This window comes from Mesocryomonas lacus (genome assembly GCF_055730105.2).
Genome location: NZ_JBUZWF020000003.1, coordinates 902,552 through 955,853, shown reverse-complemented (window position 1 = coordinate 955,853; position 53,302 = coordinate 902,552). Strand labels below are relative to the sequence as shown.

The following is a 53,302-nucleotide window of genomic DNA, read 5'->3' as shown; positions in this document are numbered from 1 at the left end:
GTGGGGCGACGGGTCGCCGCCAGCCTGTTTCCGACGCCGAGGCGACAATCCTGCCGATGGTCCGCAGGCGGCGAAGCGGAACTGTCAGCCCGATGGTCGCTTGTTTCAGTCACCAAGGAGACACGCCATGTCCGACATCAAGCCCGATCCGCTGCATCCTGCCCCGACCGGCGACGTCATCACCGACCATCTCGTCGAGGATGGCCTCCTGGAGGAGATCGCGGCCGTCGACGAGGAAACGATCGAGGCCGCCGAAGCGGAAGACGCCGCCGCGACCGAAAATTCCGGTTCGACGGAGCAGGACGACCTCAAGCGCCTGGAGCGCGACGAGTTGCAGCGCCGCGACCCCGCCGAGGACGACCTACCCGATCGCGCCTTCGACCGGATCACGCCAGGCGTCTGATCGCCCAAAGGACTTAGGTCCCGCCGGCCCGCAACAGGCGCCGGCGGACGACCGCCTCGGCCAAGTCGTGCACGGCAAACCCGTCGACACTTGCGCTAAGGCACAGCAGGGCAGCTTCCTTCTGGTCGGCGGGATGCCCCTGAACATCGGGACGCATTCGGCCGGGCTAAGTGGCACTAAGCCGGGCAGTCAGCGGCGCCGGTGCCGGACGACGCACTATCGAATCCGGCAATTTTAAAAGCCGACTATTTAAGGTATTAGCTAGCTAATTTCGTGCAAAGCCGGTGTTAATATTAGCTAGCTTCTTTCATTTATCGACCGCGTTAGAGTTTTATTCAAACCCATCTTCTACTCCATAAGTACAGCAGCGAAAGACCGGCGCATCCGGCAGTCGCCTGGCATGATGCCGATGTTGTAGGCGGCTTATCCGCCATGTCCCTCGATTCTCGCGTTCGGGACTACTTCACATGACTTCCATCAACTTCAATTCCGCCGCCACGACCGCCCTGCGCACGCTGCAGCAGACGAACTCGGCGCTCGAAACCTCGCAGAACCGCGTCTCGACCGGCCTGAAGATCGGCGAAGCCAAGGACAACGCCGCCTACTGGTCGATCTCGACCACGCTGAAGTCCGACAACAAGGCACTTGCGACCGTCAAGGACGCCTTGAACCTTGGAGCTTCCACTGTCGACACAGCCTATCAGGGCCTGAACAAGACCCTCGAGGTCCTTGACGCTATCAAAACCAAGCTCGTCGCTGCCTCGCAGGATGGCGTCGACAAGACGGCGATCGGCAATGAAATCGCTGAACTTCAGAAGCAGCTGACGACAATTGCGAAGTCCAGTTCGTTCTCGGGCGAGAATTGGCTGTCGATCGACACCACCGCCGGCACTGGCAAGTCCGCAGCATCAGTGGTTTCCGGATTTACCCGGACCACAACGGGCGTGTCGATTGATACGATTGCTGTCGACTTCGCAGGCATCGGCCTCTTCGATTCTTCGGCCACGGCAAACGGGATTCTCGATACCGTCCGCAGTGGCACTGCAACCGGCTTCGTGACGACAGGAACAGCTGGTGTCGGCGCAACATCTTCTGATTTCGGCACTGCTGACAGCCTCAGCTTTACTGTATCTGTTGGAACCGGCCCGGCAGTTCTCGTTACCGTTGATCGCGCAACTGTAATCGACGCGCTCGATCTGGCTCCGGCAGCTGGCGCCGATGTCAAAATCGAGACCGACGACGCTCTTGTCACCGTTCTCAACTCGGCCTTCAAAAAGGCCGGCGTCTCAGGCGTTACCGCTCAGGTTGAACTGAATGCCTCCGGCGCCGCCACTGGTAACATCACTTTTGTCGGCGACAAAGCTTTCAACGTGAGCAAGGCAACAAATGCAAGCACGGCTCTCGGCTTTACTACAGCTGCAGAAATTGGGCTGTCAGAAACATCTGCTACAGCTTCTGGCCCTAACCTTGTAACGATAACATCCTCGTCTGCGGCCAGCATGATTGCCGTCACCAGCACTACCACGAAGGCGCAGCTAAGCGCTTATGTCGACATCATCAGCAAAGCCGCTACGCTGGTCACGTCTGGTGCGGCCCAGCTTGGCGCCATCGCATCCCGGATCGATCTACAGAGCTCCTTCGTCGATACGCTGATGGACACCATCGACAAGGGCGTCTCCGGCCTCGTCGACGCCGACCTGTCTGAAGAGTCCACCCGCCTGCAGGCGCTGCAGACCAAGCAGCAGCTGGGCATCCAGGCGCTGTCGATCGCCAACACCTCGACGCAGAACATCCTGTCGCTGTTCCGCAGCTAATCTTCGGTTCACACCTCGATCAGCGCACCCCTCGTCCGCACGGACGGGGGGTGTTTTCGTTTGAGGCCACAGCTCTTGGCGTCGGCGCCGTACGCCGCGACATGGATCGCCTCGCGCAAGCCCCGCATGCGAGGCGTGCCGCATCTGTCAGGAGATTTCCATGGTTTCGCACGATACTTTCGTCACCACCCGCTTCCGCACGCTCGGCTATGCCGGCGCCGCGCTGTTCACGGTCTGCCCGCCGGCGTTCTTCTATGAGTGCTATCTCATTTTCTACACGACGGCCGTCGAGGAGAACCCGACGATCGGCCTGTTCGCTGCGGCCGCTTTGCTGCTGTCGTTTGCCAGCGTGCCGATGATGCTGGTCGGCCGCCGCCGCCGCTATTCCGGCGCCGCCTCGCTCGCCGCCATTGAGCCCGGCGTGCTCTGATCCGGACTGCCGGACCGGCGGCCGGTGGCGGCGATGCCATCGGCCACTGTGCGGCGTTCGATCCCCCGGAATATCTGTTCCGATCGCGGGCGGGATGCTGTAGCGAGGTCGCCAACGCGACGTCGCGGGCAAGTCGCCCGCCATCACCCTCCGGAGGCGTGCCTGATGGCCGAGAAGACCCTCTACATCGTCCAGCAGTTCGAGATGATGGGCAAGAAGCTCGTCGCCGGACGGGTGATGGAGTTCAAGACGGCCGACGAGGCCATTGCCCGCGCCGATCGCGATGCCAGCCGGATGGCCGGCGTCGTGGCGCTGGCCCAGACCATTGACCTCGACACCGACGAGGTGGTCGAGACGCCGGAGATTCTTGCCCGGCACGGCACCCTCCCGCAGGAGTTCCGGGAAGAATGAGCCGTCGCATGATGTTCGTGCTGGCGGTCTCCGCGCTGGCAGGCCTCGGCATCGCCTTCATGCTGGGCGAGCGCCATGCCGCCGAGCCGGTCGGCGCGGCGCAGACGCCAGTTGGCGATCCCGCCGCAAACCCGGCGGACGACATGGCAAACGCGATCCGGAAGGCGATCGAGGGCGGGAAGTAAATCCCGCTAAAGCTTTTGCCGCGGGAAATGCTGCGTCAACCATCGCTGGCAGCGCAACGCAGCATGGCGGAACCAAAAACGCTCGGCATGGTTCCGGCAGCATTCCAATGGAGTGCATCCGCATGCGTACCCCCGCCGCCCTTTTCGCCTTCTCGCTGTTGATGACCACCGGCGCCCTCGCCGTCGCGCCCGAGGCGCCCCCGGCCAATGCCGCGAAGCTCTCCGACATCGTCGCCAAGGTGGAGACCCGTCCGGAGTTCTCGTTCATCGATCAGGTCAGCTATTCCGGCGGCGTTTATCAGATCGTCTTCTATATGAAGGACGGCGCCGAGGTGCGGATGGAATACGACGTGCGAACCGGCAACCCGATCGTGCCGAAGGTCGCAACCTCGACCGCGCCAGCCCAGTAAAGCGCATCGGCGTTTACTGAAGGTTCTGATCAGCCGTCCCGCTCACGCGGGACGGCTGTTGTTTTTGAGGAAGTCGGCGAGGAGCAGGTCTCACTCTACCGACCGTCCTTATCTGCCAGAACGTGGTCAGGCAGGCTTGGTCGGCTCGCTCGGGGCTTCCGCGCCCTCGTCGAGATCGTCGTCCTCGCCGAAGGGATAGCCCTTGATGATGTCCTCGACGTCATCGGTGATCTCGTCGAGGAACTCGATTGCGCCCTCTTCGTCGTCGGCGCCCTGGGTGACCAGCATAGCCAGCTGGATCTTGAGGACGTCGGCGACCTCGGTCAGTTCGAGACCCTGGAACAGCGTCGAGATCTTCTCGGAAATCGCGTCCTTGTCCGCTTCACTCAGCATCTCTCTACTCCTTGCTAGCTTTGCGGGCGGCAGAAAGGCGACACGGGACCTGGATGATCACCGTGGCACCTACCCCTTCGCGCCTACCCGCCGTGGTCGATCCGCTATCCCTGCCATGCCCCGCTTTGACCGTCGAGACGTGAACGTGATGACGCTGCTTTATCTGTCGTTTGTGAACATGCTGTGCTTCGCCGCCTTCGGCTTGGACAAGGCGTCGGCCAGAGCGGGCCGGCGCCGTATCTCCGAACGCACACTGCTTCTCCTCGCCCTCGCCGGAGGCAGCGGCGGAGCGCTTCTGGCCAGCAGCGTCTTTCGCCACAAGACACAGAAACAACCGTTCCGAAACCGGCTTCTCGGGATCGCCGGCCTTCAAGTCCTCGTATTTCTGCTTTTCGTTACGGGCGTCCTGCCGGCGTGATGATCGCAAAACATCGGCTTTCGCCGGGAACCAAATCGAGGATGACGGGATTCGCAAATGACCCACAAAGAAAAGGAGGCTTACATGACAGCGACGGAAACGCTCGGCGCCTACGAGGCAGGCTTGATCACCGAGGCGGGAGCCACCGAACAAGCGCTCGTGGATAAGCTTGATCAGCTTTACGTGCAGGCTGAAGGCCGACCCCGTAATGCAGCAAACGCTTCAAGCGCGTCCCGCAACATCGATCATCGCGCCGGTTATCGCTAAAATCAGCGTGGGCGGCCCCTGTGCGGGATGCGTCGTCTCACACCCCGCAGCGATTTCAAGACCGGCATCGCCCGACAGGTCGCCAACCGCCGATCAAGTCAGCGTTGCACACCAGACGGCGGCGTAGTGTATCGCCGCCGCGACGAGAACGAACCCATGCCAAATCGCGTTCTGAAAGCGTAGATTTTCCCAAAGGTGAAAGATCACGCCGAGCGAGTAGACGAGACCACCGGCAACGATCAACCAGATGACAGTCGGCGAGAGCCGGCCGATCAGGCTGTTGTAGGTCGCGACGCCGCTCCAGCCCATCCCGAGATACAGCGCGATCGAAAGCCGGTCATATTGTCCGGGACGCAGGAGTTTCAGACCGACGCCGGCGATGGCGATGGCCCAGACCCCCGACAGCATCCACCAGGTGCTCATCTTCACCATGAAGGGCGTATAGGTTCCGGCGATCAGCAGGTAGATCGCCGAGTGATCGATCCGCCTCAGCCACCATTTGGTCTTCGACACCGGCCAGATGTTGTAGACCGCCGAGGCGCTGATCGAGATCATGAGCGTCGAGAGATAGAGCGCGACCGCTGCGGCATAGGCGGGATCGCCTGCGTTTACCAGAAACGCCGCGAAGACCACCGTCCCTACGGCGGCCAGGATCAGTCCGACCACGTGGACGACGCCATCTGCCCAAAGCTCTCCGGCCGAATATCGCCACGTCACTTCGCCGAGGTGGCGGCTCTCCTGCTGCATGCGCTGATCGCTCCCGTCTGGAACCAATGGGCCGCCGCCCGCCACCTCTTTCCCATGCCCGTCGGCACAGGCGCTCGTTAGAAGATCAGCTTGAACACACCCATCACGACCAGCAAGCCGATGATGAAGATGATGGCGACGACGATTCCGAGAAATTTCAGCACAGGATTCTCCTTGTTTCCAGTGAAGCCAACCTCATCACCACGTAGGCGACGAGAATCGGCTCTCGCAGTCGGAGGTAACATTCCGATCCGCCATCCAGAAATGACCGACGTCTCTCGGCGTTCCGGTCGGCGGCACAACGGTTTGTCTGCCGTCTGCCAACACGCTGTCACGTACGAAACCGGACGTTCGAGCACTCGCAAAGATTGGTGGGCAACTGCCGCCGATCGAAATCGTTAAGGCTTCCGGAACGCCAGCGTTCCGAACAACGGCGCAAATGCCTCGGCGGCCCATTGGCCGAAACTCTTCCGGAAAGCGAATTATGACCGAAAAGGAATCCCCTGCCGTACTGGCCGGCCATCAGTATTTTCGCGAGACACCGATGCGCGCCGAAAAAGGCTCGGCCATGTCGATGATCGCGGCGGACGCCGACAAGACGCGCGCGAAGAACGATCGGCTGAAGGCTGCCCGGATCGCCCGCGATGAAGCCGAGCAACTGGCCGCTGAGGCCGTCGTAGCGGTGCCTGTCAAACGCAAGCGGAAGACCGCAGCCGCCGCCGAGGCATCCCCCGCGAACTGACCGCGGTGCCATTAGCAGCAGCGGCCATGCAGTCTGCTGTCCAATTGGGATATCATTCTAAATGTGCGTATTCCCAATGCGGCGGCTTCCACCGTACGGTCGGTGGTCGGCTTCGGAAGCCCCATCCGATCGCATTTCGGCTCAACTAGGATCCGAAAACCACACGCCAGACATCCAAAAGACGTCCCGATAGCTTAATTTTTTGCGTCATGGAAAGGCGGGTAAAGCGGTTTTATAACCGCAAAAGGCGCTATTCTTCGTCACGACGGGTTTAAGGCGGCATTTCTCGGTGAGGATGGGGTTGAATTATGGCGATCATTTCCGCATGGTCCCCTCGCTTGGACAGGTGTCCGAGATAAATAGGATAGGTAGTTATGGCCCAGACTGGCACAGTGAAGTTCTTCAACGCGGACAAGGGCTTCGGCTTCATCACCCCCGACAACGGCGGCGCAGACGTTTTCGTCCACATCTCGGACGTCGAGCGCTCCGGCATGTCGTCCTTGTCCGACAACCAGAAGGTTTCCTTCGAATCCCAGCCCGATCCGCGCGGCAAGGGCCCGAAGGCTATCAATCTTCAGCAGGTCTGAGCCTAGCTTCAGCACACAGCAAAACGGGCCTCGCTTCGGCGGGGCCTTTTTTTGTCTGCCGTTTCGCGCTCGATCGGACTGAGCCGTGAAGATCGCCACCTTCAACATCAACAACGTCAACCGCCGACTGCCGAACCTCGTGGCCTGGCTGGGCGAGGCAGAGCCTGACATCGTCTGCCTGCAGGAACTGAAGGCGGTGCAGAAGGACTTCCCGCAAGACGCGCTGCGCGACCTCGGCTACCACGCGGTCTGGAACGGGCAGAAGCAATGGAACGGCGTCGCCCTTCTCGTGCGTGGCGCGGAACCTGTGCTCACCCGCAACGTCCTGCCGGGCGACGACGCCGACCGGGAGAGCCGCTACATCGAAGCCGCCTGCCGCGGGCTGATCGTAGCCTCGCTCTATCTGCCGAACGGAAATCCCCAGCCCGGCCCGAAGTTCGAGGCAAAGCTCGCCTGGTTCGAGCGGTTGATCGACCACGCCGCAAGCCTGGTCGAGACCGGCCTGCCGGTCGTCCTGGCCGGCGATTTCAATGTCGTCCCGACAGATTTCGACATCTACAAGACGACATCGCTGGCGACCAACGCGCTGGTGCAGCCCGAGAGCCGATCCGCCTATCAACGTCTCCTGTCGCAGGGATGGACCGACGCGCTAAGGACCCAACACCCGGATCTGCCGCTCTACACGTTCTGGGACTACCAGCGCGGGCGATGGGGACGCGATGCCGGCATGCGGCTCGACCACATCCTGTTGAGCCCCTCGCTGAAGAACCAGCTCGAAGGCGCCGGCGTCGATCGCGCCGTTCGGGGACTGGAAGGCGCCAGCGATCATGCTCCGGCCTGGGTGACGCTCGGCTGATCGTTTCTAGCGGTTCAGCATCCATTGCCGCGCCGAGGAGCGGACAGGAATGCTTCCCAGCCAGCAGGCAAAAAAAAGCCCACCGACCGAAGTCAGCGGGCTGAGTCTATGCAAAGGATCTGGGAGGAAACGTTTGCAAAGCAATAAAAGCCCTTTGCAGTGCACACGGCCATCCCCTTTCGCGCATAGCTGCCATGCATCTCGGCAAGATGGCCGCAAACCTATGTTCTGCAACAGATTTCGTGATGCTGTTTCTAGCGAACTGGCGCTTTGGAACCTTTGAACCAAGCCGCGCTTGATTCGCATCCTCTCTCGTTTGAAGGAAAGCGCATGTCCGACATCCAGCCCAACATCATCGACCCCACTGGCCCGACGCCCGATTCGAACCCCGACGGCGATCCGCGTCCGGATGATATCCGCGAGCCCAATGAGGATTCGCCGCCCATCGAACCGGATCCCGAGGAAAGCGGGCAAGACCTGCCGAACATCCGCCATGCGTCGCAGCAGTGAGGCGGGCTTGCATCCATGCTGAGCATGGCGCGTTAGTGGGTGAACCATCACAGGAGAATTTCCATGGCTGACGTCACTGCGATCAAAGAACATATGGAAGTCATCGGTGCCGATGGCGCGCATGTCGGCAAGGTCGACCGCGTCGTCGGCGAGCGCATCAAGCTCACCAAGCAGGACAGCGGCGAAGGCGCCCACAAGGGCCATCACCACTTCATCTCGATCGGCCTCGTCGCCGACGTCGAGGGCAACCAGGTTCGCCTGTCGGCCAATGGCGACGTCGCCGTGACGTTCGAGGAAGAAGAAAGCGGCCAGCCGATTTAACCGCGTCTGGCGTCATCGACGAATTCGGTGTCGCCAAGAGAATTTTACGCTGCGAAAGGCCCACTTCGGTGGGCCTTTTTTGTTCGTGCAGGAGGGTTTGGCGCTGCGGCCTTCCGGCGGATAACTCGGTACCGCGGGATTTCCTGGCTATCTCTTTCGTTCGGAGTGCGTAGATTGCCGCCGTTGCGACCTGTCGCCAGCCATCAGTGAGCATGAACGCCATGAAGCGCGACGCATCGTCCATTGCTTTCCTCGCGAGCGAGACCGAGCCGGCACAGGACGCCGCCCGTGAACTCATCTCGATCTACGGAAACGTCCCGCCCGAGAAGGCCGACATCGTTGTCGCGCTGGGCGGCGATGGCTTCATGCTTCAGACCTTGCACGGCTTCATGGGCACGAACGTCCCGATCTACGGGATGAACCAAGGCACGGTCGGCTTCCTGATGAATGAATTCCGGGCGGAGGGCCTACGTGAGCGGCTGACGGCTGCGACCGAGAACAAGATCCGGCCACTCGAGATGATGGCCGTCGACAGCGATGGCGTCGAGCACACCGCGCTCGCGATCAACGAGGTCTCGATCTTCCGCCAATCCTACCAGGCCGCCCGTCTGAAGATCGTCATCGACGGGCAGGTCCGGATGGAGGAGTTGATCTGCGACGGCGTGATGGTAGCGACGCCGACCGGGTCGACCGCCTACAATCTCTCGGCCCAAGGCCCGATCATTCCGCTGGATGCGCCCTTGCTGGCGCTGACGCCCGTCAGCGCGTTCCGCCCCCGCCGGTGGCGCGGTGCCCTCCTGCCGAATCACCAGACCGTGGTCATCGAGACGCTGGAACCGGAGAAGCGTCCGGTGAACGCAGTAGCCGATCATACCGAGGTGAAGTCGGTGGTGCAGGTGACGATCCGAATCTCGCGCCACGCCCGCAGCCTGATCCTCTTCGACCAGGACCATTCCGGCGATGAGCGAATTCTGGCGGAGCAGTTTCGCTACTGATCAGCCTGCACGCCGCGCCCGACGGTGCGTCAGGCCGCCAGCATCCGCTCGGCCTGATAGCGCGCATGGTGGCGGCTGCTCTCGCCTTCGAGCCTGTGCAGCAAGGTCGTCAGGGCCGCGAACCCGGCGGCGTCCTGGCGCGCCTCGTGGATAGCGCAGAGCCGCGCCATCACCTCGGCGGTCACGCTCCCCACATCCGGGGAGGCATGACGCGCAATCGCCTGCTTCCAGACCTGGATCGCCGTCCGCAACAAGGGTGCTGCCGCCTGAACGAGCCCACAGCTTGTCACCAGCGCGGCAAAGGCTGCCTCGCGGCCATCGACGACGATGGCCCTGACACGCCGCTCGGTCAAGCCCGACAGCGAGACCAGCGCGGCGGCGAAGAGATCGATGTTTCCCGCGCAGACGATGCGGATGAGGAAGGCGGTGGTCAGTTGCCCAGACAGCCGGAGATGCTCGACGAGGGCGGGCAATTCTGCCGGCGGCACGGAGAGGGCGAGCGAGGCGGTCGCCCTCTCGCAAGCTTCCGACACTAGCACCTGCGCGCGCGCGTCGCCGAGCGTCCGGCGCACCATGGTGGAGCCGGCCAATGCCTGGCCAAGGTGCAGGATCAGCGTCTGACGCACATCGACGGGCGTATCGCGCCGCTGCAGCTGCAAGGTGCGCACCTCGGCATCGGCGCCGTGCCGCTCGGCAATCCGGCGGTGGCTGACGCCGGCAACCATGGCACCGGTATTGGCGAGAAGCGTCGCGCAGGCGCTGCGGCCGCCGATCTCGGCGATGGCCGCGGCTAGGCGGACGGAGACTGCGGCACGGCCGGCGATCGCCGTCTGCAGCCGCTTGCCGCCGGCGGCAGCCAGATCGATCAGGTCGAGATCGGTCAGCACGGGCGAAAGGCTGGCGACGAGGCAGCCGATTTCCTCGTTGTCCGCGCCGAGCGCGCGTATGATGGTCGCCGGTGCGTTGTCGGATGCGGCAAGCGCCTCAGCCAGCGCGAGCCGGACTTTCGGCGAGGGATCCTCGAGGACGAGTGTCATCGCGGCCACCGTGGCCGGGCGATCGGCGGCTGCGACCTCGCCCTCCGCCACAGCCCGGCCGAGCATCGCCACCCCTTCCGCGCGCTCGCGGGTGGTGGCGGTTTCGCACCATTTGACGAAACGCTGCACGATCATGTGGCAAGGGCCCTGGACGGTTCTCGATCTGTCGGGGCCACTCTGACGGTCAATGGTTTAGGATTCGTTCACCATCTCCCTTATCACCGGATTCACCATGTGGCCGCGACCAGAGCGCCGGCCGAGGCAAGGACGCTTATAGGTCGCTCGCATCCGGCCGCTTCGGACGCGGCATCTGGAACACCGGGCCGGCGCCGGCATAGTCGAGGTAGCCGAGCCGGCTGAGAGGCTGCGCGAGCGCGGTATCGATCATCCCGTCGACGAGGATCGATGGGTCGATGTGGATGCCAACTACCTCGCCGATCACCATGACGTTCTCCGATGGCTGACCATCGAGGCCCTTCGGCCAGAACCATTCGGTGACCTTGCACTCCAGCGCGGCGGGGCTTTCCGCAACGCGCGGCGCCGCAACGATCTTGCAGGCCGCCTCGGTGAGGCCCGCGATCGCGAACTCGCTGACGCCACGGGGCGCCGGCGCCGAGCTCCGCACCAAGGCTGCTGCCAAGGTCGTCGTCGCGAGGTTGGCGACGAATTCGCCGCTCTCGATCGCAAAAGCGGCGCTGTCCTTCATGCCGGCGGACGAAAACATCACGAGTTTCGGCCCGTCGGAGACGGCGTTGAAGAAGCTGTAGGGCGCGAGGTTGACGGCGCCGTCCTTCGAGCGGGTCGAGATCCAGCCGATCGGTCTCGGCGAGACGATCGCCTTGAAAGGGTCGTGCGGCAGGCCGTGCTGGTTGGTGTCGGTGCGGTAGAACATGGCTCAGATCCCTGCCGGCGCGACGGCCTCGGTGACGATATCGGCGAGCGCCGGCCGCGGACGGTCGACAGGTGGCGTCGTGGGGGTTCCAATGTGGATGAAGCCGACGGTCTTTTCCGCCGGCGAGATGCCGAGGATAGCCTTCGCCGCATCGTCATAGGCGACCCATTCGCTCACCCAGTTGGCAGCAAAACCCATCGAATGCGCGGCATGAACGAGATTCATCGCGGCGGCCCCGGCCGACAGCACCTGTTCCCACTCCGGTATCTTGACGTGGGGCTGGGCGGTCGAGACCACGCCAACGACCAGCGGCGAGCGGCTGAAGCGGCTTTCCTCCATGGCCCGGCGCGCGTCGCTGAGCGGCCCATCGCGCGTTTCGGCAAGGTCCGCCAGAGCCTTCCCGATCTTCACCGCGACCTCGCCGCGGTAGAGGATGAACCGCCAAGGCGCGAGCTTGCCATGATCAGGCACGCGCGCGGCAATGGTCAGCATCGCCTCGACCTCGCCGGCGTCCGGCGCCGGAAGGCCGAGGGCGGGGATCGGGATGGAGCGGCGCGATTCGAGGTAGCGTGTGGTCTCGGTCATGACAATGTCCCCTGTTCTGCGGCCTGAGCTAGCTCTCGCCAGCTGGAATGCAAAGCCTTTCCCCGCAAATCCTCTCGCTCAGCGAAGGAGATGCAGCGTTCAGCGGAACCACGCCTTGAATTCGGCCATGATCTGCCGTTCAAACAGTCATCATGTTGCGTCATTCCCCCCGCCTCATCCCCTTGCGACCGGCAGCTTGCGCACTGCTTGGCCTTGCCGTTCTGGCGAGCGCGCCGGCACTGGCGCAGGAAAGCAATGGCGGCGGCGGCGGCTTTCTCGGCAACGGCCTGAAGGGGATCTTCGGCGGAGGCAGCGGCGGCGACAGGCCAAGCGGCGCCTACGTCTCGCCCGACAGCATTCCAACCGGTGACGCTCTGCCCCGCACCGGTGCCCGTGCGCTCGAGAAACTCAACCCGATCGCCCTCCCCGATCTCGCCCCGAACCTTGCCAATCCGCGCATCGACCTCCCCGGCTTGCCGGCCTACGCGCCGCGCCAGCTTCCCTCGCTCGACCTCTTGCGCAGCCGCAAGACGCTGGTGCTGGAGGCAAAGCTTGCGGCCGATGGTGCCCCCATCCCGAACGGCCTGATCTGGCGCCTGTTCTCGCCGATCCCCGCGATCGACGGCAAGCTGCCGCTGGTCGCCTCGGCACATGGCGGCACGGCAAGCTTCGAGGTGCCGTCGGGCGCCTATCTGCTGCATGTCGGCTTCGGCCGCGCCGGCATCACCAAGCGGGTGGATTTCGGCGGCGAACAGACCCGGGAGGTGGTGGTGCTCGAAGCCGGGGGCCTGAAGCTGAACGCTGTCGCCGCCGACGACGTGCCGATCCCGCCGGAATCGCTGACCTTCGACATCTACAGCGATGCGCCCGAAGAGCGCGACCGGCAGCTGGTGGCCGAGGACATCGCCCCCCGCAAGGTCGTCCAGCTGAATGCCGGCACCTATCATGTCGTCTCCAATTTCGGCTCGGTCAACGCCGTGGTGAAGGCCGACGTCAAGGTGGAGCCGGGCAAGATCACCGACGTGACGCTGCAGCAGCGCGCGGCGCAGCTGACCATGAAGCTGGTGCGCGAGAAGGGTGGCGAGGCGATCGCCGACACCGCCTGGTCGATCTCGAACGGCTCGGGCGACGTGATCCGCGAGAGCGTCGGCGCCTTTCCGTCGATGGTGCTGGCCGAGGGCGCCTACACGATCGTCGCCAAGAACAAGGATCGCTCCTATCAGCGCGACTTCACCGTCGAGGCCGGCGTCAACACGGACGTCGAAGTGCTGACCTCGGACGTCATGACGGCGCCGGACAACAGCCAGGGCTCCGGCGACTGAGCTGATCGCCCAGTGGGAAGCCGGCGGAGCGCGTCGTGTGTGTTGCTCAGGCCTTGAGCAGCGGCGCGAGGACCGGCGTCGCGACACCCGCCAGCGAAAACACTGCGTCGCGCAGCCGCTCGGTCAGAAGCCGGCGGTCGGAAATCCGCGACAATTCCTCAAAATCCAGGACGTTCCCGACGCTGACCCGGATGGCCCGACCATATTGCCGCCGAAACTCACCGATCAGGAGGCCGATGCGCAGCGTCAGCGACAGACGGCTGGCGAGATGGAACAGCGGCCCGTTTTGGCCCTCGAAATGGATCGGCAGCACCGCGGCGCGTCCGGTCTGGATCAGCCGGGCGGTAAACTGCTTCCAGGGCAGGTCGTCGGCCGCGCCGAACATGGTCGGTGCTGTCGCGACGCCGCCGGCGGGAAAGACGATGATCGTCGTGCCCTCGGTCAGGAGCCGCGTCGCTTCCTTGCGGGTTTCCATGTTCATCGCCAGCGCCGCCTTGGTCTCCTCGAAGGAGACCGGCAGGCCGTAGGCCGACATTTCCGGGATCTTCATCAGGTCGTTGTTGATGAGGATGCGGAAGGTTCGTCCGAGGCGCTCGGCGAGCGCCAGAATGGCCACGCCATCGCCGATGCCAAAAGGATGATTCGCCACCATCACCAGACGCGCCGGCAGCGCCTCACCAGCTGGCAGAAAACCGCCGATGTCGAGGCGGATCCGCATCAGGTCGAGCATGGCGTTGAAGGCGTCCTTGCGGCCGGCCGCGAGGTCCTGGCGCCAGACGCCATAGAGGCGTGCGAGCTTGCGCTTGCCGGACAGCTGCTCAATCGACCGGATGGCCCAGCGGCGAAACAGCCGGTCGTCCGGCCGGGCATAGGTCAGTTCCGCATAACGCTTTGTCATCGCCCATCCCCGTGGAGATGTCCGGCTATATCAGCCCGGAGGTGACAGGGATATGACGCCGGCGAACGCGCGTCATGGACCCGGCCGCGCGGCCGGGTCCACTGCGTTTCAGGCTGCTGCGCTGCGGGCCAGGCGTTCCTCACGGCTGCGCTTGAGGTCGGGCGCGACTGCCTCGGCGACGAGGTTCTCCACGGTCTCGGCCAGCGTCGCCGACTGCTGGTCGCGCGAGCCGAGACGCCGGATGTTGACCGTCTTCTCCTCCGCCTCGCGCTTGCCGCAGACGAGCATGACCGGGACCTTGGCGAGGCTGTGCTCGCGGACCTTGTAGTTGATCTTCTCGTTGCGGACGTCGAGTTTCACCCGCAGGCCTGCCTCGCGCAGCTGCTGCACGACGTCCTCGGCGTAACCATCGGCTTCCGAGGTGATCGTCGCCACTACGATCTGCACGGGCGCCAGCCAGAGCGGCAGGTGGCCGGCGAAGTTCTCGAGCAGGATGCCGAGGAAGCGCTCCATCGAGCCGCAGATCGCCCGGTGGATCATCACCGGCACGGTCTTGTTGGAATCGGCGTCGATGTAGAAGGCGCCGAAACGCTCCGGCAGGTTGAAGTCGACCTGCGTCGTGCCGCACTGCCACTCGCGGCCGATCGCGTCCTTCAGCGTGTACTCGAACTTCGGGCCGTAGAAGGCGCCCTCGCCCGGATTGATGCCGGTGGTGATGCGCCCGCCCGACTGCTGCTCGATCTCCTCGAGCACGCGCATCATCACGGTCTCTGCCGTGTCCCAGAGGTCGTCCGATCCAACCCGCTTCTCCGGCCGGGTCGACAGCTTGATCATCACGTCCTCGAAGCCGAAGTCGCGGTAGACCGAGAGGATGAGGTCGTTGATGGCCAGGCACTCGGCCGCCATCTGCGCCTCGGTGCAGAAGATGTGGGCATCGTCCTGGGTGAAGCCGCGCACGCGCATCAGCCCGTGCATTGCGCCGGACGGCTCATAGCGATGCACTGCGCCGAACTCCGACAGGCGGATCGGCAGGTCGCGGTACGACTTCAGGCCGTACTTGAAGATCTGCACATGGCCCGGGCAGTTCATTGGCTTCAGGGCGAAGACGCGCTCGTCCTCGGTGTCGTCGCCGGCCGAGGTCGCCGCGAACATGTTCTCGCGGTACCAGCCCCAGTGGCCGGAGATCTCCCAGAGCGACTTATCGAGCAGCTGCGGGGCGTTGACCTCCTGATAGGCACCGACGAGGCGGCGGCGCATGTAGGCCACGAGCTCCTGGAAGATCGACCAGCCGTTCGGATGCCAGAAGACGACGCCGGGCCCCTCCTCCTGGAAATGGAAGAGATCCATTTCCCGGCCGAGCCGACGGTGGTCGCGCTTCTCCGCCTCTTCGAGCATGTGCAGGTAGTTCTGCATCTGCTCGGCGGTCGCCCAGGCCGTGCCGTAGATGCGCGACAGCATCGGATTGTTGGAATCGCCGCGCCAATAGGCGCCGGCCACCCGCATCAGCTTGAAGTTCTCGCCGATCTGGCCGGTCGAGGCCATGTGCGGCCCGCGGCAGAGATCGAACCAGTCGCCCTGGCTGTAGATCTTGAGGTCCTGCTCCTCGCCGATCGCGTCGATCAGCTCGAGCTTGTAGGTCTCGCCCTTGGCGGCGAACACTTCACGTGCCCTCGCCCGTGACCAGACGTCCTTCTTGAACGGCGCGTTGCGGCGGATGATCTCCGCCATCTTCTTCTCGATCACCGGCAGGTCATCGGGGGTGAACGGCACTTCCTTGGCGAAATCGTAGTAGAAACCATTCTCGATGACCGGGCCGATGGTCACCTGAGTCCCCGGCCAGATCTCCTGCACCGCCTCGGCCATGACATGCGCCGCATCGTGGCGAATTAGCTCGAGCGCGCGCGGGTCGTCGCGGGTGACGATCTCGATCTTGCCGCTGGCGCCGACGGAATCGGCGAGGTCGCGTAGCTCGCCCTCGAAGGCGTAGGCCACGGACTTCTTCAGCAGCGACTTGGAAATCCCGCCGGCGATCTCGGCGCCGGTCGTCTCGGCCGTGAACTGGCGAATGGAGCCATCGGGAAAAATGACGTCGATCATCTCTGTTCCTTTCCGCTCACCCCCGCATACCACGCGGGAAAGCCCTGAAGATCGATTGAACTGGACCGGCCTTCAGCCGGAAGTGGCGTCATAGCATCCGCCCACGCCCATACAAGCGCAGCGGCGAAAATTGCGCTGGCGCTATACCGCTTGGTCCTATCGACCCTCGATCCTATCAGAAGCTGAATTGCCTACGGCTTTGGCGGCGGAACCGGATCGATCCCCGCCCCACCGAAAGGTCCGCAACGGGCGACGCGCCGCGCCGTCAGCCAACTGCCTGCGAAGAGCCCGTGCCGGGCCACTGCCTCGTAGGCATATTCCGAACAGGTCGGCAGGTGCCGGCAATTTCCGCCGACGAAGCCGGATAGGGTCAACTGATAGAAGCGGACGAGCCCCGTCCCGAGAAGCCTTGCGGGCGTCCGCGGCCAAGGGCCGGTGTAATTGCGCGACGAGAACTGGCGCCGCGGCGCCAGCGTTTTTCCTTTGCCGATCTCAGGCGCGTCGTCGCACATCAGGCGGAGACTGGGTCACTTGTCGCGGCTTTCGCAGCGATCTGGTCGAGCGCATCGACCACGGCGTCGAAAGTCAACAGCGTCGAGGCATGCCGTGCCTTGTAGTCGCGAACTGGCTCCAGATACTTCAGATCCTCGAAGCGACCGGTCGGCGGCGTGCCGTTTTCCTTCAGCATCCGCTGCATCTCGAGACGAACGGCGCGTAGCTCGTCGGGCGTCGCGCCGAGAATGCTGTTCGCCATGATCGCGGACGAGGCCTGACCCAGTGCGCAAGCCTTCACCACGTGGCCGAATTCGCTGACCACGCCCCCGTCGAGCTTCAGATCGACGATCACCGTCGAGCCGCAGAGCCTCGAATGCGCGGTGGCCGATGCGTCGGGCGCCTCCAGCCGGCCGATCCGGCTGATATTGCCGGCGTAGTCGAGGATACGGGAATTGTAGATATCGTCGAGCACGGCTTCGTCCTGCAGATGATGGGCGGTGCGGTCTACAAGGCGAGGCCGCTCTGGCTATATAGGAGCGGGACCACGGTCCCGAAAGACAAGGGCCGGCTTTCGTCCCGAGGCGGATGTGAAAGCATAATGCAGGAAGCCGGTTCACGAAGACCGCCCTTCGATGTAGGGAATGGCGCGGCACGCAGCATGCTGCACCCCGTTTGGAACGCCTTGTAGCGAGTATGTGATGGACGCCATCGTCAGGAAGATCGCCGAGGGGCATGCGGAAAAGCGGCACGGCCGTCCGAGCCGCGAGGAAGCGCAGGCCGCGGTCTCCACCTTGATCCGTTGGGCGGGTGACGATCCGAGCCGCGAGGGCCTGATCGAGACGCCCGCGCGCGTGGTGAAATCCTATGAGGAACTTTTCGGCGGATATGCCCAGGACGCGACCGACATTCTCGGCCGCACCTTCGGTGAGGTCGCCGGCTATGACGACGTGGTGCTGGTCCGCGACATCGATTTCCACTCGCACTGCGAACACCACATGGTGCCGATCATCGGCAAGGCGCATGTCGCCTACCTCCCGGCCGGCCGCGTTCTCGGCCTTTCCAAAATCGCCCGCGTCGTCGATATCTTTGCCCGCCGCCTGCAGACGCAGGAGACGATGACCGCGCAGATCGCCTCGACGATCGAGGACGTGCTGAAGCCGCGCGGCGTTGCCGTGATGATCGAAGCCGAGCACATGTGCATGTCGATGCGCGGCATCAAGACGAAGGGCTCGACGACGCTCACGACCAGCTTCTTCGGCGTCTTTGCCGATGACGGCACCGAGCGCGTCCGCTTCCTCGACATGATCAGACACCGCTGATGGCGGACTTTCATCCGCCCTTCGACAAAGCCGCCGACCAGGAGGAAGGCGACGTCCTGGCGCCGCGGTTCGACGCGGCGGGGCTGGTGACGGCCGTCGTCACCGACGCGACCTCCGGCACGCTGTTGATGGTGGCGCACATGGACCGGCAGGCGCTCGATCGCACGATATCGACCGGCATCGCGCATTATTTCAGTCGGTCCCGCCAGAGCCTTTGGAAGAAGGGCGAAACCTCGGGCGCCCTCCAGACGGTTCGGGAGATCAGGGTCGACTGCGACCAGGATGCAATCTGGCTGAAGGTCGACGTCTCCAAGCCGGAAGAAACCTGCCACACGCACCGCGACACCTGCTTCTACCGCCGCGTGGATGGTCCCGATGCCAAGCTTACGCTCGTGACGGATCCGTCGACCTGAAACATCGGCACTGAAACTCGTCCTGATCAGCGATCAGATCGGGTTTGGTATCAGAGAGTTGAAGCACTTTCCCGTCCCCGAGAACGGGCGCTCTCCCCCGCACCACTGCAATTCAGGCCTTTAAAAAGCGGCAAAGCTTTTGCGCTAAGCTGGTTCGATGTCGCTGACACGGCGATCTCCCTCGGGGCGTTCTCGAGACAGGGAACAGTGTCGGCGGCGACAGACCACGCGTTCTTCGCGCGCCGCGCGGGACACGTGGCTCTCACACGGCGAACCAGGACCTCATGCAATGTTGGATCGGGTTTTCAGACGAAGCGAACAAAAGCCGCGCAACCCCGCAACGGCCGTCCCCGTGGACCCCGCTCCCCGGACGAAATTCAAGATCGCCCTGGCGCTGGGCGGCGGCGCGGCCCGTGGCTGGGCGCATATCGGCGTCCTGAAGGCGCTCGACGAAGCCGGCATCCACGTCTCGATGATCGCTGGCACCTCGATCGGCGCGCTGGTCGGCGGTTGCTATCTCGCCGGGCGCCTCAATGAGCTCGAGGATTTTGCACGCTCGCTCACCCGGCGCGGCCTGGTGCGCTTTCTCGACGTGCGCTTTGGCGGGGCGGGCCTCCTCGGCGGCATGCGGCTGACGCGGCGGCTGATCGAGACGCTGGAGAACGCGCAGATCGAGGATCTCGACCGGCCACTGGTCTGCGTGGCCACCGAAGCCCGCAGCGGCCACGAGGTCTGGCTGGATTCGGGATCGCTGGTCCTTGCCATGCGCGCGTCCTACGCGCTGCCTGGAGTGTTCGAGCCGGTGATGGTCGGCGACCGCCGCCTGGTCGATGGCGCGCTGGTCAATCCGGTGCCGGTCTCGGTCTGCCGGGCATACGAGGCGCAGCTCGTCGTCGCCGTGAACCTCAACTACGACCTCTTCGGCCGGGCCGCGGTGCTGCGAATGCGGGCGACCCAGCCGGCAATACGGCTGAAAACCACGCCTATGCCGATCGACGAGGAACTGGACCTGCCCGCGCTGGAGGCGATACGCCGGCGCGAGAAGATCGGCATCACCCGCTCGATGGCGGACGCCTTCAACATCGTGCAGGACCGCATCTCGCGGTCGCGCCTTGCCGGTGATCCGCCGGACCTCTCGCTGCAGCCGAAGGTTCGCGATATCGGGCTGTCGGAATTCTACCGCGCGGCCGAGGCGATCCAGTTTGGCTACGAGGAGACGATGCGCCGCCTTCCAGAGATCGAGCGGGTCACCGAGGGCTATGTGCAGAGCTGACGCGTTCCCGGCAGTATCGTCCGCCAGACGGACCTGCCCGCCAGACTGATGCGCTGAAGGCTGAACGCGCCGTCCCGCCCCTAGCCTGCTGCCGCGATGTAGGTGCGCATGTCCTCGGCCTCGCGCTCGGCATCCTCGATGCGGCGCTTGACGAGATCGCCGATCGAAATGAGACCGATCAGCTTGCCGCGCTCGACCACCGGAATGTGCCGGAAGCGGCCATTGGTCATCAGCTCCATCACCTCGTTCACGGTGGCATTCTCGCCGCAGGTCGTCACCGTCCGCGTCATCACGTCGGCAACGCTCTGCGTCAGGCAGTCCGGACCCTTGGTGCCGATCATCCGCACCACGTCGCGCTCCGACAGGATGCCCGCCAGCTTGCCCTCGGCATCGAGCAGGATCAGCGCGCCGATCCGCCGCGTGGCCAAGGCCTGCGCCGCGTCGCCCAACGTTGCGCCATCGCTGAGGGTGAAAACGTCGTGGCCTTTCTCTTCCAGGATCTGCTTTACGCTCATGACCACTCCTCCCGTACGGTCGCCCGTCCGGATGGTGCGTCACTCTGAAGCGGACCGCAAGCGATCTTGCCGGCGTGGTCTGCCCGTCAGGTGCGACGGCCGAACAGCCCGATCGTCAGGAAGCCGAACAGGAACCCGCCGACATGCGCCTCCCAGGCGACGGAGGCGCCGCCGTCGACAAAGGCCGAATAGCCTGTCGCCGTCAGGATGTTGGTGGCGAGGAAGATCAGGATGAAGAAGAGGATGGTCCGGTCCCCGAGCGCCTGGCGGAACGACAGAAGGGGCGCGCGGTCGGCGGGGACGCCCGACCGGCTGATCGAGCCGAGGGCGAAGCGGCAGGCAACGCCCATCAGCGCAGAGACAGTGCCGGATGCACCGATGACCGGCACGATCAGCCCGGTGTTGAAGGCATAGAACGTCGCAGCGCCCGCCACGGCGCCAAGCGCCGAGAAAATGAGGAAGCGTTCCGCGCCAAACCGGCGCGCCACGGGCGTCCCGAAAGCCAGCAGCCAGACGGTGTTGAGCCCGAGATGCGTCCAGTCGCCGTGCAGGAACGCATGGCTGAGCGGCGACCAGATCTCCGCGCCCGGATTGCGGTCGAGGAACAGGCCGCAGGACTCGGCGTAGCAGCCGGGAATGAAAGCGAACTGCGTCAGCACCCAATCGTCGGTTTCCGGTGTCAGTACAAAGCTGCGCAGCGCCTGGACCAGTGCCAGCACGACCAGCAGCAGGAGAACGACGCCCGGCACGTTGAACGCTGGCGGGTTGACCCGCCGGACAGGCGGCTGCGTGTCTTCGTCGAGGGTCAAGTCACATCTCCCGGGCCGCGTGGCGGCTTGGCGGTGGTCCGATAGCCACCTCGCCGGCCCTCTTACCCGCAATCGCCGGAAAAGACAGCAGGCTGCCGATAGCGCTACGAGATCAGAGGACCGAGAGCCAGACCGAGAGTGGAGACGACGCCTTTACGACTTGCCGCTGACTAAGGTTAAGAGAATTCTTCCGTCTGGCGACTTCGCTCATTTCACGTTAAGTTTCGTCGCATAGCGTGTCAGATGATAAATCCGCCTGCGCGCGGCTCGGAGCCACGGGTCAGACATGCAAAACACAGCACCTGTCCAGTCCATGGATTCCGAAGAACGCCGCCGCTTCAGCCGCGTCGCCGTCGATCTGCTCGGCCGCTTCATGCTGGAAAACCGCACCGAGTTTCCGTGCCGGGTCGACAACATGTCGCCGGGCGACGTTTCCGTCGTCACGCCCATCACGCCCGCGGCCGGCGAGCGGGTCATCCTCTACGTCGACCATATCGGCCGGATCGAGGGCGACGTCACGCGCGGCTATGCCGGCGGCTTTGCCATGACGGTGCAAGGCACCGACCGCAAGCGTGAGAAACTGGCGGCGCAGCTGACCTGGCTGGCCAACCGGCACGAGCTCGACCTGCCGGAAGACCGGCGCCACGATCGTATCCAGCCGCGCAATCCGTTCATCGACATCACCCTCGACGACGGCCGCCAGTACAAGGTGCGGATCATCGATCTCTCGCTCTCGGGCGCCGCGGTCAAATCGACCGTCCGCCCCGCCATCGGTTCGCGCATCGTCATCGGCACGATGCAGGGCCGCGTGGTTCGCCACCTGGAAGAGGGCCTCGCCATCGAGTTCGCCGCCGTCCAGCAGCGCGAGACGCTCGAACAGCTCTGATCGATTAGCGTGCGTATCGTCGCAGGCTGATAGCGCTCCCGGCAACTCCGCATCGAACAGTCGTGGCTCGGCTCGGATGCCGGGCCGAAGCTGGCGTTGACCGGCGTCGCGGCGTGTCATCCGCCTTCCCCTTACCGCTCTGCCTGATGCTTTGCCTGGGGGTAGTGCTCGCCAGCGATGCGCCGCCCAGCCTCCTCGACATGCCGGAACCGTTGCCCGCCGATGCCCCGTGCACCGGCGGCCTTGCTATGCTTAACGATAAGCGGCCCGAAAGGGTTAATAAGCGACGCTTTTGATCCAGCGAGTTCTCCGGTTTCCAGCGAGAAATCTGCAAGTATAGGACCTGAACGAGATGCAGATAATTTGACTTAATTTGCCGATCTCAATTTGCCGCAGAAGTAAAATCCCATCGTCATTGTCAACTCCAGAGACGGAGAGAAACAATGATCAAAAGATTACTGATGACTATGGCGGTTGCACTGACCGCGGCGTTGTCGGGCGGGAGCGCTTCTGCCAATAACCTGCCGATGCCGGTGATGGGTGGAACCTCGCAGCCGGTCGGTCACTACGACTTCTGCAAGCGCTACCCCGACGAATGCCAGAAGAACGATGCCCCCTCCGTGGTCAAGCTGACCCGCAGCACCTGGGACAAGATCGTCGAGGTCAACAACGCCGTGAACACCGGCATCCTGCCGCGCACCGACCTCGACCTCTACGGCCAGGCCGAATACTGGACCTACCCGAAGACCGAAGGCGACTGCGAGGATTACGTCCTCTTGAAGCAGTACATGCTGGAACGGGCGGATCTGCCGCGCTCCGCCCTCCTCGTCACCGTCGTCCGCCAGCCCAATGGAGACGGCCATGCCGTTCTCACCGTGCGCACCGACCGCGGCGACTTCGTCCTCGACAACCTCAAGGACGAGGTGAAGGACTGGAAGGAAACCGAGTACCGCTACCTCAAGCGCCAGTCCGAGAAGAACTCGGCCAAGTGGGTCAGCATCGCCGATGACCGCGACATGCTGGTCGGCAGCGTCAAGTAAGGCCCAGCGGCAGGATCTTCGACCTCTCCGTCCCCGATCTGCCGAAACCGGCCCTCGCAAGAGGGTCGGTTTTTTCGTGTCTGACGTCCGCCGGAAGCCCCTCTGGAGAAGGAATCTCGCTAACCATCTTGCCAAGGCTTGCGAAGAATATTTCGAGAGCACGTCGCCCGGACCGTCAAACCTTAACGCCCGAAGCGCCGGAATTCAGACTTCGTTAACTCGCGGAACGGTCCAACGGCGCGGATACGCGCAGAATGTGTCCCCGCAGCCTGGCGGCCGGGGTCAGCGGTAAGGCGTTTGGGATTTGTTCGGCGGCGGCAGTGCCGGCTTCGCCTGGTGGAGCCGGGGCATCTGCCCGGCCCCCACGATCCGCCCGCATCGGGCGCAATCGGGTCGAGGACGTTAGGCCTCGAGATCCATCTCCAGGATCGTCATCGTCACGTGGTACGACAGCTCGCCCTCGTCGGTATCCTTCGACACCGTGCCGACGAACTCGTCGTTGACGTAGAGCTCGGCAGAGTCATTCTTTCGAGGCAGCGCGCGAACGCTGACCGCAGAGCCCTTGAACAGGGTCTTCAAGTACGTCTCGAGCTTCTTGATCTCGTCGGGCTTCATGGGCATCTCCTGCAGCCAATGTCGGGGGTGCGTGTAGCTAGCACCCGAGCGGCGAAAGCAATAGCCCTCCTCGTCGGCCCTACTCGTCTCGGCCGAACATGTGGTCCATCGCCCGCGCCGGCTCGCGGCCGCAGTCGTCGGTGGTGCCGACGATCCGGCTCGGAATACCGGCGACGGTGACGTGCGGCGGCACTTCTTTCAGGACCACCGAACCCGACGCAATCTTCGAGCAGTTGCCGACCTTGATGTTGCCCAGGATTTTCGCCCCCGCGCCGATCAGGACGCCGTCGCCGATCTTCGGGTGCCGGTCGCCGAACTCCTTGCCGGTGCCGCCGAGCGTCACGTCCTGCAGGATCGAGACATTGTCGCCGATCACCGCGGTGAAGCCGACGACGAGGCCAGTCGCGTGATCGAGGAAGATGCCGCGGCCCATTTTGGAGGCCGGATGAATGTCGGTCTGGAACACCGCCGACGATCTCGCCTGGAGATAGAGCGCGAAGTCGCGCCGCCCTTCGTGCCACAGCCAGTGCGCCAGCCGGTGGGTCTGGATGGCGTGGAAACCCTTGAAATAAAGCAGCGGCTCGATATAGCGCTCGCAGGCCGGGTCGCGGTCGAACACCGCCTGGATGTCGTTGCGCAGCGTCTCCGACCATTGCGAGGTGTCGCCGAGCAGACCCTCATAGGCTTGGCTGATCAACACCGCCGGAACGTCGGGGTGGTCGAGCCGCTGCGACACGCGGTGGATGACCGCGGCTTCGAGGCTCGCATGGTTGAGGATGGTGGCATAGAGAAAGCCGGACAGCATCGGCTCGCGCTCGGCAGCCTCCAGCGTTTCCTCCCGAACCCGCGCCCAGATCGGATCGACGGCGAGCAGCCGCTCATGGGCCTGCCTGGTGACGCTCATCGGAAGTTCCTTCGCTGGCATCTCGGCCAATTCTACTGTTCGGTAAAATAGCGTTCAGACCGGGTTTGAACAAGCCGGCGCCAGCCGCCATCTTTCGGCCCGTGCAACGCCGGTCCGTTCACGTGTCGCCAAGTGTCCGCGGCGCTACAGCTGACGCGGGGTCTTCGCCGAGAAAGCGCAGCACCTCCGCCTTGAACCGGCGGTCGCCGACGGCCAGCATGTGATCCCGGCCCGGAATGTCGAAAGCGGTGGCATGCGGCATCAAGGCTGCGAGTTCGGCCGCCGACCCCGCAATGTCGTCCTCGGTCCCGACGCCAATCAGCGTCGGCTGCAGGATGCGCCCGACCTCCTCTCGCGTCGGCTCGGTGCGCGAGGTCTGGATGCAGGCCGCGAGCGCCACCTTGTCGCTCTTGGTGCGATCGGCAAAGGCGCGGAACATCCGGCCCTTGGGGTCCTCGACCGCGTCCAGCGAGGGCGCCAGCAAGGCTGCAACGATCGGATCCCAATCGCCAACGCCATCGACGAGGCCGATGCCGAGCCCGCCGAAGACCAGCCGCGGGAACAGCGCCGGTGTCGCCAGCGCGGCGTAAGCGGAGACCCGGGCGCCCATCGAATAGCCGAAGAGGGTGGCCTCGGCGATGCCGAGATGGGCCATCAGGGCCGCGGCATCGCCGGCCATCTTCTGCGGCGTGTAGGCCGCGCCGTCATGCGGCTTGTCGCTCGCCCCGTGACCGCGGTGATCGAAGGCGACGGTGCGATACCCCGCCGCCGTCAAGGTCGAGACCCAGCCCGGATCCACCCAGTTCACCGCCATGCTCGACGCGAAGCCGTGCAGCAGCATCACCGCCGGCGCATCGAGGTCGCCATCGGAGCGATAGGCGAGCCGCAGGCCGTCGTTCTCGAAGAAATCCATGATCGTCCTCTGTCGTCTTTGCGCTCTGGCTAAACGCCTCCATACGGCGAGCGCAAGGGCGGGCGCCGGTTTTGCGTCCCCCCGCGCCGGCCTCTGGCCTTTCCGAACGCCGGCCATTATGGTCCCGCGCAATTGCTAGAGCACGGAGACGACAAGCGATGGCCGGACATATCATCCCGCATTTTCAGAACGATGCCGGCCACGATGTGATCGAGATCGGGGTGACCGAGTTCATGTGCGTCGGCGCCAATCCGCCGCACGACCACCCGCATGTCTATGTCGACCTCGGCGACGACGGGGAAAAGGTCTGCTCCTACTGCTCGACGCTCTACCGCTTCAACGCGGCGCTGCACGGCACCGACACCCTTCCGGCCGGCTGCCTGTTTCTCGAAGTCACGGACCGGAACGCCGCCTGAGGCGGCGCCGGCGGTGCTGACGGCACCGGATCACCGCACCGAAGCCCCGCGCGCCGTTGTGGTTGTCGGAGGCGGCATCGGCGGATTGACGGCTGCGCTGGCCTTCGCCAAGGCCGGATTTTCCGTCGAGGTCCTCGAGCGCGCCGAACGACTGCAGGAGGCCGGCGCCGGGCTGCAACTGTCCCCCAACGCCCTCAGCACCCTGACGGCCCTCGGCATCGAGACCGCGGAGCTGAACGGCATCGCCGCGACCAGCGTCACCTTGCGGTCAGGACCGAGCGGCCGTCGCATCGCCGAGGTGCCGGTCGCCGCGAGCGATGGCACGGCCTACCTCTCGCTTCACCGTGCCGACCTTCAGGCTGCCCTCCTCGCCGCCGTCCGGCGACAGACGCGGATCGTCCTGACCCTCGACGCCGCGTGCACTGCTGCACAACATGACGGCCAAGGCTGGCAGCTGGAATTCTCCCGCGCCGCCGGCGGTACGCTGAACCGGCAAGCGGACATCGTCATCGCAGCCGACGGTGTCGGCTCGGCGATCGCCCGCTTGCTCGGCCACCCCGCCGCCGCGCCCTCCGGCGATATCGCCTGGCGGATGACCGCCAGCACGCCGCCGGGGGGTACATCCCCCCGCCCGTCGGCCGGGATCGCGGCCTGGCTCGGGCCGCGGCGCCATGCCGTCGCCTATCCCATCCGCTGCGGCCGCGAGACGAACCTCGTCCTTATCGGCCGCGCCAGCGACGTGACAGGGGATCCCGCCTTCGCGTCGGCCAAGGACCAGTTGCTCGCCCGCTTCGGCGGCTGGGACCCCGCGCTTCTCGATTTGATCGCCTCGGCCGGACCGGCCACCGCCTGGCCGCTGTCGACGCGCGTGCCGGTCGCTCATGACGGGGTGCCGGCAGGCCTTTTCGTCATCGGCGATGCCGCGCACGCCATGCTGCCCTATGCGGCGCAAGGAGCGGCGATGGCCATCGAGGATGCGTTCGTCGCCGCGCACTGCGTGGCAACGCATGCCACGCTCGAGGCCGCCCGGCAAAGCTTCGACGCGCAGCGCATTCCCCGCATCGCAAAAGTGCTCGGCCGTGTCGCCTTCCACCGCCGCGTCTACCATTTGCCCTTTCCGTTTTCGCTCGCCCGTGACCTTGCGCTGAGCCTCCGCCCGAAAGCCGCCCTCGCCCGCGATCTCGCCTGGCTCTACGACTGGCGGCCACCCGCCATCGACGGTCCGCGCGGCACGGTTTCGGACATTTCGCGGAACGGATAACGGGCCGACCGACTTCAACGGTACCAGCCGAGTTCCGACGCCCCGCACCGTGAAAGGGCTATAGGTCGGAACTCTCACCGTCATGTTCGACGGCACCAAAGAGGATGATCAATGCCCTTGATGAGAAACACTGGACGCCTTCTGACTGTCGCGGCGCTGGCTGCGTCGACCACCTTGTCCGGTCCTTCCTTCGCCTACGCTCAGCAGAAGGCTGCGCTCCGCATGGCGCAGGCGGAGGAAGCGCCGGCTGAAGCCGCGCCGCCGGCAGATACCGCACCCGAGCCCGAGGCCGCTCCGGCGCCCGAACCGGAACGAGCGCCCGAACCAGCACCAGAGCCTGCGCCGGCACCAGAGGCCGCTCCTGAACCCGCACCGGCCGCCGAACCCGATGCGCCGGCTCCCGAGGCCGAAGCGCCCGCGCCAGCCCGCGAGCCGGCACCGGAAGCACCAGCTGCTGAGCCGAAGGCGCCGGAGCCCACACCTCCGGTAGAGGCAGCCCCCGAGCCGGCAGCGCCTGCGGAGCCTGCTCCGACGCCGGCGCCAGCAGAGCCAAGCCCACCAGCAGAGCCTGCGCCGGCGCCCGCCGAGCCTGCCCCGACCGCACCGCCGGCTGCTGTAGAGCCGGCACCCGCTGAAACCGCGCCAGCCCCCGCTGCGGCTGAACCGTCGGCGACACCCGCCGCCCCTGCCGAGCGCCGCGCCCGCACGCCCGGCCAGGGAAGACCCGCTGCCGCGCCCGACGCTGCAGCACCTGCCGCAGCACCGGATGCCGCAGCACCAGCAGCGCCAGCTCCTGGCACTACTGCGCCGGCCGCGCCAGCAGCTGCGCAGCCAGGAGCGGCGGCTCCGGCGCCTGCGGAGGTCCCGCAGACGCCCGGGGCACCAGCCCCTGCGGCAGAGGGTGCACAGCCCGGTGCTCCCGCAGCGCCAGCACCCGCTCCGGCCGCTTCGCCGGTCGAGGCTCCGAAGCCGGTTCCGGTCGAGGTGCAGAATGCGCCGGTTGAGCAAGGCCGCATCGATCAGAGCGATGCCCGCGTCCAGACGCTGTCGCGTCCTGTCGTGGAGCAGCCGATCACTAGCGAGCGCGGCGAGCGCCTGCAGGAGGCGCCCCGTTACCGCCAGCGGCCTGAAAGCGAGGTCGTCCAGCGTGTCGGCGACCGCGACATCATCTCGATTGTCGGTGCGGCGGCGGCAGGCGTGGCGGTCGGTGCAGCAGCCGGCTACTTCATCCGGTCGAACGACGACAACCGCCTCGCGGTGGATTCACGCGAACAGTACAGCGAGCGGCTGCCCCGCGGCCGGACGCGCGACACAATCGTTCGCGACAACGGATCGCAGGTGGTCACCATCACCGACGAGTATGGCGACGTCGTTCAGCGCTCCCGCATCGACCCGGACGGCCGCGAGGTCGTGCTGTTCTACGACCCCTACTCCGAGGACGACGGTCCGCGCCCGGACTACTACGACGACCCGGGCGAGGACCTGCCGCCGCTCGACATCCGCATCCCGCGAGACCGCTACATCGTCGATGTCGACCAGCCGGATGAGGAGCTCTACTTCGACACCATTGTCGCGCCGCCGGTGGAGACCGTCGAGCGGATTTACTCGGTCGACGAAGTTCGCCGTTCCGCCCGTATCCGCGACAAGGTCCGGCGCATCGACGTGAACACGATCAACTTCGACTTCGGGTCCGCGTCGATCTCGCAAGCGGAAGTGAAGAACCTGCAGGCGCTCGCTGATGCGGTCGCCCGCGTCATCAAGGACAACCCGGGTGAAACCTTCCTGATCGAAGGCCATACCGATGCGGTCGGCAGCAACGTCGCCAACCTCGCGCTGTCCGACCAGCGCGCCGAGGCCGTCGCCACCGCCCTGTCGCAGTATTTTAGCATTCCGGCCGAAAACCTGATCACTCAGGGCTATGGCGAGGAGGACCTAAAGGTCGCGACCCAGACGGAAAGTCGGGAGAACCGGCGCGTGACGCTCCGGCGCATCACGGCCTTGGTCAAGCCGGTCACATCGGCCGCGCGCTGATCCAATAGGTCTAGACGAACAGCGAAGCCGGCGGTCCTTATGGGACCGCCGGCTTTTTTTCTTGCCGTCCTGCTTCAGTGCCTTGAATCAAAGCGACAGCAAGGCGCTGCCAACGACTCATTTTACGCCGCTTTCGCTCTCTACGGGCCGAAGCACCCGCCCAACAAAAAACGGACGGCGTGGACCGTCCGCTTTGAAGAACTACGCTGAAGCCCACTCGCTCAGCAGGCATGCAGAGGGGAAATACGCACGGCATGTGCGCAATTCTGAAAGCGCCTCAGCGCCGGAGCGAGATACCCTTTCGGGATGATCGACCCGACCTTTGTGCCCCTAGTGAAGGATCTGCGACAGGAAGAGCTTGGTGCGCTCGTGCTGCGGGTTGGTGAAGAACGCGGTCGGCTCGTTCTGCTCCACGATCTGGCCGGCGTCCATGAAGATGACGCGGTTGGCGACCTGACGGGCAAAGCCCATTTCGTGCGTCACGCAGACCATGGTCATGCCTTCCTCGGCGAGACCAACCATGACGTCCAGCACTTCTTTGATCATCTCGGGATCCAGCGCCGAGGTCGGCTCGTCGAACAGCATGACCTTCGGGCTCATGCAGAGCGAGCGGGCGATGGCGACGCGCTGCTGCTGGCCGCCGGAAAGCTGGCCGGGATACTTGTTCGCCTGCTCGGGAATCTTGACGCGCTTCAAATAGTGCATCGCGATTTCCTCGGCCTTGGCTTTCGGCATCTTGCGGACCCAGATCGGCGCCAGCGTGCAGTTCTCGAGAATGGTGAGGTGCGGGAACAGGTTGAAGTGCTGGAACACCATGCCGACCTCGCGCCGGACCTCGTCGATCTTCTTCAGATCATTGGTGAGCTCGGTGCCGTCGACGACGATCTGGCCCTTCTGGTGCTCTTCCAGCCGGTTGATGCAGCGGATCATGGTCGACTTGCCGGAGCCTGAAGGGCCGCAGACCACGATCCGCTCGCCCCGGCGAACACGCAGGTTGATGTCGCGCAGCACGTGGAACTCGCCGTACCACTTGTTGACGTTCACGAGTTCGACCGCGACCTCGTTGGAGATGGTCATGGAAGGCCGCGGCGCGGCGGCGATGGGCTCGACGGAAGACATGCTGGAGATCCTTATCGTTTGTGTCCGGTGTCGAGGTGCCGTTCCATATAGACGGAATAGCGCGACATCGAGAAGCAGAAGAGCCAGAAGACGAAGGCGGCAAAGACGAGACCGGTGGCCGGGGTCTGTTCGGTCGACCAGTTCTGGTCGCTGAAACCGCGGCGGACCTGACCAAGAAGATCCGCGAGGCCGACGGCGGCGACGAGGCTGGTGTCCTTGAACAGGCCGATGAAGGTGTTGACGATGCCCGGGATGACCAGCTTCAGCGCCTGAGGCAGGATGATCATCCGCATCTTCTGCCAATAGGTCAGCGCCATCGCGTCGGCGCCCTCGTACTGCCCCTTCGGGATCGCCTGCAGACCGCCACGCACCACCTCGGCCATGTAGGCTGCGGAGAACAGCGAGACGCCGACGAGCACGCGCAGCAGCTGGTCGAAACTGACGCCGGCCGGCAAGAACAGCGGCAGCATGAAGTTCGCCATGAACAGCACGGTGATCAGCGGGATGCCGCGCCAGAACTCGATGAAGGCGACGCAGAAGAGCTTGACTGCGGGCATCTGCGAGCGGCGGCCGAGCGCCAAGAGAATGCCGAGCGGCAACGAGGCGACGATGCCGGAGATGGCGACGACCAGCGTCAGGAGGAGACCGCCCCATGAGTTGGTGCGCACCGGCTCGAGGCCGAAATCGGCCGTGACCACCAGCAACGCCGCGACGACGGCGATGAACGGCACGAGGTCCGACAAGGCTCGCTTCGCTCCGCCCTGCCCGCCAAAGGCAGACGCGACCGTGGCGGCTACGGAGAGCAACGCGGCGGCGAAGGCAGCGATCGACAGCACTGAGAAGCGCTGGTCGAGGAACAGGACCTGATCGGAAGAAACGATCCCCGCGATCAGCACCAGTACCAGCGAGAGGAGAAGCAGCCCGCCGGCCACTCGCACCAGCGGATGGCTCCAGCGAAAGCCGATCTTGCCGCTGGCGCTGTAGAGCGTGATCGCGGCAGCGACGGCCATGAAGAAGGCGATGCCGCCGCCGGAGATCGAGAACTGGCCGCCGGTCAGAAGCACAAGGGCGACGAACGGGTAGACAGCGAGGAGCAGGATTGCGTTGAGGCGCTTGTACGGCACGCTCGGAATGGCGATCGGCACCACCAGGAGCACCAGCATCACCAGCAGCGCGTTGATCCGCCAGCGCTCGGCATCGGGATAAATGCCGTACATGAACAGCTCGAACTTCGCCCCGACGAAAGCCCAGCAGGCGCCAGCCTCGTGCCCGTCCTTCGGCAAGCAGACCGTGCGGTCCGCGCCGACGAAGGCGGCGTTGAACACGCCCCATTCCAGGAGGTTGGTGACGACATAGGCGATCAGCAGCGCCGCGACCAGCGTCAGCGCCGTGTCGAGTGGCGTCGCGAACAGGCTGCGGCGGATCCGGGCGGGCCAGCCAGTCTCCCCCGGCGGCGGCGGCAAAGGCTGCTTCTGCTCGGTCGAAACGAAACGCAGGGTGGGATCTTCCATGTCTCTGTCTTCCCGCTCAGCGTTCGACCAATGCCATGCGGGCATTGAACATGTTCATGAGGAAAGAGGCTGCGAGACTGATGCCGAGATAGGCACAGATCCAAATGGCGACCACCTCGACGGTCTGGCCCGCCTGGTTGGCGACCGTCGAGCCGATCGAATAGAGCTCGGGATAGCCGATGGCAAAGCCGAGCGAGGAATTCTTCGTAAGGTTCAGATATTGGCTCGTCAGCGGCGGTATGATCACCCGGAATGCCTGGGGGACGACCACCAGCCGCAGCAGCTTGCCCCGCGTTAGGCCGAGCGCCATCGCCGCCTCGGTCTGGCCCTTCGATACCGACAGAATGCCGGCGCGTACGATTTCGGCGATGAAGGCGCCAGTGTAAATCGACAGCGCCAGGAACAGCGCGATGTATTCCGGCTTCACCTGCCAGCCGCCGACGAGGTTGAAGCGCGTCGCCGCGGGTACTTCGAGGCCGATCGGAAAGCCCGTGGCGACATAGGCGACCACCGGCAGGCCGATGATCAGGCCGAGCGCCGGCAGCAGCAGCGGGCGCCGTTCGCCGGTCGCGAGTTGGTGCGCCCGGTTGCGTCTGGCGAGAAACCAGGTCGCGGCGATGCCGACGACCAGGGCGATGAGGATAGAGATCGCCAGCGGCTCGAAGATCGCTGCAGGGATCTGCAGGCCCCGGTTGGTAAGATAGACGCCGATCGGCGATACCGGAAGGTTGCGCGGCGCCTGCAACAGCCCGAGCACGCCGAAATACCAGAACAGGATCACCAAAAGCGGCGGAATGTTGCGGAACGTCTCGACATAGACGGTGGCAAGGCCCCGGATCAGGAAATTGCGCGACAACCGCCCGATGCCGACGATGAAGCCAACGATGGTAGCGAAGATAATGCCGGAAACCGCGATGATCAGCGTGTTCAACAGCCCGACGATGATGGCGCGGCCATAGGTCGAATCGCTGGAATACTGGATCGCGGCCTGACCGATCTCAAAGCTGGAACGGGTGCCAAGGAAGCCGAAACCCGACGCCATCCGCGCTTGCGCCATGTTCCGCGCAGTGTTGTCGATGATCCACCAGGCAAAGGCAACGACAGCAAGGATCAGGACGATCTGGATGATCGTGCTGCGGACCGTCGGATTGGTCAGCCAGGAATCCTTGGTGGCGGCATGCGGCAAGGAATGGGTTTCGGCAGTCATGAAGCGGCGCTAGCCTCCTCGAGGGGAGCAAAATCGGGGCATTGGCAGATCAGTTCATCGCTCACGTCTGCCCCGGATGGGTCCATGAACGCCAGACCACGATGGCTGATCAGGGTAGATCCAAGGGTCCGCCCCTTTCGGCGCGGACCCCTGGCACGTTTCACCCGATGGTCAGCCGGCCGTCAACGGGCCGACCGACCGAAGTCGCATCAGCGGATCGGCGGGGCGTACTGCAGGCCGCCCTTGGTCCACAGCGCGTTCTGGCCGCGGGCAATCCCGAGCGGGGTCGCGGCGCCGATGTTGCGCTCGAAGAGCTCGCCGTAATTGCCGACGCCCTGAACGATCTTGACGACCCAGTCGTTCGGCAGGCCGGCATCGGCACCGAAGGTCGAGCCGACGCCCAGCATGCGCTGGATTTCCGGGTTCGGCGAGGACTTCATTTCCTCGACGTTGGCGGCGGTAATGCCGAGCTCCTCGGCGTCGAGCAGCGCGAAGTGGGTCCATTTGACGACGTCGAGCCACTGCGAGTCACCGCCGCGAACGGCCGGTCCGAGCGGCTCCTTGGAGATGATCTCCGGCAGGACGACGCTGTCGTCCGGCTTGGCGAGCTCGAGGCGCGAGGCGTAGAGGCCGGACTGGTCGGTGGTCAGCACGTCGCAACGGCCGCTGTCATAAGCGGCGTTCACGTCGTTCTGGGCCTCGATGACGACCGGGTTGAACGTCATGTTGTTCGACTTAAAATAGTCGGCAAGGTTCAGCTCGGTCGTGGTGCCGCTCTGCACGCAGACGGTCGCGCCGGACAGCTGCAAAGCGGAGTTGATGTTCAACTCCTTCTTCACCATGAAGCCCTGGCCGTCGTAGTAGTTGATGCCCGCGAAATCGAGGCCGAGGGCCGTGTCGCGGTTCATCGTCCACGTGGTGTTGCGGGCGAGCATGTCGATTTCATTGTTCTGCAGAGCCGGGAAGCGCTGCACGGCCGACAGCGGCACGTACTGCACCTTGCTGACGTCTCCGAACACGGCGGCGGCGACAGCCTTGCAATAGTCGACGTCGAGGCCCTGCCACTGGCCGCTATCGTTCTGCGAGGCAAAGCCTGGCAGGCCCGTGTTCACGCCGCATCTGAGCGTGCCGCGCGCCTTGACGTCGTCAAGCGTCGCAGCCGACCCGCTGGTCACCGCGGTGCCACAGACGACAAGTCCGAGCGCTGCTGTCAGAAGCTTCAATTTCATAAGAATACCTTCCCGTTATCTGTTTCGGTTCTTGATTTTTGCGCTGGACACGGGCTGCCTTGCGAACCGAAAAGGAGCCGGTCGGCCTGGTCCCGACCGCCGCCCCGGGTGGGCCGCTCAGCGGATGGTTTGTTGCGTTGTGATCTCATGCCATAAAAATTGGCAGGTCAAGCAGATGACAGTTTTTATTTCAGGGACCCACAGCCTGTGATGTTCCCTTTCCCGAATTCAGGACATTATCGTGGACGATTCAAGCTCTGACGCCTGCGTAAACGGGCCCAATACGCGGCTCATTCACAGCGATGACCCGCAAAACCGGCACGGTTTCGTGAATCCGGCGGTTTACCATGCCTCGACCGTGCTCTTCACCGACACGCAGGCGATGCGTAGCCGGAAGTCCAAATACATCTACGGCCTGCGGGGCACGCCGACGACCGACGCGCTGGAAGCGGCACTGGACGATCTGGAAGGCTCGGCCGGCACCATCCTTCTGCCCTCAGGTCTTGCCGCCGTCACCCTTCCGCTGCTCGCCTTCCTGTCCAGCGGCGACCATGTGCTCATCATCGACTCCGTCTATTCGCCGACCCGGCTCTTCGCCGACACCGTGCTGCGGCGGATGGGCATCGCCGTCGAGTATTTTCATCCGTCCCGCGCCGGCGAGCTCGCCAGCCTGATGCGGCCGGAGACCAAGGTGGTGTTCCTGGAGGCGCCGGGCTCCAACACCTTCGAGATGATCGACGTCGCCGCCACCTGCGCCATCGCCCATACCGGCGGCGCGGTGACGATGATCGACAATACCTGGGCGACGCCGCTCCTCTTCCGGCCGCTGGACCACGGCGTCGACCTGTCGATCCACGCGCTGACGAAGTATCCCGGCGGGCATTCGGACGTGATGATGGGCAGCGTCTCGGCCAATGCGGCGACGTTCGACCGGCTGCGCGACACGCAGATGGCGATCGGCGTCAACGCCGCCCCGGACGACACCTATCTCGTCCTGCGCGGCCTGAAGACGATGGGGCTGCGCCTCGAGCGCCACGAGGAGAGCGCGCTGCGGCTCGCGGAATGGCTGGAGACCCGGCCCGAGGTGGCGCGCGTGCTGCACCCGGCGCTGCCGTCCTTTCCCGGGCACGATATCTGGAAGCGGCAGTTCACCGGGGCGAGCGGGCTGTTCTCGATCGTCCTTAACGGCGGCGGCTTTCGCGAGGCCGCGGCTTTCCTCGATACCCTCAAGCTGTTCGGCCTCGGCTATTCCTGGGGCGGCTTCGAGAGCCTTGCCGTGCTCGTCGACCTCTCCGACCGCGTCCACGCCAAGGCGCCGGCGGAGGGGCCGGTCATCCGGCTGCAGATCGGGCTCGAGGATACCGCGGACCTCCAGGCCGACCTCGAGCGTGGCTTTGCGGCCCTCGCAAGCCTGCCGCCTGCAGACGTCGCCCCGTAAAGGCTCCGGATCGCCGCCGCCGCGGCAATGACCGCGTGCCAGCGGCGGCGATTTGCGCTATCGGGCGACAGCGCCAACTGCGGCGGCCGCCTCCTCCGTGGCATCGGCAGCGCCGGCAGCGGACGGATGGCCTAAGTCGCCGGCCAAGGTAATGCGCCCTCTCACGGAGAACTGGCATGAGCGACGTCAAGGACATGAACGGCAACATCCTCGCCGACGGCGACCAGGTGACCGTTGTCAAGGACCTGAAGGTGAAGGGCACGTCGGTGACGCTGAAGCGCGGCACGCTGATTAAGAACATCCGCCTTACCGGCGATCCCGCCGAAATCGAGTGCAATGCCGAGAAGGTCAAGGGCCTGGTGCTGCGGACCGAGTTTCTAAAGAAGGCGTAAAGTGCCGATCGATAGGGACGCCCGCCGTCGGCACCGCGTCCCTCCCCGTTTCCAACGCAAAAAGCCCGGCATCGCTGCCGGGCTTTTTGTATGCATCTGGCCTCGCCGATGCGGCGATCCCTCCAGCATTGGCGGGGTGACGCCACCCCGCCAGCGGCGCCTTAGAACGTGCGCTTGAACTGGATGAGGCCCTGCGTCTCGTCGAAGTCGTCGATGCCGGCCGGCAGGTCGACGTCGCGGTAGTTCACCTCGCCCAGAACCTGGAAGTTCTTGGTGATGTCGTAGGAGAGGTTCGCGCCGACGCCGTAATAGTCGGCGCCGTCGAGATCGACGAAGGCGACGCGGGGATAGGTCACGTCGAGGTCGAAGGTCTGGCCGTAGACGCCGTTCAGCGCGGCCGTCACCTTACCGAACTTCTGCGAATAGGCGGCGCCGATCTGGAACTGGCTCGGAATGTCGCGCAGCCCGGACGTGTTGCCGCCGATCTCGGCGCGGAACACGTCGTCGACCACGGCATATTCCGTCGGGTCGAAGGCGTAGTGACCCTCGATCTTCAGGATCGACTTCTCAGCGAAGAGGTTTTCCAGCTGGATGCCGGCCTTCAGCGCGAAGGCGCTGTCGCTGCCGTCATAGTCGTTGGCGGTGATGTTGCCGAAAGCCACGCCGTCGAGCGCGGTGTAGCCGAGGCGGCGACCGTCGAAGCCGGTATAGCGACCGCTCGCCGATTCCTCGTCGTAGACGCCGATCAGGTAGATGCCGCCGAAGCTGCCCTTGTAGGCGAGCTTGCCGAGGACGTCGGGGACGAAGTCGCCGGTGCCGTCGTCTTCAGCCGAGAGCGTCGCGGAGAAGCCGTTGCTGGCGAAGGTGTAGGAGATGCGGTTCTGCTGGGAATCGCCCGCGGCCCAGTCGGCCTCTTCGAGCAGCAGGCCGTCGCTGAAGCCGCCATCGTTAGAGGTCCAGACGGTGTCGAGGTAGCCGATGGTCAGGCCGCCGAGCTGGATGTAGGCCTCGTCCATGCCGTAGTTGGCGTCACCGGTGTTGAAGCCGGCACCGGTATTGGTCGCCTGGACGCGCATTTTGGCGCGCAAGGTGCCGAGTTCGGTCTCCTCGCGGGCGTCGAAGTCGAGGCGGGCACGGACGCGGGTGCCGAAGCGGGTGTCGTCGGCATCGTCGAGATCGCTGTTGTTCTCCTGGTCGTTGCCCTGCAGGCGCATGCGGACGTAGCCGCCGACCTTCAGGCAGGTCTCGGTGCCCGGGATGTAGAAGAAGCCGGCGCCGTAGACGTCGCAGACGCGGACATATTCGGCCGGCTCCGGCTCGACCATCACCACCGCATCGGCAGCGCGCGCCCCGGACACCGCGATCAGAACCGCCGCAGAGCCCAGAAGAACAGCTTTAATGTTCATGATATTTCTCCAGCTAACGAAATAATGACGCGGGTTACTGGAGAACCATCGGCTCTACTTCCCGCGTTCTTGCCAAGGATCGATTATTCGCTCCTTCCGCCTCGGTATCTCCGGCAACATTCACAAACAAGTGAAATATGATGAAAGACAGAATTAAGACGCAATGAGAATTAAGTGCCGCCAATATACATCAGAAAACCCAATTCATTCAGTCGCTGCCAATCACTGCGACCTCCTTGCATGACAGTTTCAAGACAATTTGGACGACGGCTCACGATCTCCACGACAAAAGGCCCGCCATCGACGATGGCGGGCCTTTCTGAAGAATACAGCGCGACTGGAGGGAGACGATGTATTGAGCGATCTCTGGCAAATCTCTGCGACGGCCGCATGACAGAGCGCGACAGTATAGCCGCACTCCCCTTCGCGCCGCCCGAGGCTTCCGCCGCACCTGGCGCCCACCGCCGGGGCGGCCGGCATGACGAGCCTTAAGCTCCGCCGAACCCGCCGCGAGACATGCCACGCGAAACCGTTACCGCGTCGCTCCCGCAACTCCACCGCCCGCGCCAAAAGCCGCCGGCGCCGCCACCGGCACGCTTGGACAAACTGTCCAGTACCGGCCGCCCGCGCCTGTGGCACACTGCCAGGACGGGAGGGACCGGACCGGCCGAGGCCGCCGCCCCTCCCCTGGTCGAGGAAAGAGCATGGCGCGCAACCCCGGAACCCTTCTTGCCGCCGGCGGCGTCGGCGTGCTGATGCTGGTGCTTCTCGGCTTCCTCGGCGCGGTCTTCCTGCAGCAGCCCGACCGCAGCGCCTTCCGCAACAGCTTCTCCTTGATCGACGACCGCGGCGCGGCGGTCGACGAGTCTCTCTTCACCGGCCATCCCTCGCTGGTCTTCTTCGGCTATACCAGCTGCCCGGAAGCCTGCCCGACCACGATGATGGAAGTCACCGACTGGCTGAACGTGCTCGGGCCGGCCGGCGATGACATCAAGGTCTACTTCTTCTCGATCGACCCCGAGCGCGACACCGCCGAAGTGCTGCACGACTATGTCGAGGCCTTCTCCGACCGGATCGAGGGCATTACCGGCCGCCCCGAGGAAATGCGCAAGGCGATCGAGAAATGGGGCATCTCCGCCGAGCGCGTGCCGCTCGAAGGCGGCGGCTACCAGATGAACCACACGGTCTCGCTGATGATGGTCGGCAAGGACGGCCGCCTGAAAGGCATGATCCCCTATGGCGCCCCCCGCGAGGCCGCCCTCGACAAGATCCGCACGGCGCTGCTGACCCCGTCCTGAGGCGCGCCCTGCAGAGAGACAGGCGGGGCTGGCCTGCTGCGCTCTCTATAGAAGAGACGCGCCCCCGGCTGCACACGGCACAAGCCCCCGCTCGCCAAGGCCAAAACCCCGGCCGCCCGGACGGCACGTCCACCCGAGCCTCGGCGCCCCTGCCCGGCGACCGCAACACCTTCCGGCCCCCATCAGTCCACGCCTCTCCCCGCCCGCACTGGCCACGCCACGTGACCGAGAGCGCGCTGTAGCAGACCGGGACAGACAATGCGGACGGCCAGCAGGCGACCGGCTCGGCCGTCCCGCGCGACCAGCCTCGCCGTCAGTCTGACGCGCAAAAGTCCGCCGTCGGCCGCATCGCCCTATAGAGCCCGTCACCCAACCCAGCAGCGGCAACACATTGAAAGCGCCACGCACTGCCGCGCCATTTAGAAGTTCACCTAAAGGTTCCTTTTCCTTGATTTATACAGCAAAACTGATCAATATATCGATGTATACATTCCCATACGCTTTATATCTATTGCTTACAAAATCACTTACTTGAGACGCCTTTGAAGTGTGAATAGCCAGTTTTTATTCATGGTTTTAGCGGAAGTCGCACAATAGATTTCAATAGCGAACTTACTTTTACGCCTATCCTAAGCTTCATCTTCGGAAAACTTTTTGGCTGTGAGGCTCTGATCATGGCTGGCCAAATCGCCGTGCCGCCAGCACGCCGAATCACAAAGTGCTCATTCTGCAGGTGCTTAGCGTCGGCGCTGGACCCCGCCAGCCGCGGCATCGCGAAAAAGTTTGCCGATCGCCGCGCGCGCCGCCGGCCTGCCGATCGCAGCGCCAGGACGCCAAAAGCCATAGGTTGCAAGGCTTACGCTTCGTAAGGCAGACAATATGGACGAGGTCGGCTGTGATCAAACGGCATCAGCTTGACCTAGAGGAATAATTTGCCTGTTCCTCTTATTGCTTAGCTAACAAGTGCCGTGCATACCTTCCCATGCGTCACCATTGGACCCCAATGGGTTGCAGAGATCTGAGACGGGCGGTGCGCGGCGTGCACGCCGGCACCCGTCCTTAAAAAACGACTCGAGGAGAGACGACACATGGCTAGCACCACCTATTCGGGCGCTGAGAGCGTAACGACGGCCTATGCCGCCGATGACGTATACACGCTGAACATTTCGCCTGCTTCGATCACCAACATCACCCAGCAGGGCGCCGACGTCGTCATCGCGACCGGTTCGACTTTCTTCACGATCACGGGCGTCACCCTTAGCGCCCTCGCAACCACGAACTTCGTCCTTCAGGGCGGCGGTTCGGTCACTTTCGGTGACGGCCTTGCTGCGGCTACTGCTGACGCAGGTACCAACACCGTTACTGGCAGTGCTTTCGGTGACGTGCTGATGGGTCTCGGCGGTGCCGATACCATCGTCGGTAACGGCGGCGACAACCTCGTGTTCGGCGGCAGCGCTCTGACGGATACGATCGACGGTGGCGACTCGATCACGACTTCCAACGGCAATGACACGATCTACGGCAATGCCGGCGACGACACGATCACCTCCGGCGTTGGTGCGGACCTCGTCTATGGTGGCATTGGCGAAGACGAAATTACAGTTGCCTCGACCGCCGGTCAGGTTGCTACCGTTTTTGGCGGCGGCTCGCTGAACGACACGGTTGACGGCGCAGACACCATTTCTGCCGGCACCACGACGGCAGCGGTTGCTGGCGGCGTGCTCGCCTACGGCAACGCCGGTGGCGACACCATCAACATCTATGCCAACGCCTCCAGCACCGTTTACGGCGGCCTTGGCGACGACACGATCACTCTCGGTGCCACTGCAGCACCTGCGAACGGTGACAACCTGGTCGTCGGCGGCTCTAACGACGCGGACAGCATCACCATTGTCGGCAACGGCAACAACACCGTCTACGGCGGCACCGGCGTCACCTCGACCGTCGATGGCGACGATGACATCACCATCACCGGCACTGGCGACAACCTTGTCTACGGCAATGCTGGCATCGACACTGTCATTATTAACGGTTCTGGCTCGAACAGCGTCTACGGCGGCCTCGGCGACGACATCATTACGCTTGGTGTCGCCGCAACTCCATCGGGCGGCGACAATCTGGTTGTTGGCGGCGTCGATGACATCGACACCATTTCGATCACGGGCAATGGCAACAACACGATCTACGGCGGTTCGGCTTTTGCCGCGACGAACGATCTGGCAGACACCCTCACCGTAACTGGTAATGGCAACAACCTGATCTTCGGCAACGGCGGTGACGACACGATCTCCGTGTTCGGCTCGGGTGACAACAGCATCTACGGCGGCGTGGGCAACGACTCGATCACGGTCAACACCGTCGTCGGCGATGCGCTCGGTGACAACCTGATCCAGGGCGGCTCGGGCAACAACGACATCGTTGTATCGGGAACCGGTGGCAACACCACGATCTACGGCGGCAATGGCGAGACCGACATCACGGACCTCGTGACCAACGTCACCCTCGACGTCTCCGGCGGCGTTCACTCGATCTACTCGAACGCCGGCAACGATGTCGTCAATGCTTCGATCGATGGCGGCGCTTCGCTGACCGTCTTCGGTGGCGAGGACAACGACACGATCAACCTCACCGGAGCGGATACCGTTTCGACGGCGATCCTTTACGGCAATTCTGGCAACGACACGGTCAACGCTGCGAACTTCGATGGCGATGTCACGATCTATGGCGGCAACGGTGAGACCGACGCTATGGACGGCGCTGATGCGCTCGTCGGTGGTACCGGCAACGATGTCATCTATGGCAACGGCGGCGACGACACGATCGTTGGTGGCGATGGCGACGACACCATCTACGGTGGCGTTGGCAACGACTTGATCGCAGGCAGTGCCGGAGTTGACGTTCTCAATGGCGGGACGGGCAACGACACTTTCGTGATTGGCGACACCGACTCGGGGAACACGGTTGCGACGGCCGACACAATCTCGGACTTCGTTTCGGGTACCGACAAGGTTGGTCTTGGCTTCGTCGGCTCTGAGGCCGCGGGTGCCGCCAACTACGGTGAAAACACTGTTGCTGTTACGGACTTTGCAGCGGCTGTCACCGCTGCGAACACTCAGCTCGCGACGCTTGTTGCAGGCAACGGCGGTGCTGAGTCCGCGTCCTTCCAGTTCACCGCAACGGATGGCTACCTGTTCAACGACACGGACGGTAACGGCACATTCGATCAGGTTGTCGTCTTGACTGGCGTCAACTCTGCCGCCGGTTTCGCGGCTGGCGACATCGTCTAAACTTTCGCAACAAGTCGAAAAGGGCGGCCTTTGAGGCCGCCCTTTTTTTTGCTTTTGGTAACGACCACCCATCAAAACAGCGCGCTACTGTGACGGCCACGCGCATTTCATCAAGGCCTGCACATAACCCCCTCACCCGCATACAAATCCACGACTGGTTTCTGCAGCGTGGCCTGATCACCGATTCCGACCCGCTTATCACCGGACAGCTGCAGTTCGAGCCGATCATCCGGCTGTTCCCGAATGCCAGGCTCCTCGACTGCCACCTCGGCGCCTACAGCTACGTCTCCCCCCAGTCGACGCTTAACCTTGTCCATGTCGGGCGCTATGGCTCGATCGGGGCGCAGTGCGAGATCGGCCCGACGCAGCATCCGGCCGACTGGCTGACGACGAGCCCCCTCGCCTACAAGGACGTCTTCAACGTCGGCGCCGCCTTCCCGCCCTCGGAGCGGCACGACGAGCTCTCGCCCGTCACCATCTGCAACGACGTCTGGATCGGCTCACGTGTCGCGGTGATGGGCGGCGTGACCATTGGCGACGGGGCGATCGTCGGCTATGGCAGCGTCGTGACGAAGGACGTCGCGCCCTAAAGCATCGTCGGCGGGGTTCCGGCCAAGGTGATCCGCGGGCGGTTCGACGCACCGACCATCGCCGCCCTGCAGCGCGCGCTTTGGTGGCGCTACGACCTCGCGCGGATGCGGGGCGCGCCGATCGACTGGCGAAGGCCCGCCATCGCCCTCCGCCAGATCGCCGCGAAGGCCGCGGCCGGCGAGATCGACGTCCTCCCCGACACGCTTCACCGCACCACCCGCCAGAACGGCCACCAGTTCGCCTTCGACCGGATCAGCCCGCCCCCGGCCCCCGCCGAGCCCCGCCGCGCGGTCTGACCGCCGCGCCGTGCGCCGCTGGAGCAAGGCGGGACGTCTGGACGCCTCGGCCGAAAACGGCAAGGCGGCAGCTGTTGGCGATGGGGAAATGCGAGCCCGCGGCATGGCGCACCCAAGGGCGTCCCCGTGCAGACGGGCAGAGGGCGTCAGGCGGTGTACGTGGAAGCGGGCTTGCCAGCGGAAGGCGCCGGCGCGTCGCCAGGCGCGGTCGCCGGCATAGAGGGGGATGATGAAGTGGTGACCCCGGCTGGATTCGAACCAGCGACCATCGGCTTAGAAGGCCGGTGCTCTATCCTCTGAGCTACGGGGCCGAGGCGTGTGACGCTTGGATCGCCCCCCGGTCAGCGGACCGCGCGCAAGGCGCGGACGGACAGGGCTCGGCGATCAAGGCGTCCTCAATGCGTCCAGGGCTGCTGGCGGTTCCAGTTAAAGTTCTCGGCGTAGGAGATCTTCCGCCGCTTGGCTTCCTCGGGCTCTTCCACGCGGTAGGGAATGGCGTTGCGCTCGGCATAGTCGACCGCCATCTCGCGCGTCTCGAAGGACAGCTTGATCTGGGCGTTCATGTCGCTCGAGGAGGTGTAGCCCATCAGCGGCTCGACGCGCTTGGCGATTTCCGGCTCGTACACCAGGACCCAGTCCCTCGTCAGCGCCTTGCCGGACTGCATGGCGGTACGGGTGGGGCGATAGATGCGCGCAACCATGATTTCGGCTCCGTCGCGCCGCCGGAACGCGGCGTCCTGTGAGATGGTCGGAGCGGCAGGATTCGAACCTGCGACCCTCTGGTCCCAAACCAGATGCGCTACCAGGCTGCGCTACGCTCCGTTGACCGCAAGCCCTAGAGAGATTGGACTGGCCGCGCAAGCGCGAAGTTGGTTCGGGGGGACGATTGCCGGCCTGCAGGCTCGAAATTCGCCCGCAGCATACAAAACGTCATGGCCGCTGACGAAAAGACGACCATTGCATCGAAGTTTAACGATCAAGGCAATCGAAGGGTGAAGGCTGGCTGCGATGGTGCGCGGGGAACAGCAGGAGCACCGTGATGCCGCAGATCTGGATGACCTATGCCGAAGCCGGCGAGTTGCTCGGCCTCTCGCCGATGGCGATGCGCGACCATTGCGGGGTCGCTGGCTTGAGCCGGCGCCGCAGCCGCGACGGCCAGACGCGCCTGAAACTTTCCCCAGAGGCGATCGCGCTCTTCATCCAGCGCGAGGTCCGGCGCCATCTCGAGGCCAGTCTGCCAAGCCTTGGCGTGCACGAGCTGCATCAGCTGGCGTCGCTGCCGCTGGTGCCGCAACGGCGCGCCGCCTGAACGGCAGCCTTCCTGAAGAGCACTGGCGTCATACCCCTGCGGGATCGCGTGCCTTGCCGAGCCGCCGCGGGGCCAGGAGGAACCAGCGTGATTGCGTGGTCTCCGACCAGATCTCGATCACGTCGCGCCGGAATAGGTCGGCGCAACTGAGGCTCCGATCCGTGAAGATCGGGTGCCGGAGGCCGGCATCGGTCAAACCGACAAAGCGCAGCCCCGCCTCCATTCCTTGCGCCACCGTCCGCCGGGCCGACAGGAGATGCGCCGACTCGGCCGCTTGCGCGCCCGTGGCGATGAGGCTGGACAGCAGTGCCAGGCGGAACATCAGCATGCGCAACTCCTTTGCCGCGCGAAGGTGACCAGGCGGGCTGTCGCAAGCCTGGAGTGTCGGTGGATGCTGGGCCGAATGCAAGCGACAAGCAGCGTCGGACGGGGCATTCCGGGCACCCACGTTGCGTAGCCGGAAACGCAGGTCCAGACTATTCGCGTCGCTCGCCAATGCCGAAGGCGACGAGGGAGCAGAACTCTGGGCTATCCTGCCGAAAGGGGACATCGTCACTGTCCCCGCGCGCAATGACAGCCGTGTGATCTGCCGTCGGCTGCGCAACCAACGCGCGCCGTTCCGCTTATCCCGTTCGCATGGGCCGGGAGACGGAAATGAGAGACATCGCGGCAGGCGCCTTCCAAGGTGCCGCAATCGATGTGACGGCGGCTGTAGAAGACGCCGGGAAGAAACGGGCAGATCTCGGTCGGGTCGGGTCGCCGGTTGGTGACGCTGTTGCGAGCGCCGCGCTTGACGGGATGACGGGCCAAGGTCAACCCGAAAAAATTATGTTTTTGTCGGTCTTTGAAGCGCCGCCCGCTTCGCCTACCTCCGCGCTGCAGATGAGGCGGAGACATCGGATGGGCCGAGGGGTAGACCAGGAACTGAGCGCGTTGATCCACGAGGTGATCGATGCGGCGCTGCTCGACCCGTCATCGCCGGAATACGCGGTTGCGCTACTGGTGGCAGAGCGGGGGCAGTCGTGCCTGGATGCAGCGCAGCGCGGCATCTGGGAAAGCCGCGTCCTGCCGATCCTCAGCAAGCCGATACACGAGCAGATCGCCATCGCCGCGATTCTGCGGCGCGGCGGCTATGTCCCACGCAAGATCGAGTTCTAACTCCAGCACGCGACGATGACGCTTCCGTATTGTAATTGCTGCCAGCATCCGCTGGCGTCATTGCTCTCGGACCAACCTCAGGACCTAGGGGCTTTCGAAATGACGGGATGCTCCAAACGGTCGCCGGCCTTCAAGCCGTAACGGGCTGCGGCGCCGCCATTGAGCTCCAGCACGTACCGGGCAGGCTCACGCGACGAGATAATGTCGAGCGAGAGAGGCTGGGCGTTGGCGGCGACGTGCGTAACGCGGCCGGCTTCGTCCATGAACACCATGTCGAGTGGGATATAGGTGTTCTTCATCCACATGGTGACGAGCCGCGTCTCCTTGAAATCGAACAGCATGCCCTGGTCGGCCGGCATGCTGTCTCGATTCATAAGCCCGATCTCGCGCTCCTTCTCGGTTGACGCCAGTTCGACGACGATCTCATGCGGTCCGCTGGCTGTCTGCAGCCGTCCAGTCGAGGACGCTCCGGAGGACAGGAGGGTAAAGAAGACGAGCGCCACGAGCGCGAGCGCACAGACCGCCAGCACCAGCCAGCGGGGCGACAAACGCCGGCCCGGAACAACGGTCCGCATCAGTGCGACGCCGGCAGGTCAGGGCCACCGCTCGGATGCACTTCGGCGGCCATCAAACCCTTGGAGCCCTCTCCGAAACGGACGAGGACTGCCTGGCCCGGACGAAGTTCCGTCATGCCGAATATCCTGAGCGTTTCCATGTGCACGAAGATATCGGCCGTCCCCTCGCCCCGCGACAGAAATCCGTAGCCCTTGCTGCGGTTGAACCACTTAACGATCGCCGGCTCGAGATCACTCGTCGCCTCCACGGGATTGAGGGTGCGCTGGGGCTGCTGCGAGGGATGGACTGCCGTCGACGCATCGAGCGACAGGATACGCAACACCTGCAGACCCCGCTGGCCGCGATGGACCTCGCACACGATGCGGGCCCCTTCGAGCGCCGTGGCAAATCCCCCGCGACGTAGGCAGCTGACATGGAGAAGGATGTCGTCCCCTTCTTCATCAGGGACGACAAAGCCAAAGCCTTTGGAGGCATCGAACCATTTGATATGACCGGAAGCGACGTCCAGTTCCGCCGGTCCATCGGACAGGTGCGTTTCGTCCAGCAATCGGCCAAGGGTGTTTTCCGGCATGCGGGGGGTCCGCCTCTCACGCCCGACGAATCATCGACGTCACCGACGATAGCACTAACGGGACCACTTGAATAAAGCCGAAACTCGGGCCTCCGTGATAAATTTCAAGACCTGTGTGCCGGCTATCTTTCCGACAGAGTGACCATTGGCAGTCGGGGCGGAGGCGGGCGTAGAGCCCGCCTCCCGTCGGCAAGGAGCTTAGCCCTTGATCGTCTCGAGCGCCTTTTGGCAGGCCGCCTCATCTCCCGCATCGGCCGCCTTCTGTGCCGCGTCGAGCGCCTTTCCGGTGGTTGCCGCCGTGGCCGCACCTGCCTGCTGCGCCGAAGAGTCCTGTGCGGACGTCGCCACTTGCGGATCGGTGCCGCCGGCCTCGGGGGCCAAGGGCGCCGTAGTGCCATCCTGCACAACCTTGCCCGGCGTCGCGCTCTGGCCCGGCGTTGTGGTGGTCCCGCCGCCGGCAGGCGCCGCCATGGCCGCGCCCTCGGTAGTCTTGGCGGCTGCGCCCGCTGGTTCGAGAGGGGCCGTGGTGCCGTCCTGGACGATCGGCCCCGTCTTCGGCGCCGTGGCCGCGCCGGCCGGTGCCTCAAAATTGGTGGTTTTGCCGTCGGCGGCACTGGTCGAGCCGGTGGCGCTGAGGTCGTTGGCGCGCAAGGCGGCGATATCGGCGGCGCAATCGGCCGAGGCTACCCCGGCGAAAGCGAAGGAAAGCGCGACTGAAGAGAGCAGAATAGAAACGCGTGTCATCCCAAGGATCCTTTTTTGATCCGGTGCCCATTACGTCAACTCGGCTATTTCGAGGCAGGTTCCCGTCCATCTCAGCGCAAGGAACGAATGCCAGCATGCGCGGTGACAACACCGCGTTTGCGGTTGGCCTTTCCCCGTGCCGCACTAGAACATCGTGCTCGCACACAAGGAGAGTTTCATGCGCTATCTGCACACCATGGTCCGCGTCAGCGACATCGAAAAGTCGCTCGACTTCTACTGCAACAAGATGGGGATGGTGGAAGTCCGCCGGACCGAGAGCGAGGCCGGCCGCTTCACGCTGATCTTCCTCGCGGCCTCCGAGGATGAGGCTTCTGGCCGCGCGGAGCAGGCCCCGCTGCTCGAGTTGACCTACAACTGGGATCCAGAAGCCTATGGAGAGGGTCGCAACTTCGGGCATCTCGCCTACGAGGTCGACGATATCTACGCGACCTGCCAATCGCTGATGGATGCCGGCATCACCATCAACCGCCCGCCGCGCGACGGCAACATGGCGTTCGTCCGCTCGCCCGATAACGTGTCGATCGAACTGTTGCAGAAGGGCCCTGCCAAGCCGAAGGCAGAGCCTTGGGCGTCGATGCAGAATACCGGCAAGTGGTAAGCTCAACGGCCATTCTCGCGCCGTAATCTAGCCATAGTGCAAAAATTGGATTAACGAACATCTCCCAGTCGCAAAATAACACGGCGACGCAAGGTGGGGACCTTGGGGAGTGTTCGTTCGTCACTTCAAGCCGTTCTTCTGTTCGGGGGACGGTTTCAATCATGAGGGGTCCGTCGGCACTGTGCCGATCCTCCCCTGAGAGGGTGGATCCGGTTTGACAAATACGCTCCTGGAATCCTGGGCTACACGGCTTCGTCGCCACAGCATTCTGGTGGCCGTGATAGCCACCGCACCGCTTCTGACCGCCTGCGTCTCGGCCGTCGACGATCCAGCTTTCGGATTTACCAGCGGCGCCGCGACCAACACTGCACCCGTCGCCTCGGCCGATGCTAAGCCCGCAGCGGAAGGCCAGGAGGTCAGCCAGACTGCCAGTGCGACCCCCTCGGCAGGCCCTGCAGAAACTGGCGAGCCTGCCGCCGACAAGACCGCCCGCGTCACGGCCGAGCCAGCGACAGAAACCGCTTCCACGACGCCAACGACGCGAGAGCCCTTCCCGCTTGCCTCCGGGCGCACTGCCATTGCCGCCTATGCCGGCGCGACGGTCGGCCAGTCCAGCGAGACGGCCATTACCGCTGCCGAGGCCCCCAAGCAGGCCGACAGCTCGCTTTTCGCTACCCTCTTCGCGAAGTCGGAAGCCAAGACCCCCATTCGCAATGCCGATGTCGGCAAAAGCCGCCGCGTGATCCTGAAGCCCGAGGGCGCGCCGCAGCCGGCCGACGGCGGACCGACACAAATGGCTTCCCTCCCCGGCGTGAAGAGCCGCGCCTCGCTGTTCGAGATCGGACAGCGCGCCTCGGCGGACTATGATGCGGAGATCCTCGAAGAGGCCAATGGCGACGAAGGCACCTACCAGGTCGCCTCGCTGTCGGGCATGGCCCGCATGGCGCCGAACGGCCTTCTGGTGCAGCGTCCGGATGTCCAGACCAGCTGCTTCGAACCCAAGCTCGTCTCGATGATCCGCGCCGTCGAGGCGCGCTATCATACCAAGGCTGTCGTCACCTCCGGCTACCGCAGCCCGAGCTATAATAAGCGCGTCAACGGTGCTCAGAAGTCGATGCACATGGCCTGCAAGGCGGCGGACATCCAGGTTCCCGGCGCCAACAATCTCGAAGTCGCCGCCTTCCTGCGCAGCCTGCCCGGTCGCGGCGGCGTTGGCACCTACTGCCATACCACGGCGATCCACGTCGATATCGGTCGCGAGCGCGACTGGAACTGGGCCTGCCGCCGCCGCCGGGCCTGATCCGCTACGGGCCAGCACAGCCAGGACGCCACGCGATTCGGACGGCAAACCTTGCCGCGCCAACAAATTTCGACCGAGGCAATCTTCGCAACAGACTGATACCGCTGCCTTATTTACTGCTGTGTCAGTTTCCTGACAGATCAGCACAGGAAGCCCTTGCGGACCCCCCCGAAGTTTTCTATACACCGCCTCGCGCTGCGCCCATCGTCTATCGGTTAGGACGCCACCCTTTCACGGTGGAGAGAGGGGTTCGACTCCCCTTGGGCGTACCATTGACCTGCCTTCGCGGTCATGGACAGGTTCCCAGACCGCAGCCATTCGCTTACGAACTACTTTGATCTTTTACGTTTTGCTGCGCCGTCTCCATGCCGGGAGACGCTCGCACGTTGGGTCGCATCCTGTTTGCCGACCTTGCCGTGGTTTTCCCCAGAATGCCGCAGCCGTTGCCCCCGCTGCCGTCCAGCGGAATGATTAAATCTTAATTCTAATCCCCGACGATCAGCCATCGTCGACAGGATTGGGATGACAGCCTTGGCGCGCAAGAAGACCACCAAAAAACCGGGGCGGCGGCGGACAGCCGCCAAATCCGGTGGCTCTCTCGGAAAGCTCGGCTGGGCCGCAGCGGCCGTTGTCGCCGTCGGTTGGGTCGCCTCCGACGGACGGGCAATGGGGTATATCGACAAGCTCATGCCCGCCGCGACTACCTATGTCGCCGGCATCAAGCGGGAAGCCACCGAGGCCTGGGCACCCAAAGCATCCACCCGCGCTTCTCCGGCCCGGGACACCGAACATCGCCAGATCACGCAACGTGATCCCGACACCCGTTCCACACGCGATGCGCAGCCACCCAGGCGGCCAGCGATGCGGGACGACTCTCCGCAATCCCCCGCCCCGCGGTCACCCCGCCCACCCGCCGCCGTGCCCACCCGTGTGGCGGCGATTTCGCCATCGCCCGCGCCGCGTCTGTCACCCCTGCGAATGCCGCGCGAGGGCGACGGAGAAGAGCCCCGTCGGCCGATGCGAGTCCTACCGCCGACTGAGACGCCCTCTGCCGCCGGTCCGGCGGCGCCGGTCGCCATGGCGCCCTCGGCGGCGCCAGCGGGAGGCTTGCGCCATGCGACGCGGCTCCTGATCATCCGTGACGCGCCCGACGACAGCGGCAAGCATGTCGGCTCGGTCGTCGCAGGCATGCAGGTTGAGGTCTTGAGAGCCGCGGGCCAGTGGCGCTATGTCAGGGCCGACGATGGCGAGGGATGGGTCGACGGGACCTTCCTGGCCGGCGAGTCAGCCGCGCTGACGACACCGACGCTACAGACCATGGCGGCCGTCGTGCCGCGCGCCGTCTCTGTTCCCGTAACGCTCACAGTGCCGGTCCCGCCCCTCGCGATCCGCAACCGCTGACACGCCAAAGGCCGGGCTGGGCCCGGCCTTTGTAACCATCGATACGGCGCTCTTGAGCGGCGCGCAGCGCGAAATCGGTTTCCGTATTACCCCTCAATGGCAACGATCTCGGCCTCGCCGGGGCCTGCCGTCACGACATCGCCGACATGCTTGCCGGCGAGGCTCTTCGCCAGCGGGGCGACGTAAGAGAGCAGTCCCTTGGTCGGGTCCGCCTCATCCTGGCCGACAATTCGATATTCCTGACGCCGGCCATCATCGCGCTCGATCGTCACGCGGCTGCCGAAATGGACCTCGTCCGCATCCGCCGGCGTCTCGATCACTTCGGCCGAGGCGCGGCGGGCGTTCCAGTAGCGCAGATCCCGGTTGACCGTCGCGATCAGATTCTTGTCGTCGATCTTCTGTGCTTCAGCCAAGGCCGCGCGCAGCGCCTCGAGCTCCTTATCGATCAGTCCAAGGCCACGCTGCGTGACGAAGTTCGGGTCGGTGCCGAGCTCCCGGTCCGGCAAGCTTTCCACCGACTGGAGTTCATTGGGTTCCCGGACGAATGCCACGCTCATGTCTTTTCCTTCGGCTGGATGCCTGAATCCTAGATGGGGCCTGTCCCCGATAAATCCAACTGCCCGCCGCTCAGTCGAAAGCCTCCGCCACGTCGACGATGCGAAAACCCACGGTTTCCCGGCCACGGTAGCGGTCGAGCGTCACGGTGCCCGCGACATGAACGGGACGGTCGCGTCGCTCGAGCAGCCGCCGGCCGATCTCGGTCTCCTCGGCCCGAAAGGCGATCGCCGAAATGCCGGCACCATCGGCCGATTTCAGCGTCGCGCGGACATGCCCGTTGCCGACGATGCCGGAGGATTCGATCCGGTGCCGCGCCAGCGCCAGGATCGGCTGGGCATGCCCGGAGCCATAGGGCCCGGCGCTTTCCAGCCGCTCGAACAGTTCACGCGTCAGCCCCATGGCGCTGACGGCGCCATCGAGCTTCAGCGCGTCGACCTTGCGGAGATCGCCGACCGTCGCGGCCGCCTTCTCCTCGACATAGCCGCGGAAGTCGCCGAGCCGGTCGCGCTCGATGGTGATGCCGGCCGCCATGGCGTGGCCGCCGCCCTTCACGATGATGCCGGCCTCCAGCGCCCCGCGCACCAGCCGGCCGAGGTCGAAGCCGGGAATCGAGCGGCCGGAGCCGGTGCCCTTTCCGTCGGCGTTGAAGGCGATGGCAAAGGCCGGGCGGCGGTAGCGCTCCTTGAGCCGGGCGGCGATGAGGCCGACGATGCCCGGATGCCAGCTCGGCCGCGCGGTCACCAGCACCGGCGGTCCGTCACCTCCGCCGATCTCGGCAGCAATCTCGGTCTCGGCCTCGAGCAGCATCGCACGCTCCATTGCCTGCCGCTCCTCGTTGAGGATGTGCAGCTGGTCGGCCAGCGCCCGGGCGTCGTTCTCGTCGTCGACCGTCAGCAGCCGAGCGCCAAGATGGGCCTCGCCGATCCGCCCACCGGCGTTGATCCGCGGTCCGAGGATGAAGCCGAGATGATAGGCGTCGATCGGCCCGGAAATGCGGGCCACCTGCGCCAGCATGCGCAGGCCGGTATTGCGCTGCTGGCGCATCACGGCAAGGCCCTTGACCACCAGTGCCCGGTTGAAGCCGACGAGCGGGACGACGTCGCAGACCGTCGCCAGAGCCGCCAGATCCAGCATGGCGAGGACGTCCGGCAGGTCGCTCTGCCGGCGGCCACGCCGCCGCAGCTCGCGCGACACCGCCACCAGCGTCAGGAAGACGACGCCGACGGCCGCCAGATGCCCTTGCCCCGAGAGATCGTCCTGCCGATTCGGGTTGACGATAGCGACGGCGCTGGGAAGGCTCGCGCCGGTCTGGTGGTGGTCGAGCACCAAGACGTCGCAGCGCGCCCTGGCGGCGACGTCGAATGCGTCGTGGCTGGTGGTGCCGCAGTCGACGGTGACGATGAGTCTTGCCCCGCCGTCGATCAGTTCCTGGATCGCTTGGCCGTTGGGGCCATAGCCCTCGGTGATGCGGTCGGGAATGCGGATTTCCGGCGAGAGGCCGAAATGCGCGAGATAGCGCCACATCAGCGCCGACGAGCAGGCGCCGTCGACATCGTAGTCGCCGAAGATCGCCACCTGTTCGCTGCGGTCGATCGCATCGGCGATGCGGCTGGCGGCCGCGTCCATGTCGGTCAGCGTCGAAGGATCCGGCATCAGGTCACGCAGCGTCGGCGCGAGGAAGCCGGGCGCCAGTTCCGCCGCGACGCCGCGCGACGCCAGCACCCGTGCGACGATGTCCGGCAGCCCGTGATCCTGCGACATCCGGAGCGCCACCGCCTCGGCGCGATTATCCAGCGCGTGCAGCCAGCGACGGCCGCTCAGCGAGGCCTCGACGGCAAGGAAGGTACGTCCGGTCATGCCTGTTCAACTGCTTTCAGCCGATGCCGCGCCACTTTGCGACGCGCCGCTCGGATCGCAGGCGCGGCGCCTTTGTGCGTCAGAGCCCGAGCTTGGCGCGGTTATAGTGCCGGGCGCGGACCTCGCGCACCGTGCGCGACATCGAGCGCATCACCAGCGTGTGGGTCTCGACCCGGTCCTGGTAGAAGCGCACGCCGTCCAGCAGATTGCCGTCAGTGACGCCGG

62 protein-coding genes and 3 tRNA genes (1 of these 65 only partly in view) are annotated in these 53,302 nt (G+C 64.6%); 35 read left to right on the top strand and 30 right to left on the bottom strand.

The annotated features are described in order from the left end of the window. Positions 1-127: 127 nt before the first annotated feature. From ACZLZQ_RS14210 to ACZLZQ_RS14185, 6 genes are all read left to right on the top strand, one after another. The gene (locus ACZLZQ_RS14210; RefSeq protein ID WP_472949892.1) at positions 128-403 is read left to right on the top strand and encodes a hypothetical protein; all 276 of its coding nucleotides are present in this window, start codon (positions 128-130) and stop codon (positions 401-403) included. Positions 404-870: 467 nt separating this feature from the next. After that, positions 871-2,217 carry a flagellin N-terminal helical domain-containing protein gene (locus ACZLZQ_RS14205; RefSeq protein WP_472949891.1) on the top strand — a complete coding sequence of 449 codons (1,347 nt, stop codon included), beginning with the start codon at positions 871-873 and terminating at the stop codon, positions 2,215-2,217. A 160-nt stretch (positions 2,218-2,377) separates the two neighbouring features. Then, a complete protein-coding gene (locus ACZLZQ_RS14200; protein WP_472935125.1) occupies positions 2,378-2,647 on the top strand; it encodes a hypothetical protein in 270 nt (89 codons plus the stop codon). A gap of 165 nt (positions 2,648-2,812) precedes the next feature. Beyond that, a complete protein-coding gene (locus ACZLZQ_RS14195) occupies positions 2,813-3,058 on the top strand; it encodes a hypothetical protein (protein ID WP_472935124.1) in 246 nt (81 codons plus the stop codon). Next, complete coding sequence (locus tag ACZLZQ_RS14190) at positions 3,055-3,243, top strand: hypothetical protein (protein WP_472949890.1); 189 nt, start codon at positions 3,055-3,057, stop codon at positions 3,241-3,243. Before ACZLZQ_RS14195 ends, ACZLZQ_RS14190 begins: the two co-directional genes overlap by 4 nt. Positions 3,244-3,365: 122 nt before the next feature. Further along, a complete protein-coding gene (locus tag ACZLZQ_RS14185; protein ID WP_472935122.1) occupies positions 3,366-3,653 on the top strand; it encodes a PepSY domain-containing protein in 288 nt (95 codons plus the stop codon). Between the two features lie 126 nt (positions 3,654-3,779). Here ACZLZQ_RS14185 and ACZLZQ_RS14180 read toward each other — a convergent pair whose 3' ends face one another. After that, positions 3,780-4,046: a hypothetical protein gene (locus tag ACZLZQ_RS14180; RefSeq protein WP_472937505.1), complete on the bottom strand. Its 267-nt coding sequence runs from the start codon at positions 4,044-4,046 to the stop codon at positions 3,780-3,782. 148 nt (positions 4,047-4,194) lie between these two features. Between ACZLZQ_RS14180 and ACZLZQ_RS14175 the strand changes: the two genes are divergently transcribed. Both ACZLZQ_RS14175 and ACZLZQ_RS14170 read left to right on the top strand, forming a co-directional pair. After that, entirely contained in the window at positions 4,195-4,464 is a 270-nt protein-coding gene (locus ACZLZQ_RS14175; protein ID WP_472949889.1) for a DUF1294 domain-containing protein, read from the top strand. Positions 4,465-4,521: 57 nt separating this feature from the next. Beyond that, complete coding sequence (locus ACZLZQ_RS14170) at positions 4,522-4,731, top strand: hypothetical protein (protein ID WP_472949888.1); 210 nt, start codon at positions 4,522-4,524, stop codon at positions 4,729-4,731. Positions 4,732-4,824: 93 nt separating this feature from the next. Here the strand turns inward: ACZLZQ_RS14170 and trhA are convergent, their stop codons facing one another. Together trhA and ACZLZQ_RS14160 are read right to left on the bottom strand one after the other, a co-directional pair. Beyond that, the gene (gene trhA / locus ACZLZQ_RS14165; RefSeq protein WP_472949932.1) at positions 4,825-5,478 is read right to left on the bottom strand and encodes a PAQR family membrane homeostasis protein TrhA; all 654 of its coding nucleotides are present in this window, start codon (positions 5,476-5,478) and stop codon (positions 4,825-4,827) included. A gap of 77 nt (positions 5,479-5,555) precedes the next feature. After that, positions 5,556-5,723: a small membrane protein YohP gene (locus ACZLZQ_RS14160; RefSeq protein WP_472935117.1), complete on the bottom strand. Its 168-nt coding sequence runs from the start codon at positions 5,721-5,723 to the stop codon at positions 5,556-5,558. Between the two features lie 239 nt (positions 5,724-5,962). On the opposite strand from ACZLZQ_RS14160, the gene ACZLZQ_RS14155 reads away from it, so the two are divergent. The 6 genes from ACZLZQ_RS14155 (at position 5,963) to ACZLZQ_RS14130 (ending at position 9,489) form a co-directional block, all read left to right on the top strand. Further along, positions 5,963-6,220 carry a hypothetical protein gene (locus tag ACZLZQ_RS14155; protein WP_472935116.1) on the top strand — a complete coding sequence of 86 codons (258 nt, stop codon included), beginning with the start codon at positions 5,963-5,965 and terminating at the stop codon, positions 6,218-6,220. A gap of 374 nt (positions 6,221-6,594) precedes the next feature. Next, positions 6,595-6,807, top strand: a complete 213-nt coding sequence (locus ACZLZQ_RS14150) for a cold-shock protein (protein ID WP_472935115.1) — start codon at positions 6,595-6,597, stop codon at positions 6,805-6,807. Positions 6,808-6,892: 85 nt separating this feature from the next. Beyond that, the gene (gene xth / locus ACZLZQ_RS14145) at positions 6,893-7,663 is read left to right on the top strand and encodes an exodeoxyribonuclease III (RefSeq protein WP_472949887.1); all 771 of its coding nucleotides are present in this window, start codon (positions 6,893-6,895) and stop codon (positions 7,661-7,663) included. Between the two features lie 330 nt (positions 7,664-7,993). Then, a complete protein-coding gene (locus ACZLZQ_RS14140; RefSeq protein WP_472949886.1) occupies positions 7,994-8,173 on the top strand; it encodes a hypothetical protein in 180 nt (59 codons plus the stop codon). A 63-nt stretch (positions 8,174-8,236) separates the two neighbouring features. Next, positions 8,237-8,494, top strand: a complete 258-nt coding sequence (locus tag ACZLZQ_RS14135) for a DUF2171 domain-containing protein (protein ID WP_472949885.1) — start codon at positions 8,237-8,239, stop codon at positions 8,492-8,494. 221 nt (positions 8,495-8,715) lie between these two features. Further along, a complete protein-coding gene (locus ACZLZQ_RS14130; RefSeq protein ID WP_472935111.1) occupies positions 8,716-9,489 on the top strand; it encodes an NAD kinase in 774 nt (257 codons plus the stop codon). 29 nt (positions 9,490-9,518) lie between these two features. Here ACZLZQ_RS14130 and ACZLZQ_RS14125 read toward each other — a convergent pair whose 3' ends face one another. The 3 genes from ACZLZQ_RS14125 to ACZLZQ_RS14115 form a co-directional block, all read right to left on the bottom strand. Then, positions 9,519-10,661 carry a DUF2336 domain-containing protein gene (locus ACZLZQ_RS14125; RefSeq protein WP_472949884.1) on the bottom strand — a complete coding sequence of 381 codons (1,143 nt, stop codon included), beginning with the start codon at positions 10,659-10,661 and terminating at the stop codon, positions 9,519-9,521. A 136-nt stretch (positions 10,662-10,797) separates the two neighbouring features. Then, positions 10,798-11,418, bottom strand: a complete 621-nt coding sequence (locus ACZLZQ_RS14120; protein ID WP_472949883.1) for a flavin reductase family protein — start codon at positions 11,416-11,418, stop codon at positions 10,798-10,800. 3 nt (positions 11,419-11,421) lie between these two features. Continuing rightward, positions 11,422-12,003 (bottom strand): nitroreductase family protein, encoded by a 582-nt coding sequence (locus ACZLZQ_RS14115; RefSeq protein ID WP_472949882.1) that lies wholly within the window; start codon positions 12,001-12,003, stop codon positions 11,422-11,424. Between the two features lie 152 nt (positions 12,004-12,155). Here ACZLZQ_RS14115 and ACZLZQ_RS14110 point away from each other — a divergent pair, with 152 nt between their 5' ends. Continuing rightward, complete coding sequence (locus ACZLZQ_RS14110) at positions 12,156-13,325, top strand: RgsD C-terminal domain-containing protein (protein WP_472949881.1); 1,170 nt, start codon at positions 12,156-12,158, stop codon at positions 13,323-13,325. Positions 13,326-13,371: 46 nt separating this feature from the next. On the opposite strand, the gene ACZLZQ_RS14105 is transcribed toward ACZLZQ_RS14110, so the two are convergent. From ACZLZQ_RS14105 to ACZLZQ_RS14090, 4 genes are all read right to left on the bottom strand, one after another. Continuing rightward, positions 13,372-14,223 (bottom strand): lysophospholipid acyltransferase family protein, encoded by an 852-nt coding sequence (locus ACZLZQ_RS14105; protein WP_472949880.1) that lies wholly within the window; start codon positions 14,221-14,223, stop codon positions 13,372-13,374. Positions 14,224-14,331: 108 nt separating this feature from the next. Continuing rightward, entirely contained in the window at positions 14,332-16,320 is a 1,989-nt protein-coding gene (gene thrS / locus ACZLZQ_RS14100; RefSeq protein WP_472949879.1) for a threonine--tRNA ligase, read from the bottom strand. Positions 16,321-16,511: 191 nt separating this feature from the next. After that, the gene (gene yidD, locus ACZLZQ_RS14095; protein ID WP_472949878.1) at positions 16,512-16,832 is read right to left on the bottom strand and encodes a membrane protein insertion efficiency factor YidD; all 321 of its coding nucleotides are present in this window, start codon (positions 16,830-16,832) and stop codon (positions 16,512-16,514) included. Next, positions 16,832-17,287 carry an iron-sulfur cluster assembly scaffold protein gene (locus tag ACZLZQ_RS14090; RefSeq protein WP_472949877.1) on the bottom strand — a complete coding sequence of 152 codons (456 nt, stop codon included), beginning with the start codon at positions 17,285-17,287 and terminating at the stop codon, positions 16,832-16,834. The genes yidD and ACZLZQ_RS14090 overlap by 1 nt, the downstream gene beginning before the upstream one ends. 226 nt (positions 17,288-17,513) lie before the next feature. Between ACZLZQ_RS14090 and folE the strand changes: the two genes are divergently transcribed. The 3 genes from folE to ACZLZQ_RS14075 all read left to right on the top strand — a co-directional run bounded on the left by folE (position 17,514) and on the right by ACZLZQ_RS14075 (position 19,820). Beyond that, positions 17,514-18,134 (top strand): GTP cyclohydrolase I FolE, encoded by a 621-nt coding sequence (gene folE / locus ACZLZQ_RS14085; RefSeq protein WP_472935102.1) that lies wholly within the window; start codon positions 17,514-17,516, stop codon positions 18,132-18,134. Continuing rightward, positions 18,134-18,547: a phosphoribosyl-AMP cyclohydrolase gene (gene hisI / locus ACZLZQ_RS14080; protein ID WP_472949876.1), complete on the top strand. Its 414-nt coding sequence runs from the start codon at positions 18,134-18,136 to the stop codon at positions 18,545-18,547. Before folE ends, hisI begins: the two co-directional genes overlap by 1 nt. Positions 18,548-18,836: 289 nt before the next feature. Next, entirely contained in the window at positions 18,837-19,820 is a 984-nt protein-coding gene (locus ACZLZQ_RS14075) for a patatin-like phospholipase family protein (protein WP_472949875.1), read from the top strand. A gap of 80 nt (positions 19,821-19,900) precedes the next feature. Here the strand turns inward: ACZLZQ_RS14075 and ACZLZQ_RS14070 are convergent, their stop codons facing one another. After that, positions 19,901-20,335 carry a CBS domain-containing protein gene (locus ACZLZQ_RS14070; RefSeq protein ID WP_472935099.1) on the bottom strand — a complete coding sequence of 145 codons (435 nt, stop codon included), beginning with the start codon at positions 20,333-20,335 and terminating at the stop codon, positions 19,901-19,903. An 86-nt stretch (positions 20,336-20,421) separates the two neighbouring features. Then, positions 20,422-21,144 (bottom strand): rhomboid family intramembrane serine protease, encoded by a 723-nt coding sequence (locus ACZLZQ_RS14065; protein ID WP_472949874.1) that lies wholly within the window; start codon positions 21,142-21,144, stop codon positions 20,422-20,424. A gap of 286 nt (positions 21,145-21,430) precedes the next feature. Here ACZLZQ_RS14065 and ACZLZQ_RS14060 point away from each other — a divergent pair, with 286 nt between their 5' ends. Both ACZLZQ_RS14060 and ACZLZQ_RS14055 read left to right on the top strand, forming a co-directional pair. After that, positions 21,431-22,030, top strand: coding sequence for a PilZ domain-containing protein (locus ACZLZQ_RS14060; protein ID WP_472935097.1), 600 nt, complete (start codon positions 21,431-21,433; stop codon positions 22,028-22,030). A 461-nt stretch (positions 22,031-22,491) separates the two neighbouring features. Beyond that, the gene (locus ACZLZQ_RS14055; protein ID WP_472949873.1) at positions 22,492-23,070 is read left to right on the top strand and encodes a transglutaminase-like cysteine peptidase; all 579 of its coding nucleotides are present in this window, start codon (positions 22,492-22,494) and stop codon (positions 23,068-23,070) included. Between the two features lie 402 nt (positions 23,071-23,472). Here the strand turns inward: ACZLZQ_RS14055 and ACZLZQ_RS14050 are convergent, their stop codons facing one another. The 3 genes from ACZLZQ_RS14050 to ACZLZQ_RS14040 form a co-directional block, all read right to left on the bottom strand. Next, positions 23,473-23,685, bottom strand: a complete 213-nt coding sequence (locus ACZLZQ_RS14050) for a DUF3126 family protein (protein ID WP_472949872.1) — start codon at positions 23,683-23,685, stop codon at positions 23,473-23,475. Between the two features lie 79 nt (positions 23,686-23,764). Continuing rightward, the gene (gene cysE, locus ACZLZQ_RS14045; protein WP_472935094.1) at positions 23,765-24,589 is read right to left on the bottom strand and encodes a serine O-acetyltransferase; all 825 of its coding nucleotides are present in this window, start codon (positions 24,587-24,589) and stop codon (positions 23,765-23,767) included. A gap of 118 nt (positions 24,590-24,707) precedes the next feature. Continuing rightward, positions 24,708-25,502, bottom strand: a complete 795-nt coding sequence (locus ACZLZQ_RS14040) for an alpha/beta fold hydrolase (protein ID WP_472949871.1) — start codon at positions 25,500-25,502, stop codon at positions 24,708-24,710. Between the two features lie 158 nt (positions 25,503-25,660). Between ACZLZQ_RS14040 and ACZLZQ_RS14035 the strand changes: the two genes are divergently transcribed. The 3 genes from ACZLZQ_RS14035 to ACZLZQ_RS14025 all read left to right on the top strand — a co-directional run bounded on the left by ACZLZQ_RS14035 (position 25,661) and on the right by ACZLZQ_RS14025 (position 29,210). Continuing rightward, a complete protein-coding gene (locus tag ACZLZQ_RS14035) occupies positions 25,661-25,918 on the top strand; it encodes a zinc-finger domain-containing protein (protein ID WP_472949870.1) in 258 nt (85 codons plus the stop codon). A gap of 13 nt (positions 25,919-25,931) precedes the next feature. Then, positions 25,932-27,179 (top strand): FAD-dependent monooxygenase, encoded by a 1,248-nt coding sequence (locus ACZLZQ_RS14030; protein ID WP_472949869.1) that lies wholly within the window; start codon positions 25,932-25,934, stop codon positions 27,177-27,179. Between the two features lie 984 nt (positions 27,180-28,163). Further along, positions 28,164-29,210 carry an OmpA family protein gene (locus ACZLZQ_RS14025; protein ID WP_472949868.1) on the top strand — a complete coding sequence of 349 codons (1,047 nt, stop codon included), beginning with the start codon at positions 28,164-28,166 and terminating at the stop codon, positions 29,208-29,210. Positions 29,211-29,540: 330 nt separating this feature from the next. On the opposite strand, the gene ACZLZQ_RS14020 is transcribed toward ACZLZQ_RS14025, so the two are convergent. The 4 genes from ACZLZQ_RS14020 to ACZLZQ_RS14005 all read right to left on the bottom strand — a co-directional run bounded on the left by ACZLZQ_RS14020 (position 29,541) and on the right by ACZLZQ_RS14005 (position 34,276). Continuing rightward, on the bottom strand, positions 29,541-30,287 hold the full coding sequence (locus tag ACZLZQ_RS14020; protein ID WP_472938130.1) for an amino acid ABC transporter ATP-binding protein: 747 nt from the start codon (positions 30,285-30,287) through the stop codon (positions 29,541-29,543). Positions 30,288-30,340: 53 nt separating this feature from the next. Beyond that, the gene (locus ACZLZQ_RS14015; RefSeq protein WP_472935089.1) at positions 30,341-31,840 is read right to left on the bottom strand and encodes an amino acid ABC transporter permease; all 1,500 of its coding nucleotides are present in this window, start codon (positions 31,838-31,840) and stop codon (positions 30,341-30,343) included. Positions 31,841-31,856: 16 nt separating this feature from the next. Beyond that, a complete protein-coding gene (locus ACZLZQ_RS14010; protein WP_472949867.1) occupies positions 31,857-33,047 on the bottom strand; it encodes an amino acid ABC transporter permease in 1,191 nt (396 codons plus the stop codon). Positions 33,048-33,256: 209 nt separating this feature from the next. Continuing rightward, positions 33,257-34,276 (bottom strand): amino acid ABC transporter substrate-binding protein, encoded by a 1,020-nt coding sequence (locus ACZLZQ_RS14005; RefSeq protein ID WP_472935087.1) that lies wholly within the window; start codon positions 34,274-34,276, stop codon positions 33,257-33,259. 241 nt (positions 34,277-34,517) lie between these two features. On the opposite strand from ACZLZQ_RS14005, the gene metC reads away from it, so the two are divergent. Then, positions 34,518-35,714, top strand: a complete 1,197-nt coding sequence (gene metC, locus ACZLZQ_RS14000) for a cystathionine beta-lyase (protein ID WP_472949865.1) — start codon at positions 34,518-34,520, stop codon at positions 35,712-35,714. A gap of 176 nt (positions 35,715-35,890) precedes the next feature. Continuing rightward, on the top strand, positions 35,891-36,106 hold the full coding sequence (locus ACZLZQ_RS13995; RefSeq protein WP_472935085.1) for an alkylphosphonate utilization protein: 216 nt from the start codon (positions 35,891-35,893) through the stop codon (positions 36,104-36,106). Positions 36,107-36,267: 161 nt separating this feature from the next. On the opposite strand, the gene ACZLZQ_RS13990 is transcribed toward ACZLZQ_RS13995, so the two are convergent. Beyond that, on the bottom strand, positions 36,268-37,512 hold the full coding sequence (locus ACZLZQ_RS13990) for a porin (RefSeq protein WP_472949864.1): 1,245 nt from the start codon (positions 37,510-37,512) through the stop codon (positions 36,268-36,270). Between the two features lie 704 nt (positions 37,513-38,216). On the opposite strand from ACZLZQ_RS13990, the gene ACZLZQ_RS13985 reads away from it, so the two are divergent. From ACZLZQ_RS13985 to ACZLZQ_RS13970, 4 genes are all read left to right on the top strand, one after another. Then, positions 38,217-38,810 (top strand): SCO family protein, encoded by a 594-nt coding sequence (locus tag ACZLZQ_RS13985; protein WP_472949862.1) that lies wholly within the window; start codon positions 38,217-38,219, stop codon positions 38,808-38,810. Positions 38,811-39,898: 1,088 nt separating this feature from the next. After that, on the top strand, positions 39,899-42,097 hold the full coding sequence (locus tag ACZLZQ_RS13980; protein WP_472949860.1) for a beta strand repeat-containing protein: 2,199 nt from the start codon (positions 39,899-39,901) through the stop codon (positions 42,095-42,097). Between the two features lie 89 nt (positions 42,098-42,186). After that, positions 42,187-42,687, top strand: a complete 501-nt coding sequence (locus tag ACZLZQ_RS13975) for a DapH/DapD/GlmU-related protein (protein ID WP_472949859.1) — start codon at positions 42,187-42,189, stop codon at positions 42,685-42,687. Between the two features lie 27 nt (positions 42,688-42,714). Beyond that, positions 42,715-42,984, top strand: a complete 270-nt coding sequence (locus tag ACZLZQ_RS13970; RefSeq protein ID WP_472949857.1) for a hypothetical protein — start codon at positions 42,715-42,717, stop codon at positions 42,982-42,984. A 235-nt stretch (positions 42,985-43,219) separates the two neighbouring features. On the opposite strand, the gene ACZLZQ_RS13965 is transcribed toward ACZLZQ_RS13970, so the two are convergent. From ACZLZQ_RS13965 to ACZLZQ_RS13955, 3 genes are all read right to left on the bottom strand, one after another. Next, a tRNA-Arg gene (locus ACZLZQ_RS13965) sits at positions 43,220-43,295 on the bottom strand. 84 nt (positions 43,296-43,379) lie between these two features. Further along, positions 43,380-43,685 (bottom strand): ETC complex I subunit, encoded by a 306-nt coding sequence (locus tag ACZLZQ_RS13960; protein WP_472937469.1) that lies wholly within the window; start codon positions 43,683-43,685, stop codon positions 43,380-43,382. Positions 43,686-43,729: 44 nt separating this feature from the next. Next, positions 43,730-43,806: transfer RNA gene (locus ACZLZQ_RS13955), tRNA-Pro, on the bottom strand. Positions 43,807-44,023: 217 nt separating this feature from the next. On the opposite strand from ACZLZQ_RS13955, the gene ACZLZQ_RS13950 reads away from it, so the two are divergent. Next, on the top strand, positions 44,024-44,293 hold the full coding sequence (locus tag ACZLZQ_RS13950; RefSeq protein WP_472949856.1) for a hypothetical protein: 270 nt from the start codon (positions 44,024-44,026) through the stop codon (positions 44,291-44,293). A gap of 28 nt (positions 44,294-44,321) precedes the next feature. Here ACZLZQ_RS13950 and ACZLZQ_RS13945 read toward each other — a convergent pair whose 3' ends face one another. Beyond that, a complete protein-coding gene (locus tag ACZLZQ_RS13945) occupies positions 44,322-44,621 on the bottom strand; it encodes a hypothetical protein (protein WP_472949855.1) in 300 nt (99 codons plus the stop codon). Between the two features lie 326 nt (positions 44,622-44,947). On the opposite strand from ACZLZQ_RS13945, the gene ACZLZQ_RS13940 reads away from it, so the two are divergent. Next, the gene (locus tag ACZLZQ_RS13940) at positions 44,948-45,451 is read left to right on the top strand and encodes a hypothetical protein (RefSeq protein WP_472949854.1); all 504 of its coding nucleotides are present in this window, start codon (positions 44,948-44,950) and stop codon (positions 45,449-45,451) included. 77 nt (positions 45,452-45,528) lie between these two features. Here the strand turns inward: ACZLZQ_RS13940 and ACZLZQ_RS13935 are convergent, their stop codons facing one another. The 3 genes from ACZLZQ_RS13935 to ACZLZQ_RS13925 all read right to left on the bottom strand — a co-directional run bounded on the left by ACZLZQ_RS13935 (position 45,529) and on the right by ACZLZQ_RS13925 (position 47,342). Further along, positions 45,529-46,026 (bottom strand): DUF192 domain-containing protein, encoded by a 498-nt coding sequence (locus ACZLZQ_RS13935; protein WP_472949853.1) that lies wholly within the window; start codon positions 46,024-46,026, stop codon positions 45,529-45,531. Beyond that, positions 46,026-46,598, bottom strand: a complete 573-nt coding sequence (locus ACZLZQ_RS13930) for a cold-shock protein (RefSeq protein ID WP_472949852.1) — start codon at positions 46,596-46,598, stop codon at positions 46,026-46,028. Before ACZLZQ_RS13930 ends, ACZLZQ_RS13935 begins: the two co-directional genes overlap by 1 nt. A 198-nt stretch (positions 46,599-46,796) precedes the next feature. Then, the gene (locus ACZLZQ_RS13925; protein ID WP_472949851.1) at positions 46,797-47,342 is read right to left on the bottom strand and encodes a hypothetical protein; all 546 of its coding nucleotides are present in this window, start codon (positions 47,340-47,342) and stop codon (positions 46,797-46,799) included. Between the two features lie 178 nt (positions 47,343-47,520). Here ACZLZQ_RS13925 and ACZLZQ_RS13920 point away from each other — a divergent pair, with 178 nt between their 5' ends. From ACZLZQ_RS13920 to ACZLZQ_RS13905, 4 genes are all read left to right on the top strand, one after another. Continuing rightward, entirely contained in the window at positions 47,521-47,961 is a 441-nt protein-coding gene (locus ACZLZQ_RS13920; RefSeq protein ID WP_472935073.1) for a VOC family protein, read from the top strand. A gap of 214 nt (positions 47,962-48,175) precedes the next feature. Next, positions 48,176-49,261, top strand: coding sequence for a YcbK family protein (locus tag ACZLZQ_RS13915; RefSeq protein WP_472949850.1), 1,086 nt, complete (start codon positions 48,176-48,178; stop codon positions 49,259-49,261). 197 nt (positions 49,262-49,458) lie between these two features. After that, positions 49,459-49,533 (top strand) — tRNA-Glu (locus ACZLZQ_RS13910). Between the two features lie 745 nt (positions 49,534-50,278). Then, positions 50,279-50,662: an SH3 domain-containing protein gene (locus ACZLZQ_RS13905; RefSeq protein WP_472949849.1), complete on the top strand. Its 384-nt coding sequence runs from the start codon at positions 50,279-50,281 to the stop codon at positions 50,660-50,662. A gap of 86 nt (positions 50,663-50,748) precedes the next feature. Here the strand turns inward: ACZLZQ_RS13905 and greA are convergent, their stop codons facing one another. From greA to glpX, 3 genes are all read right to left on the bottom strand, one after another. After that, positions 50,749-51,219, bottom strand: a complete 471-nt coding sequence (gene greA, locus ACZLZQ_RS13900) for a transcription elongation factor GreA (protein WP_472949848.1) — start codon at positions 51,217-51,219, stop codon at positions 50,749-50,751. Between the two features lie 70 nt (positions 51,220-51,289). Continuing rightward, on the bottom strand, positions 51,290-53,077 hold the full coding sequence (recJ, locus tag ACZLZQ_RS13895) for a single-stranded-DNA-specific exonuclease RecJ (RefSeq protein WP_472949847.1): 1,788 nt from the start codon (positions 53,075-53,077) through the stop codon (positions 51,290-51,292). A 79-nt stretch (positions 53,078-53,156) separates the two neighbouring features. Continuing rightward, positions 53,157-53,302, bottom strand: the 3' portion of a protein-coding gene (glpX, locus tag ACZLZQ_RS13890; protein WP_472935068.1) for a class II fructose-bisphosphatase. Its footprint extends 844 nt past the window's final position; the window shows 146 of its 990 coding nt (coding positions 845-990); the start codon falls outside the window, past its right edge; it ends in the stop codon at positions 53,157-53,159.

Excerpts from the sequence above, each read along its gene's own strand:
- yidD (WP_472949878.1), bottom strand. The coding sequence starts at position 16,832 with ATGTGCGACGACGCGCCTGAGATCGGCAAAGGAAAAACGCTGGCGCCG.
- ACZLZQ_RS13925 (WP_472949851.1), bottom strand. The coding sequence starts at position 47,342 with ATGACACGCGTTTCTATTCTGCTCTCTTCAGTCGCGCTTTCCTTCGCT.
- ACZLZQ_RS14020 (WP_472938130.1), bottom strand. The coding sequence starts at position 30,287 with ATGACCATCTCCAACGAGGTCGCGGTCGAACTCGTGAACGTCAACAAG.
- cysE (WP_472935094.1), bottom strand. The coding sequence starts at position 24,589 with ATGAGCGTCACCAGGCAGGCCCATGAGCGGCTGCTCGCCGTCGATCCG.
- ACZLZQ_RS14150 (WP_472935115.1), top strand. The coding sequence starts at position 6,595 with ATGGCCCAGACTGGCACAGTGAAGTTCTTCAACGCGGACAAGGGCTTC.
- ACZLZQ_RS13940 (WP_472949854.1), top strand. The coding sequence starts at position 44,948 with ATGAGAGACATCGCGGCAGGCGCCTTCCAAGGTGCCGCAATCGATGTG.
- ACZLZQ_RS13920 (WP_472935073.1), top strand. The coding sequence starts at position 47,521 with ATGCGCTATCTGCACACCATGGTCCGCGTCAGCGACATCGAAAAGTCG.
- ACZLZQ_RS13980 (WP_472949860.1), top strand. The coding sequence starts at position 39,899 with ATGGCTAGCACCACCTATTCGGGCGCTGAGAGCGTAACGACGGCCTAT.
- ACZLZQ_RS14015 (WP_472935089.1), bottom strand. The coding sequence starts at position 31,840 with ATGGAAGATCCCACCCTGCGTTTCGTTTCGACCGAGCAGAAGCAGCCT.
- ACZLZQ_RS14190 (WP_472949890.1), top strand. The coding sequence starts at position 3,055 with ATGAGCCGTCGCATGATGTTCGTGCTGGCGGTCTCCGCGCTGGCAGGC.
- ACZLZQ_RS14115 (WP_472949882.1), bottom strand. The coding sequence starts at position 12,003 with ATGACCGAGACCACACGCTACCTCGAATCGCGCCGCTCCATCCCGATC.
- ACZLZQ_RS14010 (WP_472949867.1), bottom strand. The coding sequence starts at position 33,047 with ATGACTGCCGAAACCCATTCCTTGCCGCATGCCGCCACCAAGGATTCC.
- ACZLZQ_RS14060 (WP_472935097.1), top strand. The coding sequence starts at position 21,431 with ATGCAAAACACAGCACCTGTCCAGTCCATGGATTCCGAAGAACGCCGC.
- ACZLZQ_RS14130 (WP_472935111.1), top strand. The coding sequence starts at position 8,716 with ATGAAGCGCGACGCATCGTCCATTGCTTTCCTCGCGAGCGAGACCGAG.
- ACZLZQ_RS14055 (WP_472949873.1), top strand. The coding sequence starts at position 22,492 with ATGACTATGGCGGTTGCACTGACCGCGGCGTTGTCGGGCGGGAGCGCT.
- ACZLZQ_RS14050 (WP_472949872.1), bottom strand. The coding sequence starts at position 23,685 with ATGAAGCCCGACGAGATCAAGAAGCTCGAGACGTACTTGAAGACCCTG.
- ACZLZQ_RS14200 (WP_472935125.1), top strand. The coding sequence starts at position 2,378 with ATGGTTTCGCACGATACTTTCGTCACCACCCGCTTCCGCACGCTCGGC.
- ACZLZQ_RS14125 (WP_472949884.1), bottom strand. The coding sequence starts at position 10,661 with ATGATCGTGCAGCGTTTCGTCAAATGGTGCGAAACCGCCACCACCCGC.
- ACZLZQ_RS14160 (WP_472935117.1), bottom strand. The coding sequence starts at position 5,723 with ATGTTACCTCCGACTGCGAGAGCCGATTCTCGTCGCCTACGTGGTGAT.
- greA (WP_472949848.1), bottom strand. The coding sequence starts at position 51,219 with ATGAGCGTGGCATTCGTCCGGGAACCCAATGAACTCCAGTCGGTGGAA.
- ACZLZQ_RS13905 (WP_472949849.1), top strand. The coding sequence starts at position 50,279 with ATGCGAGTCCTACCGCCGACTGAGACGCCCTCTGCCGCCGGTCCGGCG.
- ACZLZQ_RS14035 (WP_472949870.1), top strand. The coding sequence starts at position 25,661 with ATGGCCGGACATATCATCCCGCATTTTCAGAACGATGCCGGCCACGAT.
- ACZLZQ_RS14170 (WP_472949888.1), top strand. The coding sequence starts at position 4,522 with ATGACCCACAAAGAAAAGGAGGCTTACATGACAGCGACGGAAACGCTC.
- ACZLZQ_RS13950 (WP_472949856.1), top strand. The coding sequence starts at position 44,024 with ATGCCGCAGATCTGGATGACCTATGCCGAAGCCGGCGAGTTGCTCGGC.
- ACZLZQ_RS13945 (WP_472949855.1), bottom strand. The coding sequence starts at position 44,621 with ATGCTGATGTTCCGCCTGGCACTGCTGTCCAGCCTCATCGCCACGGGC.
- ACZLZQ_RS14180 (WP_472937505.1), bottom strand. The coding sequence starts at position 4,046 with ATGCTGAGTGAAGCGGACAAGGACGCGATTTCCGAGAAGATCTCGACG.
- ACZLZQ_RS14185 (WP_472935122.1), top strand. The coding sequence starts at position 3,366 with ATGCGTACCCCCGCCGCCCTTTTCGCCTTCTCGCTGTTGATGACCACC.
- ACZLZQ_RS14105 (WP_472949880.1), bottom strand. The coding sequence starts at position 14,223 with ATGACAAAGCGTTATGCGGAACTGACCTATGCCCGGCCGGACGACCGG.
- ACZLZQ_RS14175 (WP_472949889.1), top strand. The coding sequence starts at position 4,195 with ATGACGCTGCTTTATCTGTCGTTTGTGAACATGCTGTGCTTCGCCGCC.
- ACZLZQ_RS13990 (WP_472949864.1), bottom strand. The coding sequence starts at position 37,512 with ATGAACATTAAAGCTGTTCTTCTGGGCTCTGCGGCGGTTCTGATCGCG.
- ACZLZQ_RS13985 (WP_472949862.1), top strand. The coding sequence starts at position 38,217 with ATGGCGCGCAACCCCGGAACCCTTCTTGCCGCCGGCGGCGTCGGCGTG.
- ACZLZQ_RS14195 (WP_472935124.1), top strand. The coding sequence starts at position 2,813 with ATGGCCGAGAAGACCCTCTACATCGTCCAGCAGTTCGAGATGATGGGC.
- ACZLZQ_RS14140 (WP_472949886.1), top strand. The coding sequence starts at position 7,994 with ATGTCCGACATCCAGCCCAACATCATCGACCCCACTGGCCCGACGCCC.
- ACZLZQ_RS14205 (WP_472949891.1), top strand. The coding sequence starts at position 871 with ATGACTTCCATCAACTTCAATTCCGCCGCCACGACCGCCCTGCGCACG.
- ACZLZQ_RS13935 (WP_472949853.1), bottom strand. The coding sequence starts at position 46,026 with ATGCGGACCGTTGTTCCGGGCCGGCGTTTGTCGCCCCGCTGGCTGGTG.
- ACZLZQ_RS14075 (WP_472949875.1), top strand. The coding sequence starts at position 18,837 with ATGTTGGATCGGGTTTTCAGACGAAGCGAACAAAAGCCGCGCAACCCC.
- ACZLZQ_RS14005 (WP_472935087.1), bottom strand. The coding sequence starts at position 34,276 with ATGAAATTGAAGCTTCTGACAGCAGCGCTCGGACTTGTCGTCTGTGGC.
- ACZLZQ_RS13960 (WP_472937469.1), bottom strand. The coding sequence starts at position 43,685 with ATGGTTGCGCGCATCTATCGCCCCACCCGTACCGCCATGCAGTCCGGC.
- ACZLZQ_RS13930 (WP_472949852.1), bottom strand. The coding sequence starts at position 46,598 with ATGCCGGAAAACACCCTTGGCCGATTGCTGGACGAAACGCACCTGTCC.
- ACZLZQ_RS14120 (WP_472949883.1), bottom strand. The coding sequence starts at position 11,418 with ATGTTCTACCGCACCGACACCAACCAGCACGGCCTGCCGCACGACCCT.
- ACZLZQ_RS14135 (WP_472949885.1), top strand. The coding sequence starts at position 8,237 with ATGGCTGACGTCACTGCGATCAAAGAACATATGGAAGTCATCGGTGCC.
- ACZLZQ_RS14040 (WP_472949871.1), bottom strand. The coding sequence starts at position 25,502 with ATGGATTTCTTCGAGAACGACGGCCTGCGGCTCGCCTATCGCTCCGAT.
- ACZLZQ_RS14070 (WP_472935099.1), bottom strand. The coding sequence starts at position 20,335 with ATGAGCGTAAAGCAGATCCTGGAAGAGAAAGGCCACGACGTTTTCACC.
- ACZLZQ_RS14110 (WP_472949881.1), top strand. The coding sequence starts at position 12,156 with ATGTTGCGTCATTCCCCCCGCCTCATCCCCTTGCGACCGGCAGCTTGC.
- folE (WP_472935102.1), top strand. The coding sequence starts at position 17,514 with ATGGACGCCATCGTCAGGAAGATCGCCGAGGGGCATGCGGAAAAGCGG.
- hisI (WP_472949876.1), top strand. The coding sequence starts at position 18,134 with ATGGCGGACTTTCATCCGCCCTTCGACAAAGCCGCCGACCAGGAGGAA.
- thrS (WP_472949879.1), bottom strand. The coding sequence starts at position 16,320 with ATGATCGACGTCATTTTTCCCGATGGCTCCATTCGCCAGTTCACGGCC.
- recJ (WP_472949847.1), bottom strand. The coding sequence starts at position 53,077 with ATGACCGGACGTACCTTCCTTGCCGTCGAGGCCTCGCTGAGCGGCCGT.
- ACZLZQ_RS13995 (WP_472935085.1), top strand. The coding sequence starts at position 35,891 with ATGAGCGACGTCAAGGACATGAACGGCAACATCCTCGCCGACGGCGAC.
- ACZLZQ_RS14210 (WP_472949892.1), top strand. The coding sequence starts at position 128 with ATGTCCGACATCAAGCCCGATCCGCTGCATCCTGCCCCGACCGGCGAC.
- ACZLZQ_RS14155 (WP_472935116.1), top strand. The coding sequence starts at position 5,963 with ATGACCGAAAAGGAATCCCCTGCCGTACTGGCCGGCCATCAGTATTTT.
- trhA (WP_472949932.1), bottom strand. The coding sequence starts at position 5,478 with ATGCAGCAGGAGAGCCGCCACCTCGGCGAAGTGACGTGGCGATATTCG.